This window comes from Microbacterium neimengense (genome assembly GCF_054782995.1).
Map to the genome: position 1 here is coordinate 1,005,553 of NZ_BAAGRK010000003.1, position 54,310 is coordinate 1,059,862.

Annotated in this window: 59 protein-coding genes (2 of these 59 running past the window's edge); 33 read left to right on the forward strand and 26 right to left on the reverse strand. The window is 68.8% G+C overall.

Translation table 11 applies throughout. From position 1 onward, the window contains the following. From trxB to ACYVJS_RS07610, 3 genes are all read right to left on the reverse strand, one after another. A protein-coding gene (trxB, locus tag ACYVJS_RS07600; protein ID WP_460739235.1) for a thioredoxin-disulfide reductase crosses the window boundary here: on the reverse strand, positions 1 to 883 show its 5' portion. It extends 95 nt beyond the left edge of the window; the window shows 883 of its 978 coding nt (coding positions 1-883); it begins with the start codon at positions 881 to 883; its stop codon lies off the left edge, out of view. A gap of 70 nt (positions 884 to 953) precedes the next feature. Beyond that, positions 954 to 2,555: a murein biosynthesis integral membrane protein MurJ gene (murJ, locus tag ACYVJS_RS07605; RefSeq protein ID WP_460739237.1), complete on the reverse strand. Its 1,602-nt coding sequence runs from the start codon at positions 2,553 to 2,555 to the stop codon at positions 954 to 956. Then, positions 2,552 to 4,624 carry a DUF6049 family protein gene (locus tag ACYVJS_RS07610; protein ID WP_460739239.1) on the reverse strand — a complete coding sequence of 691 codons (2,073 nt, stop codon included), beginning with the start codon at positions 4,622 to 4,624 and terminating at the stop codon, positions 2,552 to 2,554. The genes murJ and ACYVJS_RS07610 overlap by 4 nt, the downstream gene beginning before the upstream one ends. Positions 4,625 to 4,731: 107 nt before the next feature. On the opposite strand from ACYVJS_RS07610, the gene ACYVJS_RS07615 reads away from it, so the two are divergent. Next, the gene (locus ACYVJS_RS07615) at positions 4,732 to 6,225 is read left to right on the forward strand and encodes a DUF7059 domain-containing protein (RefSeq protein WP_460739241.1); all 1,494 of its coding nucleotides are present in this window, start codon (positions 4,732 to 4,734) and stop codon (positions 6,223 to 6,225) included. A 9-nt stretch (positions 6,226 to 6,234) separates the two neighbouring features. Then, entirely contained in the window at positions 6,235 to 7,662 is a 1,428-nt protein-coding gene (locus tag ACYVJS_RS07620; protein WP_460739243.1) for a CCA tRNA nucleotidyltransferase, read from the forward strand. 55 nt (positions 7,663 to 7,717) lie between these two features. Here the strand turns inward: ACYVJS_RS07620 and ACYVJS_RS07625 are convergent, their stop codons facing one another. Then, the gene (locus tag ACYVJS_RS07625; RefSeq protein WP_460739244.1) at positions 7,718 to 8,371 is read right to left on the reverse strand and encodes an FMN-dependent NADH-azoreductase; all 654 of its coding nucleotides are present in this window, start codon (positions 8,369 to 8,371) and stop codon (positions 7,718 to 7,720) included. Between the two features lie 74 nt (positions 8,372 to 8,445). Here ACYVJS_RS07625 and ACYVJS_RS07630 point away from each other — a divergent pair, with 74 nt between their 5' ends. Further along, the gene (locus tag ACYVJS_RS07630; RefSeq protein ID WP_460739246.1) at positions 8,446 to 8,781 is read left to right on the forward strand and encodes a winged helix-turn-helix transcriptional regulator; all 336 of its coding nucleotides are present in this window, start codon (positions 8,446 to 8,448) and stop codon (positions 8,779 to 8,781) included. A 323-nt stretch (positions 8,782 to 9,104) separates the two neighbouring features. On the opposite strand, the gene ACYVJS_RS07635 is transcribed toward ACYVJS_RS07630, so the two are convergent. The 3 genes from ACYVJS_RS07635 to ACYVJS_RS07645 are packed head-to-tail and all read right to left on the reverse strand — an operon-like array spanning position 9,105 to position 10,719. Then, positions 9,105 to 9,257, reverse strand: a complete 153-nt coding sequence (locus tag ACYVJS_RS07635; protein WP_460739248.1) for a hypothetical protein — start codon at positions 9,255 to 9,257, stop codon at positions 9,105 to 9,107. After that, positions 9,254 to 10,363, reverse strand: coding sequence for a hypothetical protein (locus ACYVJS_RS07640; protein ID WP_460739250.1), 1,110 nt, complete (start codon positions 10,361 to 10,363; stop codon positions 9,254 to 9,256). The genes ACYVJS_RS07635 and ACYVJS_RS07640 overlap by 4 nt, the downstream gene beginning before the upstream one ends. Further along, positions 10,360 to 10,719, reverse strand: coding sequence for a PadR family transcriptional regulator (locus ACYVJS_RS07645; RefSeq protein WP_460739252.1), 360 nt, complete (start codon positions 10,717 to 10,719; stop codon positions 10,360 to 10,362). The genes ACYVJS_RS07640 and ACYVJS_RS07645 overlap by 4 nt, the downstream gene beginning before the upstream one ends. A 150-nt stretch (positions 10,720 to 10,869) precedes the next feature. Here ACYVJS_RS07645 and ACYVJS_RS07650 point away from each other — a divergent pair, with 150 nt between their 5' ends. From ACYVJS_RS07650 to ACYVJS_RS07660, 3 genes are all read left to right on the forward strand, one after another. Further along, positions 10,870 to 12,195, forward strand: coding sequence for a GAF domain-containing protein (locus ACYVJS_RS07650; RefSeq protein ID WP_460739254.1), 1,326 nt, complete (start codon positions 10,870 to 10,872; stop codon positions 12,193 to 12,195). Between the two features lie 102 nt (positions 12,196 to 12,297). Beyond that, positions 12,298 to 13,845 (forward strand): acetaldehyde dehydrogenase ExaC, encoded by a 1,548-nt coding sequence (exaC, locus tag ACYVJS_RS07655; RefSeq protein WP_460739256.1) that lies wholly within the window; start codon positions 12,298 to 12,300, stop codon positions 13,843 to 13,845. Positions 13,846 to 13,989: 144 nt separating this feature from the next. Beyond that, the gene (locus ACYVJS_RS07660) at positions 13,990 to 14,394 is read left to right on the forward strand and encodes a DUF779 domain-containing protein (RefSeq protein ID WP_460739258.1); all 405 of its coding nucleotides are present in this window, start codon (positions 13,990 to 13,992) and stop codon (positions 14,392 to 14,394) included. Here ACYVJS_RS07660 and ACYVJS_RS07665 read toward each other — a convergent pair whose 3' ends face one another. Together ACYVJS_RS07665 and ACYVJS_RS07670 are read right to left on the reverse strand one after the other, a co-directional pair. Continuing rightward, positions 14,395 to 15,018 (reverse strand): hypothetical protein, encoded by a 624-nt coding sequence (locus ACYVJS_RS07665; protein ID WP_460739260.1) that lies wholly within the window; start codon positions 15,016 to 15,018, stop codon positions 14,395 to 14,397. 205 nt (positions 15,019 to 15,223) lie between these two features. Continuing rightward, positions 15,224 to 15,688, reverse strand: coding sequence for a hypothetical protein (locus ACYVJS_RS07670; RefSeq protein ID WP_460739262.1), 465 nt, complete (start codon positions 15,686 to 15,688; stop codon positions 15,224 to 15,226). 150 nt (positions 15,689 to 15,838) lie between these two features. On the opposite strand from ACYVJS_RS07670, the gene ACYVJS_RS07675 reads away from it, so the two are divergent. The 6 genes from ACYVJS_RS07675 to ACYVJS_RS07700 all read left to right on the forward strand — a co-directional run bounded on the left by ACYVJS_RS07675 (position 15,839) and on the right by ACYVJS_RS07700 (position 21,523). Next, positions 15,839 to 17,263, forward strand: a complete 1,425-nt coding sequence (locus tag ACYVJS_RS07675; protein ID WP_460739264.1) for an adenosylhomocysteinase — start codon at positions 15,839 to 15,841, stop codon at positions 17,261 to 17,263. Beyond that, complete coding sequence (locus ACYVJS_RS07680) at positions 17,260 to 18,561, forward strand: amidohydrolase family protein (protein WP_460739266.1); 1,302 nt, start codon at positions 17,260 to 17,262, stop codon at positions 18,559 to 18,561. Before ACYVJS_RS07675 ends, ACYVJS_RS07680 begins: the two co-directional genes overlap by 4 nt. Next, positions 18,558 to 18,995 carry a cupin domain-containing protein gene (locus tag ACYVJS_RS07685; RefSeq protein ID WP_460739268.1) on the forward strand — a complete coding sequence of 146 codons (438 nt, stop codon included), beginning with the start codon at positions 18,558 to 18,560 and terminating at the stop codon, positions 18,993 to 18,995. Before ACYVJS_RS07680 ends, ACYVJS_RS07685 begins: the two co-directional genes overlap by 4 nt. A gap of 67 nt (positions 18,996 to 19,062) precedes the next feature. Then, positions 19,063 to 19,917, forward strand: coding sequence for an ABC transporter substrate-binding protein (locus tag ACYVJS_RS07690; protein WP_460739270.1), 855 nt, complete (start codon positions 19,063 to 19,065; stop codon positions 19,915 to 19,917). Between the two features lie 2 nt (positions 19,918 to 19,919). Then, on the forward strand, positions 19,920 to 20,780 hold the full coding sequence (locus ACYVJS_RS07695; RefSeq protein ID WP_307321328.1) for an amino acid ABC transporter permease: 861 nt from the start codon (positions 19,920 to 19,922) through the stop codon (positions 20,778 to 20,780). Further along, a complete protein-coding gene (locus tag ACYVJS_RS07700) occupies positions 20,777 to 21,523 on the forward strand; it encodes an amino acid ABC transporter ATP-binding protein (RefSeq protein ID WP_460739272.1) in 747 nt (248 codons plus the stop codon). The genes ACYVJS_RS07695 and ACYVJS_RS07700 overlap by 4 nt, the downstream gene beginning before the upstream one ends. Before the next feature lie 18 nt (positions 21,524 to 21,541). Here ACYVJS_RS07700 and ACYVJS_RS07705 read toward each other — a convergent pair whose 3' ends face one another. Both ACYVJS_RS07705 and ACYVJS_RS07710 read right to left on the reverse strand, forming a co-directional pair. Then, entirely contained in the window at positions 21,542 to 22,603 is a 1,062-nt protein-coding gene (locus ACYVJS_RS07705) for a hypothetical protein (protein WP_460739274.1), read from the reverse strand. After that, a complete protein-coding gene (locus ACYVJS_RS07710) occupies positions 22,600 to 23,589 on the reverse strand; it encodes a hypothetical protein (RefSeq protein WP_460739276.1) in 990 nt (329 codons plus the stop codon). The genes ACYVJS_RS07705 and ACYVJS_RS07710 overlap by 4 nt, the downstream gene beginning before the upstream one ends. Before the next feature lie 189 nt (positions 23,590 to 23,778). Here ACYVJS_RS07710 and rpsF point away from each other — a divergent pair, with 189 nt between their 5' ends. The 4 genes from rpsF to rplI are packed head-to-tail and all read left to right on the forward strand — an operon-like array spanning position 23,779 to position 25,404. Continuing rightward, the gene (rpsF, locus tag ACYVJS_RS07715; protein WP_137419238.1) at positions 23,779 to 24,135 is read left to right on the forward strand and encodes a 30S ribosomal protein S6; all 357 of its coding nucleotides are present in this window, start codon (positions 23,779 to 23,781) and stop codon (positions 24,133 to 24,135) included. 5 nt (positions 24,136 to 24,140) lie between these two features. After that, the gene (locus tag ACYVJS_RS07720) at positions 24,141 to 24,659 is read left to right on the forward strand and encodes a single-stranded DNA-binding protein (RefSeq protein ID WP_234074055.1); all 519 of its coding nucleotides are present in this window, start codon (positions 24,141 to 24,143) and stop codon (positions 24,657 to 24,659) included. Between the two features lie 26 nt (positions 24,660 to 24,685). After that, a complete protein-coding gene (rpsR, locus tag ACYVJS_RS07725; protein WP_137418536.1) occupies positions 24,686 to 24,940 on the forward strand; it encodes a 30S ribosomal protein S18 in 255 nt (84 codons plus the stop codon). An 11-nt stretch (positions 24,941 to 24,951) separates the two neighbouring features. Further along, positions 24,952 to 25,404 carry a 50S ribosomal protein L9 gene (gene rplI / locus ACYVJS_RS07730; protein WP_137418537.1) on the forward strand — a complete coding sequence of 151 codons (453 nt, stop codon included), beginning with the start codon at positions 24,952 to 24,954 and terminating at the stop codon, positions 25,402 to 25,404. 66 nt (positions 25,405 to 25,470) lie between these two features. On the opposite strand, the gene ACYVJS_RS07735 is transcribed toward rplI, so the two are convergent. Both ACYVJS_RS07735 and ACYVJS_RS07740 read right to left on the reverse strand, forming a co-directional pair. Further along, positions 25,471 to 26,979: a hypothetical protein gene (locus ACYVJS_RS07735; RefSeq protein ID WP_460739279.1), complete on the reverse strand. Its 1,509-nt coding sequence runs from the start codon at positions 26,977 to 26,979 to the stop codon at positions 25,471 to 25,473. 97 nt (positions 26,980 to 27,076) lie between these two features. Next, positions 27,077 to 28,039, reverse strand: a complete 963-nt coding sequence (locus ACYVJS_RS07740) for a hypothetical protein (protein ID WP_460739281.1) — start codon at positions 28,037 to 28,039, stop codon at positions 27,077 to 27,079. Positions 28,040 to 28,592: 553 nt separating this feature from the next. On the opposite strand from ACYVJS_RS07740, the gene dnaB reads away from it, so the two are divergent. The 6 genes from dnaB (at position 28,593) to ACYVJS_RS07770 (ending at position 37,271) form a co-directional block, all read left to right on the forward strand. Further along, a complete protein-coding gene (dnaB, locus tag ACYVJS_RS07745; RefSeq protein WP_309734083.1) occupies positions 28,593 to 29,957 on the forward strand; it encodes a replicative DNA helicase in 1,365 nt (454 codons plus the stop codon). Positions 29,958 to 30,086: 129 nt separating this feature from the next. Further along, positions 30,087 to 32,039, forward strand: coding sequence for a type I restriction-modification system subunit M (locus tag ACYVJS_RS07750; protein WP_460739283.1), 1,953 nt, complete (start codon positions 30,087 to 30,089; stop codon positions 32,037 to 32,039). Beyond that, positions 32,036 to 33,262, forward strand: coding sequence for a restriction endonuclease subunit S (locus ACYVJS_RS07755; RefSeq protein ID WP_460739285.1), 1,227 nt, complete (start codon positions 32,036 to 32,038; stop codon positions 33,260 to 33,262). The genes ACYVJS_RS07750 and ACYVJS_RS07755 overlap by 4 nt, the downstream gene beginning before the upstream one ends. Next, entirely contained in the window at positions 33,259 to 36,372 is a 3,114-nt protein-coding gene (locus ACYVJS_RS07760; RefSeq protein WP_460739287.1) for a type I restriction endonuclease subunit R, read from the forward strand. Before ACYVJS_RS07755 ends, ACYVJS_RS07760 begins: the two co-directional genes overlap by 4 nt. Continuing rightward, positions 36,365 to 36,697, forward strand: coding sequence for a PDDEXK family nuclease (locus tag ACYVJS_RS07765; RefSeq protein ID WP_460739289.1), 333 nt, complete (start codon positions 36,365 to 36,367; stop codon positions 36,695 to 36,697). Before ACYVJS_RS07760 ends, ACYVJS_RS07765 begins: the two co-directional genes overlap by 8 nt. Next, a complete protein-coding gene (locus ACYVJS_RS07770; protein ID WP_460739291.1) occupies positions 36,678 to 37,271 on the forward strand; it encodes a DUF5655 domain-containing protein in 594 nt (197 codons plus the stop codon). Before ACYVJS_RS07765 ends, ACYVJS_RS07770 begins: the two co-directional genes overlap by 20 nt. Before the next feature lie 87 nt (positions 37,272 to 37,358). Here the strand turns inward: ACYVJS_RS07770 and soxR are convergent, their stop codons facing one another. Continuing rightward, positions 37,359 to 37,817, reverse strand: coding sequence for a redox-sensitive transcriptional activator SoxR (gene soxR, locus ACYVJS_RS07775; RefSeq protein WP_460739293.1), 459 nt, complete (start codon positions 37,815 to 37,817; stop codon positions 37,359 to 37,361). Between the two features lie 37 nt (positions 37,818 to 37,854). Here soxR and ACYVJS_RS07780 point away from each other — a divergent pair, with 37 nt between their 5' ends. Further along, positions 37,855 to 39,273, forward strand: a complete 1,419-nt coding sequence (locus ACYVJS_RS07780; RefSeq protein ID WP_460739295.1) for an MFS transporter — start codon at positions 37,855 to 37,857, stop codon at positions 39,271 to 39,273. Here ACYVJS_RS07780 and ACYVJS_RS07785 read toward each other — a convergent pair. Next, positions 39,270 to 39,836 carry a GNAT family N-acetyltransferase gene (locus ACYVJS_RS07785; RefSeq protein WP_460739297.1) on the reverse strand — a complete coding sequence of 189 codons (567 nt, stop codon included), beginning with the start codon at positions 39,834 to 39,836 and terminating at the stop codon, positions 39,270 to 39,272. The two genes, ACYVJS_RS07780 and ACYVJS_RS07785, sit on opposite strands and share 4 nt — an antisense overlap. Before the next feature lie 46 nt (positions 39,837 to 39,882). Between ACYVJS_RS07785 and ACYVJS_RS07790 the strand changes: the two genes are divergently transcribed. Further along, the gene (locus tag ACYVJS_RS07790; protein WP_460739299.1) at positions 39,883 to 40,461 is read left to right on the forward strand and encodes a TetR/AcrR family transcriptional regulator; all 579 of its coding nucleotides are present in this window, start codon (positions 39,883 to 39,885) and stop codon (positions 40,459 to 40,461) included. Between the two features lie 30 nt (positions 40,462 to 40,491). On the opposite strand, the gene ACYVJS_RS07795 is transcribed toward ACYVJS_RS07790, so the two are convergent. After that, positions 40,492 to 40,893: a DoxX family protein gene (locus tag ACYVJS_RS07795; protein ID WP_460739301.1), complete on the reverse strand. Its 402-nt coding sequence runs from the start codon at positions 40,891 to 40,893 to the stop codon at positions 40,492 to 40,494. A gap of 95 nt (positions 40,894 to 40,988) precedes the next feature. On the opposite strand from ACYVJS_RS07795, the gene ACYVJS_RS07800 reads away from it, so the two are divergent. Continuing rightward, on the forward strand, positions 40,989 to 41,267 hold the full coding sequence (locus ACYVJS_RS07800) for a putative quinol monooxygenase (RefSeq protein ID WP_460739303.1): 279 nt from the start codon (positions 40,989 to 40,991) through the stop codon (positions 41,265 to 41,267). Between the two features lie 46 nt (positions 41,268 to 41,313). Here the strand turns inward: ACYVJS_RS07800 and ACYVJS_RS07805 are convergent, their stop codons facing one another. From ACYVJS_RS07805 to ACYVJS_RS07815, 3 genes are read right to left on the reverse strand one after another with little or no spacing between them, the layout of a single operon-like run. Next, on the reverse strand, positions 41,314 to 41,616 hold the full coding sequence (locus ACYVJS_RS07805; protein WP_460739305.1) for a hypothetical protein: 303 nt from the start codon (positions 41,614 to 41,616) through the stop codon (positions 41,314 to 41,316). A 53-nt stretch (positions 41,617 to 41,669) separates the two neighbouring features. Continuing rightward, on the reverse strand, positions 41,670 to 42,341 hold the full coding sequence (locus ACYVJS_RS07810; RefSeq protein ID WP_460739307.1) for a hypothetical protein: 672 nt from the start codon (positions 42,339 to 42,341) through the stop codon (positions 41,670 to 41,672). Between the two features lie 52 nt (positions 42,342 to 42,393). After that, the gene (locus ACYVJS_RS07815) at positions 42,394 to 43,089 is read right to left on the reverse strand and encodes a hypothetical protein (RefSeq protein ID WP_460739309.1); all 696 of its coding nucleotides are present in this window, start codon (positions 43,087 to 43,089) and stop codon (positions 42,394 to 42,396) included. A gap of 243 nt (positions 43,090 to 43,332) precedes the next feature. Here ACYVJS_RS07815 and ACYVJS_RS07820 point away from each other — a divergent pair, with 243 nt between their 5' ends. After that, positions 43,333 to 43,947 carry a GyrI-like domain-containing protein gene (locus ACYVJS_RS07820; RefSeq protein ID WP_460739311.1) on the forward strand — a complete coding sequence of 205 codons (615 nt, stop codon included), beginning with the start codon at positions 43,333 to 43,335 and terminating at the stop codon, positions 43,945 to 43,947. 28 nt (positions 43,948 to 43,975) lie between these two features. Here the strand turns inward: ACYVJS_RS07820 and ACYVJS_RS07825 are convergent, their stop codons facing one another. Next, entirely contained in the window at positions 43,976 to 44,920 is a 945-nt protein-coding gene (locus tag ACYVJS_RS07825) for a helix-turn-helix transcriptional regulator (RefSeq protein ID WP_460739313.1), read from the reverse strand. A gap of 100 nt (positions 44,921 to 45,020) precedes the next feature. Between ACYVJS_RS07825 and ACYVJS_RS07830 the strand changes: the two genes are divergently transcribed. Together ACYVJS_RS07830 and ACYVJS_RS07835 are read left to right on the forward strand one after the other, a co-directional pair. After that, a complete protein-coding gene (locus ACYVJS_RS07830) occupies positions 45,021 to 45,482 on the forward strand; it encodes a VOC family protein (protein ID WP_460739315.1) in 462 nt (153 codons plus the stop codon). A gap of 153 nt (positions 45,483 to 45,635) precedes the next feature. Further along, positions 45,636 to 46,547, forward strand: a complete 912-nt coding sequence (locus ACYVJS_RS07835) for an alpha/beta hydrolase (protein ID WP_460739317.1) — start codon at positions 45,636 to 45,638, stop codon at positions 46,545 to 46,547. 28 nt (positions 46,548 to 46,575) lie between these two features. Here ACYVJS_RS07835 and ACYVJS_RS07840 read toward each other — a convergent pair whose 3' ends face one another. Further along, the gene (locus tag ACYVJS_RS07840; protein WP_460739319.1) at positions 46,576 to 46,791 is read right to left on the reverse strand and encodes a hypothetical protein; all 216 of its coding nucleotides are present in this window, start codon (positions 46,789 to 46,791) and stop codon (positions 46,576 to 46,578) included. Between the two features lie 117 nt (positions 46,792 to 46,908). Between ACYVJS_RS07840 and ACYVJS_RS07845 the strand changes: the two genes are divergently transcribed. The 5 genes from ACYVJS_RS07845 (at position 46,909) to ACYVJS_RS07865 (ending at position 51,992) form a co-directional block, all read left to right on the forward strand. Next, entirely contained in the window at positions 46,909 to 47,967 is a 1,059-nt protein-coding gene (locus ACYVJS_RS07845) for a beta/alpha barrel domain-containing protein (protein WP_460739321.1), read from the forward strand. A gap of 129 nt (positions 47,968 to 48,096) precedes the next feature. After that, entirely contained in the window at positions 48,097 to 48,741 is a 645-nt protein-coding gene (locus ACYVJS_RS07850; RefSeq protein WP_460739323.1) for a DedA family protein, read from the forward strand. Continuing rightward, complete coding sequence (locus tag ACYVJS_RS07855; protein WP_460739325.1) at positions 48,738 to 49,937, forward strand: sensor histidine kinase; 1,200 nt, start codon at positions 48,738 to 48,740, stop codon at positions 49,935 to 49,937. The genes ACYVJS_RS07850 and ACYVJS_RS07855 overlap by 4 nt, the downstream gene beginning before the upstream one ends. Beyond that, the gene (locus ACYVJS_RS07860) at positions 49,934 to 50,605 is read left to right on the forward strand and encodes a response regulator (protein WP_460739327.1); all 672 of its coding nucleotides are present in this window, start codon (positions 49,934 to 49,936) and stop codon (positions 50,603 to 50,605) included. The genes ACYVJS_RS07855 and ACYVJS_RS07860 overlap by 4 nt, the downstream gene beginning before the upstream one ends. 97 nt (positions 50,606 to 50,702) lie before the next feature. Continuing rightward, a complete protein-coding gene (locus ACYVJS_RS07865) occupies positions 50,703 to 51,992 on the forward strand; it encodes an acyltransferase family protein (RefSeq protein ID WP_460739329.1) in 1,290 nt (429 codons plus the stop codon). 142 nt (positions 51,993 to 52,134) lie between these two features. On the opposite strand, the gene ACYVJS_RS07870 is transcribed toward ACYVJS_RS07865, so the two are convergent. The 5 genes from ACYVJS_RS07870 to ACYVJS_RS07890 form a co-directional block, all read right to left on the reverse strand. After that, a complete protein-coding gene (locus ACYVJS_RS07870; protein ID WP_460739331.1) occupies positions 52,135 to 52,464 on the reverse strand; it encodes a hypothetical protein in 330 nt (109 codons plus the stop codon). A gap of 132 nt (positions 52,465 to 52,596) precedes the next feature. Then, positions 52,597 to 53,322 (reverse strand): VIT1/CCC1 transporter family protein, encoded by a 726-nt coding sequence (locus ACYVJS_RS07875; RefSeq protein ID WP_460739333.1) that lies wholly within the window; start codon positions 53,320 to 53,322, stop codon positions 52,597 to 52,599. 59 nt (positions 53,323 to 53,381) lie between these two features. Next, complete coding sequence (locus ACYVJS_RS07880; protein WP_460739334.1) at positions 53,382 to 53,810, reverse strand: hypothetical protein; 429 nt, start codon at positions 53,808 to 53,810, stop codon at positions 53,382 to 53,384. After that, positions 53,807 to 54,229 (reverse strand): VOC family protein, encoded by a 423-nt coding sequence (locus ACYVJS_RS07885; protein WP_460739336.1) that lies wholly within the window; start codon positions 54,227 to 54,229, stop codon positions 53,807 to 53,809. The genes ACYVJS_RS07880 and ACYVJS_RS07885 overlap by 4 nt, the downstream gene beginning before the upstream one ends. 29 nt (positions 54,230 to 54,258) lie before the next feature. Continuing rightward, positions 54,259 to 54,310, reverse strand: the final stretch of a protein-coding gene (locus tag ACYVJS_RS07890; protein ID WP_460739338.1) for a helix-turn-helix transcriptional regulator. Its footprint extends 371 nt past the window's final position; only the last 52 of its 423 coding nucleotides appear in the window; the start codon falls outside the window, past its right edge; it ends in the stop codon at positions 54,259 to 54,261.

Sequence of the window (54,310 nt, forward strand, 5' to 3'; positions counted from 1 at the left end):
CAATGGTTCCGGATGCGGCGGCGGTGACCGCCTGACGGTAGGTCGGATCGATCACGTCGCCCGCGGCGAAGACACCGGGCACCGAGGTGCGCGAGGACCGACCGTCGACCCAGATGGTGCCTTCGGGGGTCAGGTCGAGCTGGCCGTGGACGAGCTTCGTGCGCGGGTCGTTGCCGATCGCGACGAACACACCCTGCAGGTCGAGCTCGCGCGTGGAGCCGTCGACCGTGTCCTTCAGGACGACACCCGTCACCGCTTCATCGCCAAGGATGTCGACGACCTCGCTGTTCCAGACGAACTCGATCTTCTCGTTCGCCATCGCGCGCTCCTGCATGATCTTGGAGGCGCGCAGCTCGTCGCGACGGTGGATGACGTAGACCTTGGTCGCGAAGCGCGTGAGGAAGGTGGCCTCCTCCATCGCGGAGTCGCCGCCGCCGACGACGGCGATCGTGCGCTCACGGAAGAAGAAGCCGTCACAGGTCGCACACCACGACACACCGCGTCCGGAGAGGTGCTCCTCCTTCGGCAGGCCGATCTTCCGATAGGCGGAACCCGTCGCGAAGATCACGGCAGCGGCCTCCTCGACCGCGCCCGATCCCAGCTGCACGCGCTTGACGGGGCCGGAGAGGTCGAGCTCGGTGACGTCCTGATAGAGGATCTCCGCGCCGAACTTGCGGGCCTGCTCCTCCATCTTGGTCATGAGCTCGGGGCCCTGGATCCCCTCGGGGAAGCCGGGGAAGTTCTCCACCTCGGTGGTGTTCATGAGCTCACCGCCGACCTCGACGGAGCTGGCGATGACCAGCGGCTTGAGGTTGGCCCGGGCCGCGTAGATGGCGGCGGTGTAGCCCGCGGGGCCGGAGCCGATGATGATGAGCTGACGCACGTGCGTTCTCCCTCGTGGTTTCAAAGTGCTCAACATATGGTATCCGCGGGACATTCCCGTGGGCCGTTTGTCAGCGTCTGGAAAGGATGCGGCGAAGCGGTCGCAGCGCCGGGGCCAGTTCGGGCGTGCGGAGGGCGGCGAGCACGCCCAGGTAGACGACGAGGGTGGCCGCTCCGATGATGCCGGTGCCGATGGCGCCGTAGATCTTGTCGGAGGTCGTCCAGCCGGTGTCGCCCCCGAGGAGGAGGTAGACGCCCCATCCGGCTGCGGCAGCGGGGATCGCGGCGACCGTGTAGCGCCCGATGGCGGCGAACCAGGATCGGATGCCGAGTGAACCGATGCGTCGGCGCAGCAGGATGGCCGCGAGTACGGCCTGCACGGTGATGGCGATCGATTGCCCCAGAGCCACCGCGGCCGCGAGCCACGGGGTGGGCGCGAGCCACGCGGCCGCCAACGCTGTGACGATGACGAGGATGGCCTGCACCGTCGTGAACACGAACGGGGTGCGCGTGTCGTCGTACGCGTAGAACGTGCGCTGCAGCACAAAGAGCACCGAAAGCGGCAGAAGGCTGACGAGGTAGGCGATGAGCACAGGGGCGAGTTCGGCCGCATCCGCCGCGTTGTTCACGATGATGCGGGATGCCGGGACGGACGCCACCACGAGAGCAGCCGTCGCCACGACGATCAGCAGGCTGATGATGCGGATGCTGCGCGAGACGTCACCGCGCACTTCATCGTCCCGGCCCGCCGAGGCGTGCTCGCTGATCTGCGTGAAGTACGGCGTCCCGATCGAGAGGACGATCACGGAATAGGGGAGCATGAAGATGAGCCACGCGGTCTGGGTGGCGAGCGTCGAGGCGCCGTCGCCGGTCGCCTCGGAGATCACCCGGCTCTGGATCAGGCCGGCGATCTGACCGACGACGACCATTGCCGCGGTCCATCCCGCGAGACGGCCCATGTTCCGAAACCCCAACCCGCGCCAGTGGAAGTCGGGGCGCAACCGGAGCCCCGTGCGCCGCCAGGACACGAGCAGGATGAGTGCCTGCACCGCGATGCCGAAGGTGGCTGTGCCTCCCAGAGCGGCGATGGAGGCGGCGCTCCAGTCCGACACCGCGGAACGATCTCCTCCGATGACGAGCATCAGCAGCAGGAACCCGGCGATGGAGATGACGTTGTTGAGCACCGGCGCCCAGGTGAACGGCCCGAAGATGCGGCGGGCGTTGAGCGTCTCCCCGAGGAGCGAGTACAGGCCATAGAAGAAGATCTGCGGCAGACACCAGTAGGCGAACGCGGTGGCCAGGGCGTGCTGCTCGGGGCTGTACGCCGGCGCGTAGAGCGTGATGAGCACGGGTGCCAGCAGCATCGCCACCGCGGTGACGGCCAGCAGCACGACGATCCCCGCGGTGAACAGGGCGGAGATGAAGCGCTGGCCCCGATCCTCCCTCGCGCTCGCGCGGACGATCTGCGGCACGATGACCGCCGTGAGCACACCGGCCGAGATGATCGCGTAGACGTTGTTCGGCAACTGGTTTGCCTGCGCGAAAGCATCGCCCGCCCGGGACGACATCGTGCCCAGGACGGCGACCAGCACGATGGTGCGGATGAGTCCGGTGAGGCGGGAGACGAGCGTTCCCGCTCCCAGCAGCACGCTCGCCCGGCCCAGACCGCTCACGCGTTCTCCTCGATGTCGTCGTCCGTGGGTGCCGCATCCGCCTTGTCGCGTCTGCGGCGGCGGATGGTGCGGACGACGCCGATCGTGAGGAAGCCCGTGGCCAGCACGACCAGCACGACCAGACCTATGCCCTCCCAGTCGGCGCGCACGTTGACGTCGACCGTCTGCGTCTGACCGATGGGCACGTACGCGGGGCTGCGCAGGCTGAGATCGATCTTGACGTCGCCGTTGCCGATCCGCGCGTTCACGGGGACCTCGACGAGCGTGTTGGCGGCGGCCGCGGCGACCACGGCGTTCTCACGCTCGACGTCGACGCGCAGATCGTCCGGAGCGGCGACGAGCACGACGTTCACCGGATAGGGCAGGTCGTTGCGCACCCAGAAGCGCAGATTGGTTCCCGCGGTGAGCAGGTTCAGCGCCGTCGAGGGCACGATCGACACCGAGTCGAGCGTCGTCGCGGTGGCTTCCGCGTGTGCCTCGACGGCGCTCTGCCACCCCGACGGATCGCCGAGCCATCCGCCGCCCAGCACCTGAAGGATGGCGGCGCGCTCACGGCCGGTGAGCAACGACGGGTCGTCGAGGATCGTGGCGAAGCTGTCGATCTGTGCCGCATCGGAGAGCATGCGCGTCAGCGCTGCCGGGCGCGCCGGATCGACCGAGCCCGCGGAGACGTCAATGTCGGTCGGGGAGGCCCCGAGCACGCTCGACAGGCCCACTGCTGTCATGCCCGTGGTCGCCGCGGAGATCGCTCCGCGCAGGCCTTGGGGGTCGCGCGTGGCCGATCTTCCCAGGGTGACGAGGACGGGGGAGCCCTGCGCCGACGCCGACGCGAAGGTCAGATGCGCGGCCGCGGCCGCCGCATCCGCCGCACGCGTGGTGGGTCGGGTGGCGGTGGACGCGGCCTGCAGCGCCGAGGACGCGCCGGCCGATGCGACGAGCAACTCTCCGCCGCCGGTCCGCGCGTGCGAGGGGGATGCGGCCGACACCTGTGTGCTGTCGACGATCGTGAGCGCCCCGGGCGTGGCCGTGGTGAGCCATCCGACGAGCTCGGGTGAGGCCGTGCCCGACGGCGGCCAGTAGATCGTCGGCTCTGCGCCGGCACCCACGTCCAAGAGAGCCTCGAGGGTCGGCGGCGTGGACTCGGATTGCTGCTGGTCCGTCGGCGCCGGTGTGGGGGCGGCCGGCTGCGCCTTCAGATCCACATACGCGTTCAAGGATGTCGGCGCGAGCGGTGCGCCGAGTCCCGCCGCGAACTGCGTGCTCACATCGGCGTCGCCGTACTGCAGCGCGAACCGTGGGTTCGGCAGGTCCATGAGCCGCTGCAGCCATGCCCGCGCGGACTCCGGAGCAGACGTGCCGCGCGCCCGGATCGAGGCCACGATCGCGGGATCGACCGCGAGGATCGCCGAGGTTCCCGTGACGGCATCGAGCTCTGCGGTCAGCGCACCGTCGGATGCGGTGAGGGAGGCCAGCTGATCGGTCGACAGCATCCCCGCCGTCAGCGCGGGAGCCGTGATCGGCACGACGACCGCGACGGTGCCCGAGGGACCGGTACCGATCGTGACCACGGAGCGCGCCGACGTGCCCGCAAGGCTGACCCACAGGGGATAGACCCCCGCGCCGCGGCCCGCGAGCGCCGGGTCGTCGGCCGCGACGATCACACTCGCCGAACTCGATTGCCCGGGTGGGGTCTCCTCGACCGCGCTGGATCCGATGACGCGCCCCGCCGGGGTATCGGCCGACCCCGACAGCCAGGCGCCGAGAGCCCCGGAGCCGTCGAGCGGCGCATCTCCGATCATCAGCTCCGCCGTTGACCCGGGAGTACGCGAAGCCGTGCTGTTCTCGAGGGAGACGAGGGCCGTGAGCGCCTCGCCCGCCGCCAGTACCCCCCCGGACAGCGGTGCGACCGAGACCACGACGGTGCCGGTCGAAGAGGGCGAGGGGGTCGGAGTGGCGGCCGCCGCGGGAGCGGCGATCCCCAGGACGATCGCGACGGCGATGAGCGGCGCGAGCAGAAGTCGTCGCCGCCGGAACGCGGGGGTGCCCGTGCGGGCCGAAGTCGGAATCATTCGTAGCTGAGAAGGCTCCTGTGCGGCGAGAGTCCGCAGGTGTCGGGAGCGAGTCTACGGGCCCCGGCCTGGGATTCACCGAGCGCACGCCCGGGTTGAATGGACTCATGCACACCGCTCTCGCCCACCGCCTCGCCGACGATCTGCACGCCGCCGGCTTCACGACCGAGGCTCTTCGCTCGCTCATCGGCGAGGCGGCAGAGTCCGCGCTCACTCGGACGGTCGCCGTCCCGGCCCGACGGGTGCTCGCGCGGCATCCGCACGATGTCGTCGCCGTGCTCGCGCGCCTGTTCGTGCTGGGGGACGTCGTCGATGCCGCATCCGTCGCTGCGGCACTGCCCGGCACGGGACTCGAGGATGCGGAACGGCTCGGCGTGATCGAGCGACGCGGTCCGGACGTGGCGCCCGCGGTGGCGGTGCGCCCGCACGTCTTCGCCGACGGAGGCGAGGGGTGGATCGCGAGCGATCTGGACGAGCTGGCAGGCGTGTTCCCGTTGCGCCCGGACCACGTGCTGGGCGTCGGGGGTGCGGGCCGGACGCTCGTCTCTCTGCTGCCCGCATCCGGGAGCGGACGTGCCCTCGACCTCGGATGCGGCTGCGGGCTGGTGGCGTTCGAGCTGTGTCGGCGGGGCTTCGACGTCGTCGCGACCGACATCTCGCCGCGGGCGCTGTGGTTCACGAAGCTGGGCGCGGCGCTGAACCACCTGGAGGGCATCGACATCCGCGAGGGGAGTCTGTACGAGCCTGTCGGCGACGAGAGCTTCGAGCTGATCGCCTCGAACCCGCCGTTCGTCATCACCCCGCGGGTCGACGGCGTTCCCGCCTACGAGTACCGCGACGGCGGCCGGGCAGGGGACGAACTCATGCGCGAGGTCGTCGTCGGCGCCGCATCCCATCTCGTCGACGGCGGCCGGGCGATCATGCTGGGCAATTGGGAGGAGCGCGATGGCGTGTCCGGGCGGGAGCGGGTGCGCGCGTGGACGGAGGGCGTCGGCGCGTGGGTGATCGAGCGCGAGCAGCTCGACCCGGCCCGCTACGCGGAGCTCTGGGTGCGCGATGGCGGCACGAGGCCCGGCAGCGACGAGCATGAGGCGCTGATCGGCGCCTGGCTCGACGACTTCGAGACCCGCGGGGTCATGGGCGTGGGGCTCGGGTGGGTGCAACTCATGCGCGGCTCGGGACTGCGCCGGTTCGAGAAGGTGGCGCAGGGGGTCGACACCGCCGTGCTCGCCGCGCACACCGCCGCGGTGTGGCGGGCGGCGGCATGGCTGGATCGGACCGACGACATGGTGCTCGCCGCATCCGTGTTGCGCGTGGCCGCCGACGTCACCGAGGCGCGGCATCACCTTCCCGGTGCGGAGGCGCCCAGTGTGATCGAGCTCCGACAGGGAGGCGGCCTTGCCCGCACGGTGTCCGCCGATCCGGCGCTGGCCGCACTCGTCGGGGCGAGCGATGGGGAACTGCCCGTGGGCGTGCTCATCGACGCGATCGCCGACCTGCTCGAGGTCGATGCCGGAGCGCTCCGCGCGGACCTGCTGCCGCGGGTGCGCGAGCTCGTGCTGACCGGGATGCTGGACGTGCCGCACGACCCGGCCGATTAGGCTCGTTGCATGCTCAACATGGCCGAGGGTCTCGCGCGGCTGGGCACTCTCGCCTCCTCACCCGTCGTCGTCGTGCTCGCCGACGCATTCGTCGCTGCGGGGCGCGAGCTCGCCGTCGTCGGCGGCCCGGTGCGCGATGCGCTCTTGGGGCGCACGACACACGACCTGGACTTCACGACGGATGCGGACCCCGACGAGATCCTGCGCATCGTCACGCCGATCTCGACCGCGCAGTGGGACATCGGCCGGGCGTTCGGCACGATCGGCGCCCGCATCCGCGGCGAGCAGGTCGAGATCACCACGTACCGCGCGGACGCCTACGACGGCGAGACCCGAAAGCCGGTCGTCGCGTTCGGCGACTCGCTCGAATCCGACCTCGTCCGCCGCGACTTCACCGTCAACGCGATGGCGCTCCGGGTGCCGGGCCCGCAGCTCGTCGACCCGCACGGCGGCATCGAGGACCTCGTCGCGGGCGTGCTGCGCACCCCCACCGATGCGCGCATCAGCTTCGGCGACGACCCCCTGCGGATGCTCCGCGCGGCGCGCTTCTCGTCACAGCTGGGTTTCACGGTCGACGCCGACGCGGTCGCGGCGATCACCGAGCTGCGCGAGACGCTCGGGATCGTGAGCCCGGAGCGCATCCAGAGCGAGCTGGTGCGTCTGCTGCAGACCGACGATCCGGTGCGCGGCCTGCGGCTGCTGGTCGAGACGGGGCTGATCAACCAGTTCCTCCCGGAGGTGCCGGCCTTGCGCCTCGAGGTCGACGAGCATCACCACCACAAGGATGTCTACGAGCACTCGCTCACCGTGCTGCGGCAGGCGATCGAGCTCGAGCGCACCCGGCATCCGGACGCCGCGCCCGACGTTCCGCTGCGTCTCGCGGCGCTCCTGCACGACATCGGCAAGCCCGCGACGCGCCGGCTCGAGCCGGGCGGTGCGGTCACCTTCCACCACCACGACGTGAAGGGTTCGCGGATGGCGCGCAAGCGCCTGCGCGAGCTGCGGTTCGACTCGGCGACGATCGACTCCGTCGCCCTGCTGATCGAGCTGCACCTGCGTTTCTTCGGCTACGCCGAGGGCGCATGGACGGATGCGGCGGTGCGCCGCTACGTGCGCGATGCCGGCGACGAGCTGGAGCGCCTCCACATCCTCACCCGCGCCGACGTGACTACGCGCAACAAGCGCAAGGCCGCGCGGCTGCGTCTGGCGTACGACGACATCGAGCGACGGATCGACGAGCTGCGGGCACAGGAGGAGCTGGACGCCATCCGGCCGGAGCTCGACGGCAACGAGATCCAGCGCATCCTCGGCATCTCGCCGGGCCGCGAGGTGGGCGAGGCGTACCGGTTCCTGCTCGATCTGCGGCTGGATGAGGGCGTGCTCGGGCCTGAGGAGAGCGAGCGTCGCCTGCGCGACTGGTGGGCGGCGCGGGGCTGAGCTCCCGCGGCGGGCGCGTGGCCGCATCCGTTTCGAAGCGGATGCGGCCGGAGCCTCAGACCGTGGCGGACGCGGCCGCAGCGATCGAGCGACCGCCTTCGCGCGCGGCGTCCTCGGCGGCGGATTTGATGTCGGCGGCGACCTCGGAGAACTGATCGAGCGCGGGGTTCACGCCCACGAGGGTGAAGGAGCGCTGCACGACGCGCAGGTCGAGGCCCCACACGTCCTCGAGCACGCGACGGAGCCACGCGGTGGAGTGGTCCCAGCCCTCTTTGGGCGTGCCGGCGTCGTAGTTGCCGCCGAGCACCGTGACCAGCACGGCGGGCTTGCCGCGCAGCGCCGTACCCTGCGGATCGATGCGCGGGTCGGTGTAGGCCAGGTCGAACCACGTCTTCGCGTGCTGCGAGACGCCGTAGTTGTAGAGGGGGATCGTCAGCAGGAGGGCGTCGGCGTCGATGAGCTCGTCGGCGAGGCGCGTCGCGAGGGCGAGGGCCTCGCGCTGCTCGGCGGTGCGGTCGGTTTCCGGGAGGTTCCTGCCGGTGACCGCCGCCGCCCATGCCGTGGCGGGGATCGGCTCGGCAGACAGGTCGCGACGGACGACGGTCTGGTCGGCGTGGGTGGCGAGCCACTCCGTCTCGACGATGTCGCCGAGGGCGCGGCTGGCGGAGGTGGGGGGAAGGATGCTCGCATCCAGACGGAAGAGGGACATGGTGCTCCAATCGACCTAGTAGCTATGAAAAAGAGAGTGGCTACGTGAACGCTAGCACGACTAGACTGAGGGGCGTGGCCGGAGAGCAGCACGATGAGCGTCAGTGCGACGCCGCCGTGTCGCGCGCCTTCTCCGTTCTCGGCAAGCGCTGGAACGGCATGATCCTCGACGTTCTGGGTGAGGGGGCGTTGTCGTTCGTGGGACTGCGCCGGGCCGTCACCGGCATCAGCGACGCCGTGCTGTCGGATCGCCTCGTCGAGCTGGCCGACGCCGGCCTGGTCGTGCGGGACGTGGATGCTGGCCCTCCGGTGGCGGTCTCCTACACGCTGACGGATGCCGGCGTCCGCCTCGTGCCGATCCTCGCCCAGCTGGGTGCCTGGGCCGACGGCAACCTCTCCGCCTCCCGCTGACGCCCGCGTCCCGGCCTCCGCCCTCCGGTGCGCCCGCCCTGCCCCGCCCGCGCGCGCCGGTCCGCCCGTCCCGCACCGCCCGCACCGCCCGCGCTCCGCGCGCCCCGCACCGCCGTCAGCATGTCCCACTTCCGGCAGGGCATGTCCCACTTGGCGCAAGAAAGCGGGCCCAGAACTGCGCAAAGTGGGACATGGCCAGTTGGTGACCCCGCACACACCAACGTTCCCCTGTCACAGATCTACGGGAAAACGTCGATCTGTGACAGGGGAACAGGGGGGCAGGAGGGCCCAGGGGCAGGAGGGCCCTCGGGGGTCGGGGGTCCTCAGTCGGGAGAGTCCGCTTCGAGGGCCTCGCGCACCAGGTGACTGATGTCGACGCTCACGATCCGCGCGGGTCCGGCGGGGGCCGGCGGCGGAGCCGCGGGGGCGTCACCGTTGGCGAACGCATCCGGGCGACCCTGACCGATCATGCTCACGGCGTCACCTCCGTCTCGGGCGCGGGTTCAGGAAGGGGTGCCGTATCCGTCCCGGTGCTGGCCCCGAGAGTCGGACTCGGTGTCGGCGTCGGCTCCGTGGCTGCCTCGGACTGCGCGGGCACGGCCGGAACCTGCGCGAACGGTGCCCGGGGTAGGGACGGGATGGCCGTATCCACATCCCAGGTGCTCACCCCGGTGGCCTCGCGCAGTGGGAACACGTTCCACAGAGGGGTGCGTCCCGTGCCCTCGTAGGCCGTCGTGACGGGGCCTCCGCCGCCGAGGAAGTACTCGTCCCACCACCAGCCGTTCGTCCGACCCTCGATGCCGACGGTGGTGAGCGGGGTTCCCTGGTCGGTGTACAGCTGTACGTCCTCGATGGGGTTGCCCTCGGCGTCATACGCGTAGAGGTTGCGTACGCGCTCCCCGTCCAGGACGAGACCGGGTTGGGTCGTGTCGCCCGGGTAGGCGTAGGCGGGCGCCGCCTGTGCGGCGAAGTACTGCGGCAGCACGGTCGGTGCCGCGATGAGCGCGATCGCCGCGACGATCGTCGCCGCGACATTCAGCACACCGCGCAGCCCCCGCACCCAGCGGCGAGGCAGCCAAAGACCGCGTCCCCACTGGATGCTGACGATCACGAGGACGGCCAGGACCACCCATGCCACGACGTTCGTGGGCACGTACTCCACGCGGCCCGTGAGCGGCAGAGTGAGGGACATCAGGATGAGGTAGAACGCCACACCGCGCGCGAGCCACCAGACGGGCCGCAGCGACACGAGCAGGTCCAGGGTCGCGGACCCGAAGCGGGACGCGCGGATGCGGGTCGCCGCCGCCCGCCGGGTTCGTTCGAGCCGTTCGCGCACCGTCACCTTCGCTGTCCGACCGGTGCTGCGCTCGGGAAGTCCCGCGGCCGCACGGAGCTCCGCGGCGTAGGTCGCCGCATCCGGGAGCGAGAACGCCTCGCCGCTGTCCTCCGCCTGCTCGGACAGGTCGGCTTCGAGGCCGTCGAGGAGGTCGTCGACCTCGTCGACGGGCAGATCGTTCAGCTCCGCGCGCACGGCGGCGGCGAAGGTCGGGATGTCGGCCCGGGGCTCAGTCGTGGCGTTCATCGTCCTTCTCCGATCGTGCGCAGCGCGGCGGGTTTACGAGAGGCGTCGAGCAGCGTGCTCAGTGCGAGCGAGAACGAGGTCCAGTCCTCGCGCTGCGCGTCGAGCGCGGCGCGCCCCTGCGGGTTGATGGCGTAGTACTTGCGGTGCGGACCGCCGTCCGAGGGCACCACGTAGCTCGAGAGCGACCCGGCGCTGTAGAGCCGGCGAAGCGTTCCGTACACGGATGCGTCGCCCACCTCTCCGAGCCCGGCGTCGCGTAGGCGTCGCACGATGTCGTACCCGTAGGCGTCCTCGTGCTGGACGACCGCGAGCACCGCGGCATCCAGCACCCCCTTCAACAGCTGCGTGGTGTCCATCCGCGCCCCTCTCTTGTCTGCGAAGCAAGGTACCACGCACTGCACAGTAGTGCGAGCAGTACGGTACCGCGTGTCGCACAACCGCCCCTGTCGCCACGTGCGCGGCGTGCCTACACTGAAGCGACCTGGTCACCGTCGATCGGAGTCGTTGTGCCCTCGCCCTGGTCTCTGCGTCGCGAGGCGTCGGCCGAGAGTTCGCGCCTGCTCATCGAGCGCGCGCACGAGGAATTCGTCGGCGGCAACGCCCAGGATCCGAGGGTTACCGCCGTGCGCGGTCTCGTCCGCGAGAGCTGGCAGCGCTCGGCGCGGAGTCTCGTCGGCGTGGAGGCCGTGCCGCCCCTGGATCTCATCTCGGACGAACTCGATGAGTACCGGCGCACGCATCCCCTCGCGAGCGTCATGGACATGATCCGCCAGTTGCTGCTGCCGGGCGACAAGGACGAGTCGGGCGTCGTCGTCGCGGTGGGGGATGCGGCGGGCCGCCTGCTGTGGGTCGAGGGCGATCGCCGCATCCGCGACCTCACCGGCGACATGGGCTTCGTCGCGGGGGCGAACTGGTCGGAGGAGGCCGTGGGCACCTCGGCGCCGGGCACGGCCCTCGCGCTCGAGCGCTCCGTGCAGATCCGCGGAGCCGAGCACTTCAACCGGCTCGTCCAGCCGTGGTCGTGCACGGCGGCGCCGGTGCGCGACCCCGAGAGCCGGCGCGTGCTCGGCGTCATCGATGTGACCGGGGGCGCCGAGGCCACGACACCGCAGGCGCAGCTGCTCGTCGACGCGACGGCGCGGGCGATCGAGGGGGAGCTGCTGGTGGCCAGACTGCGGGCGCGCGCCGAACCGGCCGCGAAGAGCCACTCGACACGGCGCACGCGCGGGGCGTCCGAGCACGCCACCCTCCGCGTGCTCGGGCGTGACCTCGCCGTGCTCGACGTCGTCGACGACCGGGGTGGCACCGTGACCGAGCTGAGCGCGCGGCACGCGGAGATCCTGCTCATGCTGGCGGTGCACCAGCAGGGACTCTCCGCGGAACGCCTGGCCGCCCTCGTCTACGGTGAAGCCGCGCCGGTGGAGACCCTACGCCCCGAGATGGTGCGGCTGCGCCGGGTGCTCGACGCGGTGGCACCGGCACTGATCCCCGCATCCCGGCCGTATCGGCTGACGAGTCCCCTGCAGACCGACGCCGACCACGTCGTCTCCCTCCTGGACCGTGGCGCGCACCGCGTAGCCCTCACGGCGTATCGCGGCCCCGTGCTGCCGGACTCCCGCGCCCCGGGGGTGGAGGAGCTGCGGCAGAGCGTGCAGGCGGCGCTGCGCGAATCCCTCCTCGCCGGGGCGGGGCTCGACGTGCTGCTGGCCTACGTCGACACGGATGAGGGACGCGAGGATGCGGACGCGCTGCGCCTCTGCCTCGAGATGCTCGCCCCGCGTTCGCCGCGTCGCGGGCCGATCGTCGCGCGCCTGGAGCAGCTCGGCGCCTAGTCATCCCGGCGCGCAACCCGATGCAACCCGGGGGTGCTTACGGTTTCGGGCAACGAGCGCGGCGCTGATGCCGCCTCCGTCCTGATCGTCGAAGGAGATGACATGACCATCGTTGAAGACGGCGTCTCGAGCGTCTACGCCGCACCCGGGTCCCGCGGGTCGGTCGCCGAGTACCGCAGCCGCTACGGCCACTACATCGGCGGGGAGTTCGTCGAGCCGATCAAGGGCCAGTACTTCGAGAACATCACCCCGGTCACGGGCAAGCCGTTCTGCGAGGTCGGTCGGGGCACGAGCGAGGACATCGACCGCGCCGTGGATGTGGCGTGGCAGGCGTTCGAGAGCTGGAAGAAGACGACACCCGCCGATCGCGCGAACATCCTCAACAAGATCGCCGACCGCATCGAGGCGAACCTCGAGAAGATCGCCGTCGCCGAGACGTGGGAGAACGGCAAGCCGGTGCGTGAGACGCTCGCCGCCGACATCCCGCTCGCTGTCGATCACTTCCGCTACTTCGCGGGGGTCCTGCGGGCGCAGGAGGGCTCGCTCAGCCAGATCGACGAGGACACCGTCGCGTACCACTTCCACGAGCCGCTGGGCGTGGTGGGTCAGATCATCCCGTGGAACTTCCCGATCCTCATGGCCACCTGGAAGCTCGCCCCTGCTCTCGCCGCCGGCAACTGCGTCGTGCTGAAGCCCGCCGAGCAGACACCGGCATCCATCCTCTTCCTCTTCGATCTCATCGGCGATCTTCTGCCGGCCGGCGTCGTGAACATCGTCAACGGCTTCGGCATCGAGGCGGGGGCGCCGCTGGCGCAGCACAAGCGCATCCGGAAGGTCGCCTTCACGGGTGAGACCACGACGGGCCGGCTCATCATGCAGTACGCCTCGCAGAATCTCATCCCGGTGACGCTCGAGCTCGGCGGCAAGAGCGCGAACATCTTCTTCGAGGATGTGGCACGCGACCGCGACGCCTACTACGACAAGGCCCTGGAGGGGTTCACGTTCTTCGCGCTGAACCAGGGCGAGGTCTGCACGTGTCCGAGTCGCGCCCTCCTCCAGCGCTCGATCTACGACCAGTTCCTCGGGGACGGCCTGGAGCGGGTCGGCAAGATCGTCCAGGGCAACCCGCTGGATCCCGCGACCATGATCGGCGCGCAGGCCTCGAACGACCAGCTGGAGAAGATCCTGTCGTACATCGAGATCGGCAAGGCGGAGGGGGCCAAGCTGCTCGCGGGAGGAGAGCGCGTAGATCTCGGCGGCGACCTGTCGGAGGGCTACTACGTCGCGCCGACGGTGTTCGAGGGCCAGAACAGCATGCGCATCTTCCAGGAGGAGATCTTCGGTCCGGTCGTGTCGGTGACGAGCTTCGAGGACTTCGACGACGCCATCCACACCGCGAACGACACCCTCTACGGGCTCGGCGCCGGGGTCTGGAGCCGTTCGGCCGACACGATGTACCGCGCCGGGCGCGGTATCGAAGCCGGGCGCGTGTGGACGAACACGTACCACCAGTACCCGGCGCACGCGGCCTTCGGCGGATACAAGCAGTCGGGCATCGGACGCGAGAACCACCTGAAGATGCTCGATCACTACCAGCAGACGAAGAACCTGCTCGTCTCCTACGCCGACGGGCCGATGGGCTTCTTCTGAGTCAGGCCCACCGCGCCGGGGCATGTCCCCCTTCGCGCAGGCCCACCGCATCCGTGTCCCACTTTCTGCAGGAATCAGGGGTGAAACCTGCGGCAAGTGGGACACGGGATGCGGGAAGTGGGACATGAAGGGAAGGGGAGAGGGATGGACGAGGCACCGATCGAGCGGACGGCCGAGCGCGTCGCGGTGACGGATGCGGCCGCATCCCTGCTGGCGGAGTTGACCGCGCAGCACGGACCGCTCATGTTCCACCAGTCGGGCGGATGCTGCGACGGCTCCGCACCCATGTGCTACCCCGTCGGAATGTTCCTCATCGGGCCGAGCGACGTGCGACTCGGCGCGCTGCATGTCGCCGACCTCGCACCCATCGAGGTCTTCATGTCCGAGTCGCAGTTCGAGTACTGGAAGTACACGCACTTGACGATCGATGCCGTTCAGGGGCGCGGTGCCGGATTCAGCGTGGAGTCGCCGACAGGCATGCGGTTCCTCATCCGTTCCCGGATGCTGGATCCCGCCGAACTCGAAGCCTTCGGCCTCGCGGCGCGGTGATCAGACGCCGACGCGCTCGCGCGCGGGGGCGGGGGTCACGACGACCTCCGGGTCAGGATCGCGGCGGAAGATGATCTTGAAGATGGGGAAGAACACGGCGCACGAGATGAGGGCGTTGATGAGCATCGTGACGACGTCGGCCAGCGCCTCGCCCGTCGCGCCCATCGCCCAGACGGTGATGAACAGGTCGTAGACCGGCGCCTTGTAGAAGCCCTGCAGGGCGGCCGCGCCGAACGTGATCACGACGTAGGCGAGCGTGTACCAGAGCGCCGCCCACCACGGGTTGCTGTTGGACTTGAAGGTGATGGTGCGCTGCGCGAAGAAGTTCACGACCTGCGCGATCGCGAGCGTGAGCTGCACCGCGAGGAAGTAGGCCAGGCCGCCCCCGCCCGCCGGAAGAGCGCCGGCCGCGTAGTCGAAGATGAAGTAGTCGGAGCCGATGGGCAGCGCCTGGAATCCGGTGTCCACGAGCGGCGTGAGGGCGAAGACGGCCTTGAACACGGGCATCAGCACGAGCTGGAGCACGGTCATTCCGACGTTGAGCAGCGAGAACACGATCAGCTGCGCCCACGTGGGGCGGGCGTCGGCGAAACGGGTCCATCCCCGTCGGATTCCTGCGAACATCCGTGGCTCCTTCCGAGGGCTCCGCCGCGCACCTGCATCCCGGTCTCGCGCGACGAAGCCGCAGGGAGTCCATCAGGCCGGAGAGCCTCCGACGTCCACGGGCGCAGAATCTGTCGGTTCCGCCGCACGAACGGTCACCGACGAGAACGACGAAGGGATGCGACCCCTGCGGGCCGCATCCCTTCGTTCGTGTGAGTCGCGAGACTCAGGCGCAGAGCTTTGTGAGCTCGTCGGACGCCGTCTTGAGGCGCTCGCTCGAGGCCTGCACGTCGTCGTTGATCTTGGTGAGCTCGTCGAGCTTGGAGGGGTCGGAGCCGGCGGCGGCGAGGGCCGACATCGACTCGCCGATCGTCTTGTACTCGTCGGAGACGGCCTGCAGCGGCTTCTTCACGTCGGCATTGGTGATCTCGGCGAGGGCATCGTCGAGCCCCTTCTGCACCGTCTCGAACAGGTCGGTCGTGGCCTCGCTGTCACCGGAGGCCGCCGCCGACATCGATTCGCTCAGCTTGCTCTGAGCGTCGCTGAGCTTGTCCTGGGCGATGGAGCACGCCTCCTGGACGGACTGCGACGAGGCGCCGGCATCGCCGCCGCCGCCGTTGCCTCCGCCCGCGCAACCGGCGAGGGCGAGAAGGGCGATGGCCGAAAGGGCCAGGGGTGCGAGTTTGCGCATGAGGATCCTCCGTGTGCTGCGTGTGCGGACGTGGGTCCGCCCCCATCACGGAAGACGCCCCCGCTCTTCACGCTAAAGGGCCGCAGCCGCGCGACGTCCCCCCGTGAGAGGGATCTCATTCTGTGCTAAGGATCGACGTAGGCTATGGCGGTGGATACGACGCGCATCGCGGAGGCGATCGTGCGTCGCTTCGCCCGCCGCACGAATCTCATGGTCGCCTCGCGCACCGTGCGGGTCGACGCCTCGCCCGCACACCGCGCCGTCGCCGAGCGACTCACGGATCTGCTGCACGACCTGGGTGCGGTCGTGACGACGGGGTCGGCCGCGGATGCGGGGATGCTGCGGTTCGACTTCGCGGCGCTTCCCCCCGACGCGGATCCCACGGACGTGCCCGTTCTCCTGGGCGGTGCGCCGCTGCCCGAACGGCCCGATGCCGCCGCACGCATCGCCTTCGCCGCGGCTCACATGCCGGTCTCTGCCGCCCTCGCCGATCAGATCGACGTGCGCGGCCTCCGCATCGGCGTGTGCATGGTGCTCGAGCCGAAGACGGCCCAGCTGGCGCTCCTGCTGCGCTCTCGCGGCGCCGACGTCGCGGTCTACGGGCACCCCGACGAGACGGATGCGGCCGTCGCCGCGGCGCTCGCGGAGAGGGGGATTCCCGTCGACGGCGGCGCCGACCTGTCGGGTCTCGAGGAGCGTGCCGCGGCCGAGAGTTTCCTGCGCCGCGGCTTCGACATTCTCATCGACGACGGCTCGCACCTCATCCGCCTCGCCCACGAGATCGACCCCGCGATCGCCGCCTCCTGGATCGGTGCGAACGAGGAGACGACCTCGGGGCTCACGCCGCTGCGGCGCATGGATGTGGCAGGGAAACTGCGCACCCCGGTCATGGCCGTCAACGACGCCGCCGCTAAGACCCGGTTCGACAACCGCTACGGGACCGGGTTCTCCTGCGTCTTCGCGGTCGCGGATCTTCTCGATGAGCGCGGGCTGACGGTGCGCGACCAACCGGCTCTCGTCATCGGCTACGGCCCCGTCGGCGAGGGCGTCGCGGCATACCTGCGCGCCCTGGGCGCGAGCGTGGCCGTCGCCGAGGTCGACCCGGTGCGGGCCCTCACGGCGCGCCACGACGGCTATGCGGTCGGCCCCGCATCCGAGCTGGCGGACGGCGCGCTCGTCGTGTCGGCCACGGGCGTCGCCGGCACGATCGACGCGGCGATCGCCGAGCGTGCGGTGGCGGTCGCGGTCGCGGGCGGCGTGCCGGGGGAGGTGACGGCGGCCGCCGCCGCATCCGCTGCTCTCGTGCTCGGCGGTGGCGGAGCGGTGAACATCACCGCCGCCGAGGGCAACCCGATCGAGATCATGGACCTGTCGTTCGCGGTGCAGCTCGCGGCCCTCGACCATCTGCTGCGCACCCGCCCAGGCGTCGGTGTGCATGCCCTCCCGTCCGAGATCGACGACCGTGTCGGCCGTGCGGCGCTCGCCGCCCGCGGCGTGCGGATCGACGAGCGCACCGCTTCCGCCGGTACGGATGCGGACTGGCGCTCGGCCCGCTACGAGGAGACCCGCGGATGAGCGTCGTGCTGTACTCGGCCGATCTGGTGCTGCCCATCACCGCGCCGCCGATCCCGCAGGGGGCGATCGCCGTCAGCGGCGGCCGCATCCGCCACGTCGGCGACCGTGACTGGGTGCGTCGCGAGCTCACCGCCCGCGGCGCCTCGTTCACCGAGGTGCACTGGCCGGGCGTGCTCCTGCCGGGACTCGTCAACGCGCACTCGCACCTGCAGTACACGGGCATGGCCGAGGTGGGACGCGGCAGCTACGGCGGCTTCGAGGACTGGGCGGCGGCCTTCGACCCGGTCTACGAGCGCGGACACGACTGGAAGGCGGACGCGGACGCCGGAGCGCGCGCGGTGATCGAGGCGGGCACCACCGCTGTCGCCGACATCGTCACCGATGCACCCGCCGCCGGAGTGCTCCACGACGCAGGCTTGCACGGCATCACCTACTGGGAGGTGATGAGCTGGACGAACGCCGACTGGGCGGCGACCGGCAGAGCGCAGGTCGAGGCGGCGCTGGACGCGCTTCCCTCCCCACCCGGCACCGGGCTCTCACCCCACGCGCCGTACTCGCTCGACGTCGAGCCGCTTCTGGAGATCCCCGACATCGTGCGTGAGCGCGGCGGCCGCATCCATCTCCACCTCGGTGAGGCCGCGTTCGAGCGCGAATCGGGCGCTCCGCATCCGACGCCGTGGCAGGAGCGCCGCGCCGGCAGCTTCCGCGAGCTGCGCGGGGACGGCTTCGGCACGGGTGCGACGGAGTTCGTCGACCAGCTGGGTGTGCTCGGACCCGACTGCCACATCGCGCACGGCGTCTACATGACCGCGCGCGACCGCGCGCTGCTGCGCGCCCGCGGCACCTCGGTGGCGCTGTGCCCGCGCTCCAACGCGGTCATCGGCCTCGACGAGCCTCCTGTGGCCGCCTACCTCGCCGAGGGCAACGGCATCGCCGTCGGCACCGACTCGCTCTCCTCGAGTCCCTCGCTCGACCTGCTGGCGGATGTGGCGGCGCTGCACCGCATCGCCAGGGCGCAGGGCTACTCCGACCGCGGGCTTGCGGCGCAGCTGCTGCGGGCGGCGACCCTCGGCGGCGCGCACGCGATGGGCATCGACACGGGCCCCGATCGCACCGGCTACCTCGCGGTCGGAGCTCTCGCCGACCTCGCCTTCCTCGACATCCCCGTGACGACGATCGACGACACGATCGAGCACCTTGCCACCGACGGCGCCGGTCATGCCGCGGCCACCGTGATCAGCGGCGGGTTCCGGCACACGACACCCTCCTTCACCGAGCACACCGGAGTCAGCGCATGAGCACCCGTCCCGCCACCGCCGTCACCCTCGATCTCGCCCCGCATCCCGAGGGCGGGTGGTTCCGCCGGATGTGGACCGCGACCGCGGGCGTGGAGACGCCCGCGGGCCCGAGGCCGGCGGCGACCTGCATCCACTACCTGCTGACCCCCGGCGAGCACAGCGCATGGCACGTCGTCACGAGCGACGAGATCTGGCTCTGGCACGGACCCGGAACCCTCGAGCTGAGCTTCGGGGGCGACGGCGACCAGCCGATCGCCGAGCGCACCGTCACCCTGGGCTCCGACCTCGCGGCCGGACACCTCGCGCAGGTGACGGTGCCGGCCGGCGTGTGGCAGTCGGCCCGCCTCGGGGGCGACGCCGAAGTGCTGGTGAGCTGTGTCGTTTCGCCAGGTTTCAGCTTCGAGGACTGGCGACTCGCGCGTGATTTAGGCTGAGCGCGGCGTCCGACACAGCAACCCGCCGACGCCCGACCCGACACCCCTCTTCCTGCTTGGAGTCCCCGTGATCACGACCTCCCGCCTCCGGCGTCTGACCCTCGGCACCGCCCTCGGCGCCGTCGCCGCGCTCGCCCTGACCGCCTGCGCCTTCGCGGGGGAGTCCGCCCCCGCCGCATCCGAGGACGGATCGCTGCCCACCCTCACCGCGGGCAAGCTCACCATCGCGACGGGTGAGCCGGCCTACGACCCCTGGATCGTCGACAACGACCCCTCCAACCAGAAGGGCTTCGAGTCGGCCGTCTCCTACGCGCTGGCGGAGAAGCTCGGCTTCTCGGCCGACGACGTCGTGTGGGTGCGTTCCACGTTCGACAGCGCGATCGCGCCCGGACCCAAGGACTGGGACCTCAACATCCAGCAGTTCTCCGTGACCGACGAGCGCAAGCAGGCCGTCGACTTCTCGTCGCCGTACTACACGACCTCGCAGGCCGTCGTCACCTCCGACAGCTCGGCCGCGGCGAACGCGACCACGATCGACCAGCTCAAGGGGTACACGGTCGGCGTCATGAGCGGCACGACCAGCTACACCGTCGCCGCCGAGGAACTCGGCACCGACAAGCTCAGCGTCTTCAACAACAACGACGACGTCGTGCTCGCGTTCCAGTCCGGCCAGATCGACGCGTTCGTCATCGACCTGCCCACCGCTTTCTACCTCGCGAACGCAGAGCTCGACGGCGGCAAGATCCTCGGCCAGTTCGCCGACACGACCGGCGGCGACCAGCTCGCCTACGTGCTGCCCAAGGGCTCGGAGCTGACCGACCCCGTGTCGAAGGCGCTCGACGAACTCCGCGAGGACGGCACGCTCGACGAGCTGCAGAAGACCTGGCTCAGCGAAGCCGTCGACGTTCCGGTCCTCGGCTGAACATGACCACCACCGACGCCGCGTGGCAGCCGAGCGAGCTCGAGCTCGCCCGGCGCGCCACGCGGCGCCGGCAGTCCACGAGATCGGTGCTGATCGCGCTCGCCAGCACCGTCGTCTTCGTGGCCGTCATCGGCTACGCGATCGTCTCCAGCCCCGGCTGGGAGGACGTGCGCCGAAGCTTCTTCGACGTCGACATCGCGCTCGCCGCCTTCCCCTCGGTGCTCGCCGGGCTGTGGGTCAACATCCAGGTGCTGCTGGTCGCTGCCCTCGCGGTCGCCGTGATCGGCACCCTGCTCGCGGTGATGCGCTCGCTGCGCGGGCCGGTCTTCTTCCCGCTCCGGGCCCTGGCGACCGTCTACACCGACCTGTTCCGCGGCATGCCGCTGCTGATCGTGCTGTACCTCGTCGGGTTCGGCATCCCCGCTCTCGGCATCTTCGGCCGCGTGCCGGTGGTGCTCTGGGGCACGATCGCGATCGTGCTCACCTATTCGGCGTATGTCGCCGAGGTGCTGCGCGCGGGCATGGAGGCGGTGCATCCCTCGCAGCGCATCGCCGCCCGCTCGCTCGGACTCAGCCACGCGCAGACCCTGCGCATCGTCGTCATCCCGCAGGGTGTGCGCAAGGTCGTGCCCGCCCTCATGAACGACTTCGTGTCGATGCAGAAGGATGTGGGACTCATCTCCGTCCTCGGTGCCGTCGACGCCGTGCGCGCCGCCCAGATCCAGGTCGCCGCCACCTACAACTTCACCCCGTACATCGTGGCGGGGCTCCTGTTCGTCGCCATGAGCCTGCCGATGATCCGCCTCACCGACTGGGTCTCGGCACGCCTCGCCCGCCGTGAGCAGACCGGGGGTGTCGTGTGAGCGTTCTCGACGTCATCGGCGTGCGCAAGGACTTCGGCGACCACCAGGTGCTGCGCGGCATCGATCTGAGCTTGGCCCAGCACGAGGTCGTGGTGCTCATCGGCGCCTCCGGCTCGGGCAAGTCGACGCTGCTGCGCACGATCAACCTCATCGAGCGGGTTGACGACGGCCGCATCCTGCTGAGTGGGGACGACATCACCGATCCCACGGTCAATCAGGATGCGGTGCGCGCCCGCATCGGCGTCGTGTTCCAGCACTTCAATCTCTTCCCGCATCTGCGCGTGATCGACAACGTCACCCTTGCGGCGCGCCGCGTGCACGGGGTCCCGCGGGAGCAGGCGCGTGCGCGCGGCATGGAGCTGCTCGAGACGCTGGGCCTCGGGGCGAAGGCGCGCGAGTTCCCCGACCGCCTCTCGGGCGGGCAGCAGCAGCGCGTCGCCATCGTGCGCGCGATCATGACCGATCCCGAGCTCCTGCTGCTGGACGAGATCACGAGCGCGCTCGACCCGCAGCTGGTCGGCGAGGTGCTCGATCTGGTGCGCGAACTCAAGACCCGCGGCTCCACCATCCTGATGGCGACGCACGAGATGTCGTTCGCACGGGAGGTGGCCGACCGCATCGTGTTCATGCAGGGCGGCACGATCATCGAGCAGGGAACTCCCGCGCAGGTGTTCGACGCCCCGCAGCATCCCGAGACGATCCGCTTCCTCGAGCGCGAACGCCGTGGCGGCGCCCTCGCCTGACCCCGTGCAGCGCTGGGTTCAGCGGCCGAGGGAGAACAGGAAGACGAGCGCCAGCACGTAGGCGCCGACGAAAGCCGCCAGGATGAGCAGGCCCTTGAGTAGCTCCCGCTTCTGGCGCAGACGCCGACCGCCGGCGGCGACAACGGGCGGTGGGGTGAGCAGCGGAGGCAGCGGCTCGTCGGATGCGGTCTCCGGCAGCTTGTCATCACGCCAACGCGTCCATCGGTCGAGCTTCTGCGTGACGGCATCGACGGTGGTCATGAGCCACGTCCAGGTCGCGGGGTCCGTGGTGACCAGGGGACGCTTCCCGTACAGGAACAACCAGTCGTCGACGATCTCGACGTCCAGTCGGGCAGCATTATCGATGAGCCGCGCCATGATGTCCGGCGTGAAGAGGTAGAGCGCGTCGCGTTCGTAACCTTCGGGGCAGTACAGCGCGAAGTACTGGTCGAACTCGCCCTCGAGGCTCAGGCGCTGTTCAGGGCCGAGCGTGACGGGCAGGTTGGACTGACCCCACAGGCCGTTGTTGCCCAGAGCGTCGAGCACGATGTTCGGCAACGCGGTATCGAGCTTGATCGCCACGTAGCCCCAGTGGTACTTCGCACCCCGTTGGTTCGAGTAGCGGTAGTTCGCGAACTCGACGAAGCGGCCGCTTTCGCGGCGCAGGACGGGGAAGGCCGCGCGGAACTTGCCGCGGTGGAAGATGACGCCTGGAAGGTCGCGGTCGATCTCCTTCCACTCGTTGACGAGACCGTTGGACCGCGCGAACATGTCGGTCCGGTACTTGAAGACCCGGTGCCGCTCGAATGCCTCGCTGTACGACTTCCATCCGCCTGCAGCGAGTAGCAGGGCGCCGAGCAACGGCAGCACTCCCCACAGCAGTGTGAACTCGAGGGACTCTCCCACGAGACCGACGAAGATTGCGAAGAGCGCGAAGGCGGTCCCGCCCACCCCGAGCAGCATCATCACGTTGCCGAGGGCTCCGTCGTCTGGCCCCGTCCTGGTGGGATTCCTGCGGGTGAACTCCTTCAGCTCGGCGGGGTCGACGGGGGCCGTGAGCGGCGTCGTGTCGAGCGTCATCGGTTCACCGCGTCCGCATCCCACTGCAGCGACGAATCCGCGGGCAGCGGGAGGGCTTCGAGCGCAGGATCCGCGCACAGGGCCTCGATCAGCGCCGCGTCGCCGCCGATGATCGTGGAGTCGAAGTCCACCTCGGTCGCCAGCACCCACGACCGATCCGACGGCCACATGAGCGACGGGGACGCGGCGAACTGCGCGAATCCGGCCCGCTCCATCTCCGCATCGCGCCAGGGGACCTCGTGCGGCCAGGTCGGATCGGCGAAGACGTCCAGCGGGCCCCAGAACAACACGTAGTCGCGGCCGGGCAGCGACAACCGTGGCCCACGCGAGACGCCGTCGTCGAGGATGCCGGGCTGCCAGCTCTCCTTCGCATACGGGCGGTTGAAGGGGTCGTGCATCGCGTGGGCGAGCATCTCCTGGTGGCGCTCGAGGTCCGGCTCATCGGACGAGGAGGAGAGGAACGCCCGCGACGGTGCGATCCCGAGATGGCCGACCAGTCCGCCCCATCCTTCCCACACGGCGGCGTACCCGACGGCGGTGCCGCGGGCGGCGAGGTGTCGGCCGATGGCGGCGAGGGTCGCCGCATCCAGCTCGCCCTCGCGCGGGGCGTCGTACTCCCACCCGTCGTCCGAGCGCGTGCGTGCCCCGTAGACGGGCCCGTCCACCGGCGCGCGGCCGACCAGCGCGCCCCACTGCGCCGTCGGGTGCAGTTCGGTGCCGAAGGATGCGGCGGCGTCGCGCCACCGGGCAGCCTCGGTGTCGATCTCCGGCTGGGCATCGGCGAAGGCGTCCCATGCGCGGCGGTGCTCGTCCTGCGGAAGAGGCGGCCACGCCATCCCGACCGGACGCGACCGCGTCGTCGGATGGAACACGCGGGCATAGGCGGCGAAGCCGCGGGGGACGACATCGTGCATCGTCCCCTGCCATGGATCGTCCGTCCGTTCGCGCAGCCAATCGCCGACAGAGACGTCCGGGGTCCACTCCATGCCGCCACGCTACCGGCCGCGATCAGGCCCGGATGCGGCGGCGAGCCGCATCCGCTAGACTTCTGAGGTTGTCTGGATACGTCTGTGTCCCGGCACGTGCATTACACCCTCCTGCTGCCGGGAAGTGCCCGGCAGCCGTTCTAGTCCGAAGGAGGTGGGTTAGTGACGCACTCGCACCAGTACGAGCTCATGGTCATCTTCGACCCCGAGATCGACGAGCGTCAGGTTGCCCCCAACCTCGACAAGTTCCTGAAGGTCATCACCAACGATGGCGGTTCGGTGGACAAGGTCGATGTCTGGGGCCGTCGTCGTCTCGCGTACGAGATCCAGAAGAAGTCCGAGGGCATCTACGCCGTCGTCAACTTCGTCGCCACCAGCGAGGCCACGCAGGAGCTCGACCGTCAGCTGAAGCTGAACGAGTCGATCCTTCGCACCAAGGTCCTCCGTGCCGAAGAGGCGATCGCTCAGGTCGCCGCCGAAGCCAAGCGCTCCGAGGAGAAGGCAGCCCGCAAGGCCGCCGCTCCCGCGAAGGCAGCGAAGGCTTAAGGCTCATGGCCGGCGAAACCGTCATCACCGTCGTGGGTAACCTCACGGCCGATCCCGAACTGCGTTACACGCAGAACGGGCTCCCCGTCGCGAACTTCACGATCGCCTCCACGCCGCGCAACTTCGATCGCGCGTCGGGTGAATGGAAGGACGGCGAAGCGCTGTTCCTTCGTGCATCGGTGTGGCGTGAGTTCGCCGAGCACGTTGCGGGCTCGCTGACGAAGGGAAGCCGCGTCATCGCGACCGGCCGCCTGAAGCAGCGCTCCTACCAGGACCGTGAGGGCAACAACCGCACCTCCATCGAGCTCGAGGTCGACGAGATCGGCCCGAGCCTGCGCTACGCCACCGCTCAGGTGACGCGCGCGGCCGGTGGCAACAGCGGTGGTGGCGGCGGACAGTCGCGCGCCCAGGTCGCCGACGAGCCGTGGGCGACCCCCGGCTCGCCCGCAGGCGGCAACAACACGGCGAACGGTGCCGACGCATGGGGCGCCCCCGGCGCCTACGGCGACGACACCCCGTTCTGACAACACACTTCTTTTAAGGAAACAACATGGCTGGAAAGTCGAGCGGCGACCGCCGCAAGCCGCGGAAGGGCGCGAAGAACGCTGCTCCCGCGAAGGCGATCCGCGTCGGCGTCATTGACTACAAGGACGTCGCCACGCTTCGCAAGTTCATCTCGGAGCGCGGAAAGATCCGCGCCCGTCGTATCACCGGTGTCTCGGTGCAGGAGCAGCGTCTGATCGCCCGCGCGATCAAGAACGCCCGTGAAATGGCGCTCCTGCCCTACGCTGGCGCAGGCCGGTAAGGGGTACCGACATGGCAAAGCTGATTCTCACGAACGAGGTCACCGGGCTCGGTAGCGCCGGTGACGTGGTCGAGGTCAAGAACGGGTACGCCCGCAACTACCTCATCCCTCAGGGCTTCGCTGTCGCGTGGACCCGTGGTGGCGAGAAGCAGGTCGCGTCGATCCGCGCCGCCCGCGAGGCTCGCGCGATCCACGACCACGAGGACGCCGTCGCACTGAAGAACGCTCTGGAGGCCGACAAGGTCAAGCTCACCGTCAAGGCGGGCGCTGAGGGTCGTCTCTTCGGCTCGGTCAAGACCGAGGACGTCGCCAACGCCGTCAAGACCGCCGGCATCGGCGAGATCGACAAGCGCAAGGTGCAGTTCACGTCGCCGATCAAGTCGGTGGGTGTGCACGAGGCCACGGTTCGTCTGCGCGACGACGTGACCGCCGTGATCTCCCTCCAGGTGGTCGCCGCGAAGTAACGCCTTCTCAGGCATGCCGGATGGCGGGGAGTCGGTGAGACTCCCCGCCATCCGCCGTTTCCACCCTCAGATCCGAGCGTGACGGCGGCGGGCGATGAGCGCGATCAGCGCGCCGAGCCCTGCCAGGAGGAAGGCGCCGAGCGCGAGGCCCGCCACATCCGCTCCGCCCGTCATTGCGAGCGATCCGTCAGCCGCCCGCGCATCAGCGCTCACGACGCCGGTCACCGCGGCGGGGTTTCCGTTCGCACCAGGCGTTCCCGGGGTTCCGGGGGTGCCAGGCGTTCCGGGGGTGCCAGGCGTGCCGGGGGTGCCGGGGGTACCGGGCTCACCGGGGGTTCCGGGCTCACCAGGCGTGCCGGGCTCACCAGGGGTTCCCGGGGTGGTTTCCGGGTTCTCGGTGGTCGAGTCGCCGGTCACCGAGATGGCGTTGCCGCCGAGGGTGATCGGCGCCGTGATGGGCAGGCCCAGCTGCGTGCCGCCGAGGATGCCGTCCTCACCCGAGGTCAGCGCCGGGACCGTGCCGCTGCCGGTGGGAGCGACCGTTTCGGCGTCGGTGGAGGTGCTGTCGCCCGTGAGCGAGATGGCGTTGCCGCCCGCGGTGACGGGAGCAGTGATCGGAGCGAGCACCTGGCTGCCGCCGAGGATGCCGTCCGTACCGTCCGTCGTGGCTCCGTCGGCGCCGCTGGAGCCGGTGGTTCCGGCAGCCGTGGTGGCATCGGTGGTGGTGCTGTCTCCGGTGAGCGAGATCGCGTTGCCGCCGACGGTCACGGGAGCCGTGATCGGAGCGACGGCCTGGGTGCCACCCAGCACACCGTCCGTGCCGTCCGTCATCGCGCCGTCGGTGCTGCCCGAACCGGTGGATGCGGGCGCCGTGGCGGCGTCACTGGTGGTGCTGTCGCCGAGCAGCGAGATGGCGTTGCCGCCGACCGTCACCGGTGCGGTGACGGGGGCGACGACCTGGGTGCCGCTGGCGGTGCCATCGGACCCTCCGGTCATCGCGCCGTCCGCGCCGTCGGATCCGCTGGTTCCTGCGGCGGTGGTGGCATCGCTGGTCTCGCTGTCGCCGAGCAGCGAGATGGCGTTCCCGCTGACGGTGACCGGTGCGGTGACGGGTGCGACCACCTGAGTGCCGCCGGCGACGCTGTCGGTGCCGTCCGTGGTGGCGGGCGATCCCGCATCCGACGTCGGCGCGGCGGGAGCCGTCTCGGCTCCGGATGACGTGCTGTCACCGGTGAGCGAGATGCTCGTGCCACTGACGGTGACGGGGATCGTCACATCGACCAGCGCCTGGGTGCCGCTGGCGATCCCATCGCTGCCGGATGTCTCGTTCGAACCCGTGCTGGGCGTGGGCGCAGCGACCTCGGTCGCCGCATCCTGCGACGCGGAGTCTCCCAGGAGGGAGACGGCATTGCCGCTGACCGTGACGGGCACCGCCACGTTGATCAGCCCTTGGGTGCCCGAGAGCAGGCCGTCCTGCCCGTCTGTCTCGGCCGCGTTGGCGACCGTTGCTCCGGCGATGGCGATGCCGCCGCCGATGAGCGCTCCGAGGAGCACTCGCTTTGCGAATGTACGCATGATTCTGTCTCCTGATTGATCGATTCGGACCGCGCGGAAGCGCGGATGCACGCGAGCGTGCAGGGATGTGTCGCGTGCGGGACGCGACCCGAATCGGTCAGTCGGGGGCGACGTCGGTGTCGAAGACCGGCGAGGAGGGAAGATCATCGTCGCCGTCGCGGGGGGCGACGGCCGAGCCTGCGGAACCGGGCCATGCGGAGCTCTCCACCCATCCGAGAGCGGAGCTCAGCGAGCCGGACGAGGAGCCCGAGGAAGACGACCCGGAGGGCGCAGAGCTCTCCCAGGGAACGGAGTGTCCGGGCAGCGGCGGTGCGCCGAAGAGATCGAGGCTGTTGACGGACGCGGCTGCACCCGGCGTGGCGAACGCGGCTCCGCCGGTGATCGCGTATCGCGCGTCCGCCGTCAGCGCGCCTACCAGGGCTGCGCTCGCCGCCTCTTGCGGTGTGAGCGGGGTCGAGAGGGCGCCGTCGGTGCCGGGTAGCGGGGTGGTCGGCAGGAGGCCGCCGTTCGTCGGGTGGTCGGGCGTGCCGACCACGGTGTCCACGGCGTCGTCTACCGAGCCGATCACGCCGGGAACGGCACCAACCACACTCGGAAGGTCGATCGCGCCGATGACGTCGGAGACGACGGGCACTGGCTCCACGATCGCCCCGACCCCGTCGACGACAGGCTGCACGACGTCGGTGACGACGGGTTGCACGATTTCTGTCACGACGGGTTCGACAACGGGCTGGAGATCCGGGACGACCTCGGGCACGTAGGCGACGGTGTCCGCCACGGTCGTGGTGACGGTCGAGACGGTCTGCGAGGCCGCATCCGTCACCGGGGCGACGGGCGGAAGGATGTCGCCGACCGCGCCCGTGGTCGCGCCGACGAGGTCTGACGCCGCGCCTGTGACGCCGCCGACGAGCCCGATGAGGCCGCCGCGATCGTCGTCGTCCGCGTGCGCGGAGGAGGTGGAGGTCAGCACGGCGACGCCCGCCCAGAGCAGGCCGACACCGGCGGCGAGCAGGAGAATCCGGCCCGCGCGTCGCGATGTTCCGTTCACTGACTCGTCCACGTCACCCCCTGTGCGTCATCGGCAGGGCCAGTTGTGCCCGGCAACTTACTGGTGGGCCGGCGTGTCGCAGGGGGGCTTGCGCAACGGCGGAAAACGTGGCAGCCGGAGTCGCGTCGAACAGGTCATCGAGAGGCTGCTCCTGTGCACAACTCGGGTCGTTTCGCAACCTTAAAGCAGGACTTCAACCACATGACATTCCGCAGGTGTGGGTAACAGGAAAACCCAGATCAAGCGTTCGAAAACTGGCGTGTCGGAGCGAGGGTTATCCACTTATCCACAGTGCTCATCCACAGGGTGCGCGGCGTTTCGCGCAATTTCCCCACAGGGTTATCCACAGGGTCGTTTGCGTGGGAAATGGGCCGACTTTAGCGTGGGGGAGGCTTCAGAGCCGGCCCGAGAAAACGGCCCCGCGCGCGTCAGGGGAGACGCAGTGTCGGAGGCGGGTGATGTGCTTACGCATCGTCCCGTTTCCGTGTGCGCGGGTGCGCGTAGCGCGGGTCGATCACGTTCGAACAGCGACGCCTTTCGGCGCCAGAGGGGAGTGTGGGCACTCGTGTCCATCGCCGACATCCCAGCGGACCGCCTCGAGCCCCGACGCGAGTACGAACGAACGCCCCCGCACGACGTGCTCGCCGAGCAGAGCACCCTGGGCGGCATGCTCCTGTCGAAGGATGCGGTGGCCGACGTCATCGAGAGCCTGCGCGGTGCGGACTTCTACGTTCCCAAGCACGAGCTGATCTTCGAGGCCATCCTCACGCTCTACTCGCACGGCGAGCCGACCGACGTCATCGCCGTCACCGACGAGCTCATCAAGACCGGTGATCTGCAGCGCGCAGGTGGAGCGGATTACCTCCACACGCTCACCTCCATCGTGCCCACGGCGGCGAACGCCGGCTACTATGCCTCGATCGTCTCGGAGCGTGCGCTGCTGCGTCGGCTCGTCGAGGCGGGCACCCGCATCGTGCAGATGGGCTACGCCGGTCAGGGCGAGGCGACCGAGATCGTGAACTCGGCTCAGGCCGAGATCTACTCGGTCACCGGCGCCGAGACCACCGAGGACTACGTGCCCCTCACGACGGCGGTGGATGCGGCCGTCGAAGAGATCGAGGCGGCCCGCGGTCGCGACGGTTCGATGACCGGTGTGCCCACGGGCTTCGCCCAGCTCGACGAGCTGACCAACGGCCTGCACGGCGGTCAGATGATCGTCGTCGCCGCCCGCCCCGCCATGGGTAAGTCGACCCTCGCGCTCGACTTCGCCCGTGCGGCCGCGATCAAGCACAACATGCCGGCGATCTTCTTCTCGCTCGAAATGGGCCGCAGCGAGATCGCGATGCGCCTGATGAGCGCCGAAGGGGCCATCCCGCTGCAGAACATGCGCAAGGGAACCCTCGACCAGCGCGACTGGACCACCGTCGCCGCCACCCGCGGCCGCATCAACGACGCGCCCCTGTACATCGACGACAGCCCCAACATGACGCTCGTCGAGATCCGCGCCAAGTGCCGCCGCCTGAAGCAGCGCGTCGGGCTCAAGATGGTCATCATCGACTATCTGCAGCTGATGACCAGCGGCAAGAAGGTCGAGTCGCGCCAGCAGGAGGTCAGCGAGTTCTCGCGTGCGCTCAAGCTGCTCGCGAAGGAGCTGCAGGTTCCCGTCATCGCGCTGTCGCAGTTGAACCGTGGATCCGAGCAGCGCCAGGACAAGCGCCCTCAGGTGAGCGACCTGCGCGAGTCCGGCTCGATCGAGCAGGACGCCGACATGGTGATGCTGCTGCACCGCGACTCGGTGTACGACAAGGACGTGCGTCCCGGCGAGGCCGACCTCATCATCGCGAAGCACCGTAACGGTCCGACCGCGACGATCGAGATCGCCTTCCAGGGTCACTTCTCGCGCTTCACTGACATGGCCGCGGGGATGTAGCGGGGACTGTCCTTCGGGGCCGATCAACGGCCCAGAAGACCCGTGACCCTCTGGGGCATGGGCGAGGATGGGAGTGTTGGTGGCGTCGCTGCCACCTGTTTGCTCGCTCTACAGCAGGAGTGCCCACCTGTGGTGAATCACGTCGCCTTCATCTGGAACATCGCGGAGTCTCTTCGCGGCCCGTTCAAGCCCTCCGAGTACGGGTCGGTCGTCCTGCCTTTCACGGTGCTCCGCCGCCTCGACGCAGTCCTCGCCGACACGAAGCCAGCCGTACTCGAGGCTGCGAAGGGCATCGACTCGCTTCCCGAGATGATGCAGGCGATCAAGCTCCAGGAGGCGGCGGGGCACCAGTTCTACAACACCTCGCCGTTCGACTTCGCCAAGCTCGTCGCCGACCCGCAGGACCTTCGCGCGAACATCGGTGCGTACCTCGCGGGGTTCTCCCCGAGCGTGCGGGACATCTTCGAGCGCTTTGAATTCGACAAGACGCTGAACAAGCTGGCAGAGAAGAACAAGCTGTTCGCGGTGACCGAGAAGTTCGCGCAGGCTGACTTCCATCCTCGTGCGGTCAGCAACATCCAGATGGGCCTCGTTTTCGAGGAGCTGATCCGGTTCGCGAACGAGAAGTCGAACGAGACAGCTGGCGACCACTACACCCCGCGCGAAGTCATCAAGCTCATGGTCGAGCTGTTGTTCGCGCTCGACGACGACGCCCTCTCGAAGTCGGGCGTGGTGCGGTCCATCTACGACCCCACTGCCGGCACCGGTGGCATGCTTTCCGTCGCCGACGAGTACCTTCGCACGCTGAACCCGGGCATCCAGTTGAGCCTGTATGGGCAGGACTACAACGACGCCTCGTACGCGATCTGCAAGGCAGACATGGTCATCAAGGGTCAGGACGTCGACCACATCGCTCTCGGCGACACCCTCACTGAAGACGCCTTCGACGACAAGAAGTTCGACTACGGTCTCTCCAACCCACCCTTCGGAGTCGACTGGAAAGACCAGCGCAGCTATGTCGACGACGAACACGCCAAGCTCGGCTTCAACGGACGCTTCGGTCCTGGAACGCCCGCCGTCAGCGACGGGGCGATGCTGTTCCTGCTGCACCTGGTGTCGAAGATGCGCAAGCGCGAAGATGGCGGCTCACGCGTGGCGATTGTCCTTAACGGGTCACCGCTGTTCTCGGGCGGCGCCGGCGGCGGCGAGTCGAACATCCGCAAGTGGCTGCTCGACAACGACCTCGTCGAAGCCATCATCGGGCTGCCGAAGGACATGTTCTACAACACCGGCATCTCCACCTACATCTGGGTCCTCTCCAACCGCAAAAACGAGAACCGCAAGGGCCGTGTGCAGCTCATCGACGGGCGCGAGATGAAAGTGAAGCTGACGCCGAAGAGTCTCGGATCCAAGCGCAATCAACTCTCCCCGAAGGACATCGAGACCATCGTCGGCCTGTACGCCGGGTTCGAGGAGGGTGAGCACTCGAAGATCTTCCGCAACGAGGACTTCCTGTACCGCACGATCACCGTGGAGCGTCCGCTCAAGCTGAACTGGCACGTCAGCCCCGAACGCATCGACGCCGTGCTCGAAGCCAAGGCCATCCAGAAGCTGAACGAGACGGATGCTGCAGCCCTCCGCTCCGCCCTCGAAAGGCTCGGCGCCGGAACCGTCTGGAAGAACCGCGCCGAGTTTCAGAAGGCGCTGAAGGACGCCGCGAGAGCCGAAGGCCTTACGCTCGCCGCGCCGCTACTCAAGGCGCTGACGACCGAACTCGGTGAGCAGGACGACACCGCGGACACCTGCACTGATGCGAAGGGCAACCCGGAGCCGGATGCGTCGCTCCGCGACACCGAGAACGTGCAGTGGGAAGAGGATGTCGACGCCTACGTCGCCCGCGAAGTTCTCCCGTACGCGCCCGACGCGTGGGTCGACCACTCCAAGACCAAGGAAGGCGCGGAGATCCCCTTCACCCGCCACTTCTATAAGTACGTCCCGCCCCGACCGCTCGAGGAGATCGACCGCGATCTCGACGCCGTCATGGACCAACTCCGCGCAATGCTTGTCGAGGTGGAGAAGTGACCTGGCAGCCTGCACATCGTTGGGAGAAGACAACGTTTGGGCGACTTGCCCGCATCGGGAACGGCGCGGACTACAGCAGCATCGAAGTTGAAGAGGGCGGGTATCCGGTCTACGGGTCAGGCGGCGAGTTTCGTCGCGCGTCGAGCTATCTTTACGACGGCGCCTCGGTGCTCTTCGGAAGGAAGGGCACGGTGGATCGCCCTCTCTACGTCGAGGGCAAGTTTTGGACGGTCGACACGATGTTCTACAGCGTTATCGACCGGTCCAGGCTTCTTCCTCGCTTCGCCTACTACTGGGCGACGACGCTGCCATTCGGAGCCTGGGCAACAGACACCGCACTGCCGAGCATGACGTCGACCGCGATCAAGGCCGCTCCCATTGCACTCCCACCCGTTTCCGAGCAGCGGGCGATCGTGGAGTATCTGGATCGGGAGACGGCGCAGATCGACGCGTTCATCGCGAAGAACGAGGAACTCATCACCCTCCTCACCGAACGCCGCGCCGCGGTCATTGCACACGCAGTCACCCGCGGTATTGACGCCGGAGCCTCGCTCCAGGCGAGCGAGGTCGAGTGGCTGGGAGAGGTCCCAAGTCACTGGTCCGTTCAGCGGTTGGCATCGACAGTGGCCCGCGCACGGAACGGCGTCTGGGGCGCCGATCCGGAAGGTGGTGAAGACGACTTGCGCTGCGTGCGCGTGGCAGATTTCGATCGGCCAATGCAACGGATCCACGATGATGCGCACACGCTTCGAAAGCTGACGCCATCTGAGCGCGCTGGTCGAACGTTGCGAAACGGTGATTTGCTGCTCGAAAAGTCCGGTGGTGGCGAGAAGTCGCCGGTCGGCTTCGTCGTGCTCTACGACCGAGATGAGCCGGCAGTTTGCTCCAACTTCGTAGCTCGGGTAGAGCTGCGAGAGGGAATGGATCCCAAGTTCTGGACTTACGTCCATGGAGCGATGTATCGGCTGCGCATCACCGAGAAGTCGCTCAAGCAGTCCACCGGGATCCAGAACCTCGACCAGCGGGCGTACTTCAACGAGTACGTCGCAGTGCCGCCCTACCGTGAACAGTGCGCGATCGCTGAGGACATCGAGCAACGGACTGCGGACATTGACGCTGCGGTGGGCGCAGCGCGACACAGTGTCGCTTTGGCCCGCGAGCGTCGTGCCGCACTGATTTCGGCGGCGGTGACCGGCAAGATCGATGTGGGGGTGGCTGCATGAGCGGTGTTGCGGGGGCGCATCTGGAGTCGGTGCTGGAGAACGAGATCGCCGAGCACCTTGCCGCGAACGGCTGGCTGTACTCGCCGACCGACGCCGGCTACGACCGTGAGCTCGCGCTGTTTCCCGAGGACGTGCTCGGCTGGCTCGAGGATTCGCAGCCGACCGAGTTCGCGAAGGTTGTCCGACCCGAAGACGCCGGCGACCAGCAGAAAGCGGCGGGCGACAGCATCCTGAATCGGCTCGCGAAGTCGCTGGATCTGGACCCGTTGAAGAACGGGGGGACGATCCGGATTCTGCACGAGGGCTTCTCGATCGTGCCGCTACATGGTGGCGCGGTGAAGTTCCGTATGGCGCAGTTCCGGCCAGCGACGACCAACAACCCTGGGACGCTCGACACCTACGCGAAGATGCGAGTGCGGGTGATGCGTCAGGTGCATTACTCGGCGAAGCATCCGAACAAGGCGTTGGATCTGGTGCTGTTCGTGAACGGCATCCCGGTCGCGACCATCGAGTTGAAGACCGACTTCACGCAGGCGATCGGCAACGCAGTTGACCAGTACCGGTTCGACCGGTCACCCGCGGGTGAGCCGTTATTCGGGTTCGCGAAGCGGTCGCTGGTGCATTTCGTGGTGTCGAACTCCGAAGTGCGGATGACGACGCGTCTCGCCGGCGCGGCGACCCGGTTCCTGCCCTTCAACAAGGGCGCGGACGAGGGGGCGGGGAACCCGGCCAACCCTAACGGTTCCGCATCCTCCTACTTCTGGGAGGAGATCCTGCAGCGCGACACCTGGTTGCAGCTGCTGGCTTCGTTCGTGCACCTACAGGTCGAGGTCGACGTCGACCCCGACACGGGCAAGAAGTCGAAGTCCGAGAAGGTGCTGTTCCCTCGGTACCACCAGTGGCGCGCCGTGACGCGGCTGGTCGAGGCGGCGCGTGCGGAGGGCGCGGGGAACCGATACCTGGTGCAGCATTCGGCGGGATCGGGAAAGACGAACTCCATCTCGTGGCTCGCGCACCGTCTCTCCCAGCTCCACGACGACCAGAACGCGAGGGTGTTCGACACGGTCGTGGTGGTCACCGACCGGACGGTGCTGGACAAGCAACTGCAGGACGCGATCGGCCAGTTCGAGAAGCAGGCCGGGGTGGTGCAGTCGATCACGAAGGATGCGGGCGAGTCGAAGTCGAAGCAGCTCGCCGCAGCGTTGACCGGTGGCAAGAACATCGTGATCGTGACGATTCAGTCGTTCGAGGCGCTCATCACCGCGATCCAGACCCTGCCGGAGTTGCAGGGGCGTCGGTTCGCGGTGATCGCGGACGAGGCCCACTCGTCTCAGACCGGATCCACCGCTGGCGCGCTGACCAAGGTGCTCTCACCGGACGAGCAGGCCGCGGTCGCGGAAGGCGCGCCGATCAACTCAGAGGCGTACCTGCAGTGGGCGATGGAGGTCACCGCAGCTGCTCCCAACATCTCCTACTTCGCGTTCACCGCGACCCCGAAGGCAAAGACCCTCGAGCTGTTCGGGCGAGTCCCGGAGGGTGCGGGCCCGGATGCGACGCCGGAGCCGTTCGATTTGTACTCGATGCAGCAGGCGATCGAGGAGGGCTTCATCCTCGACGTGCTGCAGAACTACACGCCGTACAAAGTGGCGTGGAAGCTGCAGCATCCCGACTCCGACTACGACGATGGCGGTGAGGTCGACGAGTCGACGGCGGTGAAGGCGCTGGTGCAGTACGTGCGGCTGCATCCAACGAACATCAGCCAGAAGGCGAAGATCGTCGTCGACCATTTCCGCACCTTCGTGCAGCCACTGTTGGACGGCAAGGCGAAGGCGATGGTGGTCACAGGGTCGCGGGTGGAGGCCGTGCGGTGGAAGAAATACCTCGACGCCTACATCGCAGATGCCGGAGTGCAGGGTGTGCGATCCCTGGTCGCGTTCTCGGGCACGGTCGAGGATCCGGAGAATGTCGGTGAAGGTCTGACGGAGCGCACCCAGAACCCGGGGGTGCCGTCGGATCTCGCGGAGGCGTTCAAGCCGTCGACGTTCAACGTGATGATCGTGGCGGAGAAGTTCCAGACCGGGTTCGACCAGCCCCGACTCGTTGCGATGTACGTCGACAAGAAGCTCGGCGGAGTCCAGGCCGTGCAGACTCTGTCGCGGTTGAACCGGACGTATCCGGGCAAAGACAAGACCTTCGTCCTCGACTTCGTCAACGACCCGCAGGAGGTGCTGGATGCGTTCCTGCCCTACTACCGGAAGGCAACGCTCACCGCGACGACCGACCCGAACCTGATCTACGACCTCATGGTCAAGCTCGACTCGGCCGGGATCTACGACATGTCGGAGGTCGAGCAGGCGTTCGACGCCGCCCTCTTCGGTGGGGTCAACGCGAACTCGAAGGTGTCGGCGGCCACGAAGCCGGCCGTGGAGCGGTTCCAGAAGCGATGGGTCGCCGCGGTGCTGGATGACGACAAGGCCGAGCAGGACGAGTTGCGGCTGTTCAAGGCTGATGTGGGCAACTTCGTGAAGTTCTACGGCTTCATTTCCCAAGCCCGCAACCTCGGAGACACCGACCTGCCCCGCCGGCACTACTTCTTCCGCCGTATCCTCCCGCAACTGTCGACCGCGACGATCCTCGAACCCGTCGATATCTCGGATGTCACCCTCGTCGGCTACAAAATCAGCGCGGGCGAGTCCGTGAAGCTGAACCTCGAGCAGGGCCCGGGGCTGGATCCGATCACGGCAATCGGATCGGGCGCGATCCACGAGAAGCACCGCAGCGCGCTCGAGGAGATCATCCAGAAGCTCAACGAACGCCTTGGCGACAAGTACGGTCTCGGCGTCATCGACCTGCAGATGAACCACATCGTCGGCAAGCTGGCGTTGGACGTCGATCTCGCGAGCCAGGCAGCCGTGAACTCGCCGCAGCAGTTCGCCGAATCCCCGGCTCTGCCGAAGGCGTTCCAGAAGGCTCTCCTCGGGGTGCGTGACGAGACGCCCGCGTTCATCGACGACTTGTTCAACGACAGCGGGCTGTTCGCCGAACTGGGGAAGGCGTTGCCGGCGATGCTGTACGAGTACCTGAAAGACCAGGGGGCGTCGCGTGGCTGACCTCAAGCTCTTCCGCGTCAGTTCGGGCGTTGCGACCGAGCTGCACAGCACGACGGTCGCGCTCGAGCGATCATTGCAACACCTGATCGAGCGGAACATGGAAGAGATGTTCGCGACTCGGTTTCTCGCGAGCGAGTTCTCCACGGGGCACAGACACGGCGGCCGCATCGACTCGCTCGGGATCGACGAGAACAACTCGCCGGTGATCTTCGAGTACAAGCGGGCAACCAACGAGAACGTCATCAATCAGGGCCTCTACTACTTGAATTGGCTCCTCGATCAAAGCGGAGTTCACGCTTCTCGTGATGGAGAGGCTCGGACGTGACGTCGCAGACGCGATCGACTGGCGTGCGCCCCGCCTTGTATGTGTTGCGAGCGGGTACACCCGGTACGACGAGCACGCGGTCGAGCAGATCAACCGCGCGATCGACCTCGTCACCTACCGCGACTTCGGCGGCGAACTGTTCGCGCTCGAGCTCGTCCACGCGTCTCGAGTCGAGCCCCAGTCGGCGAATGATGCACCTGACGTAGCGAGAGGTCAGGGGCGGACCGTCACAGAATTGTTGAGTCAGGCATCCCCGGAGCTCACGGCGTTGTACGAGCAGTTGGATGCTTTTCTCGTCGCGCTCGGCGATGACGTGTCGAAGAAGGCGACGAAACAGTACTTCGCGTATCGGCGGCTGAAGAACTTCGCCTGTGTCGAGGTACACCCGCAGTCCCGAAACCTCCTCGTGTACCTGAAGGTCAACCCCGATGACGTCGAGCTCGAGGAAGGCTTCTCACGCGACGTCCGCCACATAGGGCACTTCGGAACCGGCGATCTTGAACTTCGGATCTCAACTCAGCAGCACCTGAGCAGGGCGCAGGAGCTTCTTCATTCGAGCTACGAGAACAGCTGAAGTACGCACACGTCGCCGTCGCTATGCACGACGAGGCGGTGACGCCGTCACGAGAGCTGGAGAAGACGGGAGGTGCGCCTCCCCTCGTCAGCGACCTGCGTCGTCGTCCGTCCAGAGGCGGGGGCCAGCACCTTCGCCGCCGAGGGTGTCAGCGGGGTTCTGCAGAGTACAGGTCCGCAGACTCAGGCAGCCGCAGCCCATGCAGCCGGTCAGGTCGTTGCGCAGGCGTTCGAGTGAGCGGATGCGGCTGTCGAGCTCTTCGCGCCACATCCGGGACAGGCGGGCCCAGTCCTTCTTCGTCGGTGTGCGGCCTTCCGGAAGCGAGTCGAGCGCGGTGCGGATGTCCGCCAGGGGAACGCCGACGCGCTGTGAGACGCGGATGAAGGCGATGCGACGAAGCACGTCCCGGCGGTAGCGACGCTGGTTGCCCGCGCTCCGCTCGCTCGTGATCAGACCCTCCCGCTCGTAGAAGTGCAGCGTCGAAATCGCGACGCCGCTGCGCTGGGCGACGTCGCCGACACCGAGGATGGGGCCACGCGCGGTCATTTGACCTCAACCTTAGTTGAGGTTCTAGCGTGGCGACATGACTTCGCCCCACCACGACGACGCGCATGACGCAGCGGTATCAGCCACCCTCCCGCCCGCATCGGAGGGGGCTCGTCGCGCGATGCGGGTGCTCGACCCGCGGTACCGGTGGGTGAGCATCGGACTGTTCCTCATCGTGATGCTCGACGCATTCGTCGCGCTCGGCGTCACCACGATGATGCCGACGGTCAGCCGGGAACTGGACGGCGCCGGGTTGTATGCCTTCGCCTTCGCCGGGCCTGTCGCGGTGAGCGTCGTCGGAATGGTACTCGCCGGCATCTGGTCCGATAGGGGGAACCCGCGTCATGCGCTCATCGTCTCGGTGATCGTCTTCGCCGCCGGGCTCACGGTGGTGGCGCTGGCCCCGAGCATGTGGGTCTTCGTCACCGGCCGTCTCGTGCACGGCCTGGCGGGCGGGGCGATCACCGTGGCCCTGTACGTCATCGTCGCCCGGGTCTACCCCGAAGCACTGAGAGCGAGGGTCTTCGCCGGGTTTGCGGCCGCCTGGGTCATCCCCTCCCTCATCGGACCCGTCATCGCGGGCGTGCTTGCCGAGACGGTCGGGTGGCGCTGGGTGTTCCTGGGCGTGGTGGTGCTCGTGCTCCTGGCGCTGCTGATCGTCGTCCCCGCGATGCGTGAGGTGCACGGGCCTGCGGATCGAACCGTGGTCGGCCGTGGAGAAGTCGTGCGAGTCGGCCTGGCCGTGATCGTCGCATCGAGCGCCCTCGTCATCGCCCTCGCGGCCGAGTCGCGCGGAGTGATCCAGTGGCTCGTGCCGATCGTCGCGGCGGCCATCGCGCTCATCGCGCTTCGTCCGCTGCTGCCGGCGGGAACGTCACTCGCGCGTCGTGGGCTGCCCAGTGTCGTGCTCATGCGCGCCCTCGTCGCTTCCACGTTCTTCGCGGCGGAGATCTACGTTCCGTTGCTCTTGGTCTCGCAGTACGGCACCTCGGCTGCGGTCGCCGGCCTCGCGCTCACCGTCGCTGCTCTGAGCTGGTCGGCAGCATCCTGGGCGCAGGGGCGACTCCCGCGCATCAGTCACGTTCTAGCCGCCCGGCTCGGGGCGCTCGGCCTCACCATCGGCGTCGCTTCCCTCTTCGTCGTGGCGTGGACCGGCGCGACGCCCGTCGTCGTCGTGGTCGGGTGGGCGTTCGCCGGAGCGGGGATCGGTCTGATCTACCCCCGGCTCGGCGTGCTCGCCCTCGAGTACTCGACGACAGCGAATCAGGGCTTCAACAGCTCTGCGCTGACCATTGCGGAAGCGACCGCATCCGCCGTCGCCGTCGCCGCCACCGCGATCGTGTTCTCCGCCTTCGGCGGTGCCGCATCGCCGGGCGCGTTCGCGGCCGCCTTCGTCGTCGTGGGAGCACTGTGCGTGCTCGCCTGGCTGTGCGGACCGCGCATCGTGCGACGCTAGCGCTGCGTCTCCGTGTCCCGCCGCGCGACGTGCTCGGAGCGCAGGATCGCCCACACCTGCTTGTCGTGGAAGACACCACCGTTCCGCCACGCGCCTCGAAGGGTGGCTTCATGCCGCATCCCCACGCGTTCGGCGACCGCTGCGCTTCGGACGTTGTCGGCGCGGCACCGCCACTCGGCCCGGTTCAGTCCGCGGTCGAGCAGCGCCCAGTCGAGGAGCGTGGTCACCGCACGCGTGACGAGTCCTCGGCCCTCGGCGGCAGGTTCGAGCCAGCATCCGATCTCGCAGACTCCGGCGGCGGCGCTGAAGGTCACGAACATCACGCCGCCGCGCAGCACGCCGTCGACCCAGATCCCGTACAGACGCCCGCCGTCGGCGGCGGCCGAGTTCGCATAGCGGGCGAGGGTCGCGGCGGCGCCCTCGACGGAATCCGTGACGAACGACGGCCCGACCCATGGGCGGATGAACTCGCGCGCCCGGTCGAGGTGGTCGGCGAACTCCGCCGCCTGCCAGATCTCGAGGGGACTCAGATAGGCGCTCGCGTCGAGCTCGTGTCGGAACATGGGACCAGCGTTGCATAACGACTGTTATGTCGTCCAGACTGAGCGGATGACGGGATCGGATGCGTACCGGCAGCGGCGCGAGGATGTGGCTGCGGCGGTGTGGCGCGTTCTCGACCAGGCCGGCTTCGCAGGCCTGTCGATGCGCGCGGTCGCCCGCGAACTGCATGCGACGACCGGCATCGTGACGCACTACTTCCCGTCGAAGCGGGAGCTGACGAGCTTCGCGCTCGAGCTGCTCGCCGAGCGCTCCGGCGCGCGGGAGCGCCCTGCCACCGCCCGGGGCCCCGCGGATCTCCGGTCCGCGCTCCTCGACATGCTCCCGCTCGACTCCGTCTCGCAGACGTCGAACCGTATTTGGATCTCCTCCTGGGACGCCGCTCTCGCCGACGAGCGCCACGCCGCAGAGCACGCCGAGCGTTACCGGGCCAGCAGGACCAAGGTCGCCGGCCTCGTCGCGGATTTCCTCGGTGTCGATGATCGAGACGGCGAGCGGGTCGAGCGCGTCACCGAGACGCTGCACTCCTTCGTCCTCGGCCTGACGGTCCAGGCGGTGCTCGACCCCGCCGCCTATCCGCTGGAGCGTCAGATCGCGCTGCTCGACGGGCTCCTCCGCGACCTCGGGTAGGAGTGCCCGCGAAGACGCGGGGAGGGGAGCTCAGCGCGAGTGACCGAGCGCCCGCTGGATCAGTGTGACCTGAAGCGGCAGACGGACGAGCGACACCGCGAACGCGGCCCATGCCTTCAGTGTGCGCCGGCGACGGGCGCGGCGCCCGAGGTCGATGCTCATCTGCGCGTTGGCGGGCCAGACGGCGGCGAGCACCACCGCGCTCGCCCGGCCCGCGGCCACGCGCGTCGCCGGCACGGCCAGGCCGACGGCGCACGCCAGCTCGGCGGCGCCCGAGGCCAGCACCAGCGCCGTGTCCCACCGCCGAAGTGCGCGGGGGATGATCGGCGTGAACACGCTCGGTCGCGCGAGATGGATGACGCCTGACACTGCGAACGGAACCATCACGATCCACGGGATGGTGGCGGTGGGCTTCTTCGCGCGACGGGTCATCAGGCCATTGTGCGGCCGCTCGGTCGGGATCGGGAGCGGAATTCGGTAAGACACGTCGACTCGTCGCTGTACCTGGCTGCAGAGACAATGGACCGATGCCCCGCATCCAGCTGACCGGAACCGTGATCTGCGCGAACGAGGAGCAGTCGGCGCTCGTCGCGAGGTACTTGCCGCGCCACATCGAGCTCACGCGGGCAGAGGCGGGCTGCATCCGGTTCGACGTGACGCCGACGGACGACCCGCTGGTGTGGGCGGTGTCAGAACTGTTCGCCACGGAGGACGCGTTCCGAGCGCACCAGGAGCGCGTCGCGGCGAGCGAGTGGGGCACCGCGACCGCGGGGATCGAGCGGAAGTACTCGATCGTGGCGCTCTGACCCCCGCGACCGCCGCTCCTCGACAATCCCCGCGGCGAAACGCGCGTCAGAACTTCGCGCCTGTGGCGACGATGATCACGCTGAGCAAGGCAGGGATAGCGGTGAGGCAGAGCGTGACGATCGACAGCAGCATCGCCGCGACCCCGATTCTCGCCCCCCTCAATTCCGGCCGTGCGCGTAACCGAGATCGCGACGATATCGCGAGCACGATGGCAACTGCGGCTGCAGCTACGGCCGGAAGGGGGAGGGCGATGAGCGCCATCGATGCGACGGCGACGACAAGCCCCAGAACGGCTCTGCCGTCCACGGGCCGTCGCCGATGAAGAGCGGTTTCACTTGTCTCGTTCATGTGAGGCCTCCCGTGACAAGCCCATGCATGTCACGGGAGGCGCCTCTTCCCAATCAGTAGGTCGTCGTCCAGGCCTGCGTTGCATTGACCCGCAACGACAGATACAGATCCTCGCTGGAGAGGCCGTTCCAAGACGTGAAGCGGGAGTACATGGTGACGACCGCTTCCTGCTGCGGTGTCGCGCTGGCCCGCACTGTGGTGAGGGTGGGTGCGGTCGCGGTCCCGTAGTGAGCGACGACCTGCGCGTCGCGGGCATTGGAGATGCTCGCCCCGCTTGCCCAACGCGAATAGTCAGCGCGGAACTGAAGGCTCATCGTTCCGTTGCCGTTACTCACGAGGCAGTTTGCGTAGCTCGCGTACCCGCCGCCGCTGTAACTCGTGCAATCGGAGACCGCCCGCGTTCCCACTGCGCCCTCGTCGACTTCTTCGACCGGCTTCTCGAAACCGGTTACGGAGATCGAACCGTCCTCGAAGACGCTGACGAATTCTGTCTGCTGGGCCGAATCTCTTTCGTATGTGGTGACCGGCTCTGCGCCGCTCGTCATCGAATCGAGAATCTCACCGGCGTCGAGCTGTTCGAGCAGTGCGCTTTGCGTCGCTTCGTCGACGCCGTACCGGTCGTAGAACTCCTCGAATGCGGCAGCGTCGGCGGTGGTGGTGGTGCTGGTCGCACTCGCTGATGTCGCACCGAGGAAAACCATGGCGCCCGCCGTGGCAACAGCCAAGCAAGCCTTCGTGATCGTGCTTTTCTTCATTATCTTCTGTCTCCGGTCTTCGTCAGCTGAAGTTCTGTTCGGACCATGCCTGCTGCCCGTTCACTTTGAGAGTGACAACGGCAGTGAAAGAGGTCGCGGTCGACGAATACTGGGATGTCGCCGTGGCGCGAGCAGGGTCGCTCATGGTGCCGTTGCTGCGATCGATTCGCAACACCGGGGTGGTTGCTTGGCCGCCGATCGCGTAGGCGTAGGGCGAACGCACCGCATTGATGATTCCCGCACCATTCGAGACCCTGGTGTAGTCAGCGCGGAACTCGACATCCAGATAAACGCCGTTCGAACCGGTTACCGCGCAGTCGTAGTAATTCGCAAACCCGGACCCGCCGATCGACGAGCTACATGACCCGACGCTCTTCGTCGTGAAGTCATCCGAGGATTCCGTCGCCTGAGGCGTCTCCAGCTTGGAGATGCTGATCGACCCGTCAGCGAATGTGTCTCGGGTGACAATCCAACCGGCCTCAGCGCTGGTGGTACTGCTCACCGGCTCTGTTCCGGTCATGGAGTCGGGAAGAACTCCGGAATTGAATTTCTCGATCAGATCCTGCGCCACGTCGGGTTGTACGCCATTCTCGACGTACCACGAGTATTGCTCGTCGTCCACCGTCGTTTCGGCGGCGACCGCTGTGCCCGAAAGTCCGACCGTGCACGCTAGCACTGTCGACCCGAGGATTGCGGCCATCATCTTTTTTCGCATCATCACACTTTCCGTATATTCTCATCGCGTATGCATAGCGCTCGCATTGGGAGGCGATCGCGGCAGCCACGATGCCATGGTCCAGATGTGGGATCAAGGAACTCTCCGGAAACGTCCAGACTGTTCGCATCCTCACGACATTCCCGAAGGCCGTGCCTGCCGCTCGCTCGACGAGCGGTCGTTTCTGTACGTTGAGCGAGCGAAGCGAGACGAACGCAGTCGCGGGACCGAGCCGAGGGAGCGGGGATGCGGTACGACCTCAAGCGTGATCTCGGAGTGCTGTACAGGCCTCCGACGGGTCGATTCGTCCAGGTCGATGTTCCACAGATGCAGTACCTCGCGATCGACGGGCACGGCGACCCCAACACCGAACCCGCGTATCCGGCCGCGGTCGAGGCGCTGTACGCGTCGGGCTACCAGATCCGCAGTGCGTTCAAGACGCGTAGCGGTTCGGACTTCGTCGTGGGACCCCTCGAAGGGCAGTGGTCGAGCGACGATCCCACCACTTTCGTGCAGGGCAGGAAGAGCCACTGGGACTGGACGATGCTGATCCCGCTGCCCGCCCCGGTGAGCGCGGAGGATGTCGCGGAGGGGCTCGCCGCCGCATCCGTGAAGAAGCCCGCCGCGCCGATCGCGCAGGTGAGGCACCTCACGATGACTGAGGGGCTGTGCTTGCAGACACTCCACATCGGTACCTACGACGACGAGGCGCCGGCACTGGCGCACCTCCACGACGAGATCATGCCTGAGCTGGGTTTCACGTGGAACGGTCGGCACCACGAGATCTACCTGGGGGATCCGCGGCGCACAGCGCCGGAGAAGCTGCGGACGATCCTGCGCCAGCCGGTCGCGCCCGCCTGAGGCGGGCGTTTCGACTGGCGGTGCTCACTCAACGACCGGCGGGCGCCGCATCCGCCACCCGTGCGGAGAGGGAGCGCGCCGCGGCCGCGAACTCCGGCGGACCCAGCACGGTGAACGGCGCATCGAAGCGCAGGACCCAAGAGAGCACTCCGGCCCACGACCAAGACCCGATCCGGATGCGGCATGTCTCCTCAGAGACGGCGACTCCCTCCGCGTCCGCGAGCCACGGCGCGGCAGCGCGAAGCGGCAGCTCCAGGAGGATCTCGCCGTAGACAGGCCATCTGTCCGGGCCGTCGGATCCCTTGGCCCTCGCCGAGAGAAACGCCGCGGCATCGCCATGGGGAATCGGCCGCGGCGCGAACCGCGCACCGAGCGGGATGCGCGGCACCATCCGATCGAGGCGGAAGATGCGCCAGTCCGGGGCGTCGAGATCCCACGCAACCAGGTACCACCGTCCTCCGCGGGCGACGACGGCGTGTGGCTCGGCACGGCGCGAGAGCTCGTCGCGGTAGTCGAAGCGCAGGACGCGGCGACTCTCCGTTGCGGCGCTCACCGCCTCCACCACGGCGGGGTCGACCGCATCAGAGCCTGCGGCGTCGGTGAAACGGATGCCGTCGATGCGGTGTCGCAGTCGGGACGGCATGACCTGCCGCACGGTGGCGAGGGCGCGCGCGGCAGCCTCGGCCATATCCACACCCGTCGCGGGAGCGCTCTGCAGCGCGACGGCGATCGCCACCGCCTGTTCGTCGTCGAAGAGCAGCGGCGGCAACTCGGACCCCGCGGCGAGTCGGTATCCGCCGTCCGGGCCCTTCGTGGCGTCGATCACGTACCCGAGCGCCCGAAGCCGCTCGATGTCGCGGCGCACGGTGCGCGGAGTCACGTCCAGACGCTCGGCGAGCAGCCCGCCGGGCCAGTCGCGCCGCGTCTGCAACAGCGAAAGCAGCGACAACATGCGGGAGGACGTCGCGGACATGTCTCCCATTCTCGATCGAGTAGCGGACAGAAAGCGTCCTCTACGTCACCGATCGTGGAGATCGCGGCGCCCGCCGCATCCCATCGACCGAGGACACACCATGACGATCACGACCACCACCCACCTCAACTTCCGCGGTGCCGCACGCGCGGCGCTCGAGTTCTACCAGACCGTCTTCGGCGGCCGGCTCATCGTTGCCACCTACGCGGACATGGGCATGCCCGCAGACGTCCCCGGTGCCGACCGCATCGTCTTCGGCCAACTCGAGAGCGCCGACGGATTCCGCGTCATGGCCTACGACATTCCCGGGCAGGATGCGGGCGGCGCGGATGCCGGAACGACCAGCCGTACGAACGGCGTGACCCTGACCGACCGCACGTTCTTCCAGTCCGTGCGCGGCCAGTCGCTGGAGGAGATGACGGTGATCTGGGAGCGTCTCGCCGAGGGCGCCGACATCATCGAGCCGCTCGCCGCCTCCGCGTGGAGTCCCGGGTTCGGCATGCTCACCGACCGCTTTGGCGTGACCTGGGTCGTCGACGTGCAGGCGCCATACGCGGGCTGATCACGCGCCGGCGTTTCGTCTCGCGGAGCTCGATCAACGACCAGAGCCGGGGTTGCCGGACGAGCTCCGCGGGAAGCGATGACGGCCGGTGGAGTCCCGCAGGACGGCCCGATGCGCCCGGGGCGAACCCGATCCGGCTCGTAGGGTGAGCACGTGACGCTGCTGATGACCCTCACCTCCGGGCTGCTCTGGTTGACGGCGGGCAAGACGCGGCGCGACCTCTCGGGCAGCGCTTACCTGCAGAGCCTCGATCCAGCGCGCTCACCCGCACCCGTCCCCCGTGACGTGACGCGCTGGGGAGAGATGACCGCTGAGGAGATCGACGGTCGCCTCGTCCGACGCTGGCAGCCCGAGAAACATGTTGCGGGCCGTGAGTTGATCTACTTTCCCGGCGGCGGATTCGTGAACCCCCTCGCGACGGCGCACTGGTGGATCATTCGCAGGCTCATGACCCGCACGCGCGCGGCCGTCACGATCGCCGACTACCCGCTCACCCCCGAGCACACCTACGCGCAGGCCAGCGCTTTCGTCGATGCGGTCTACGCGCACGTCGCCGACGACCCCCGAACCACGACGCTGTTCGTCGCCGGGGACTCCGCCGGCGGCAATGTCGCCCTCTCCCTGGCGCTGCGCGTGCGCAACGAGCGCCGCCGCCCGATCGACGGCCTCATCCTGCTCGCCCCGTGGGTCGATCCGACGATGCGCAATCCGGATGCGGCGCGTCTGCAGCGTCGCGATCCGTCGCTGCGGTGCGAAGGTCTACGAGCGGCGGGCATTGCTTGGGCGGGAACCCTGCCGACGGACGACCCACAGATCAGCCCGATCTTCGACACCCTCGCCGACCTGCCCCCGACTCTGCTGTTCCAGGGCGGGCGCGACATCTTCCTCGCCGACGCGCAGCGCTTCGCCGAGAAGGCGCAGCAGGCGGGCAGCTCTGTCCGGCTGGTCGTCGAGCCGGACGGCTTCCACGTGTACCCGGGGGCCTACTGGACGCGGGAAGCGCGCGAGGCCTACGACCTCGTCGCTCGTTTCGCAGGCGACCCCGCCGGCGTGAGCCGGGGTTAGGTTCTCGCCATGTCGGATTGAACGGGGGTCACTCCTTATCGGAGTCGCCGGCCTCGTCGGTCTTCTCGTCGGCCTTGCCGCCCTGGGAGGTTGTGCCGATGACGACGAACGTGATCGCCAGGACGAAGAACGGCAGCGCGATCGCGACGTTGTCCATCGTGAGCCAGAAGACGACGGCCAGGGTGAAGAAGGTGAAGCCGACCGTCGCGTACGTCGAGTTCCAGGACTGCTTCCGGTCGCTCATACCGCGAGCCTACGAGCGCGCCACCGCCTCGCGGATCCCCCTCGCGACGGAGAACGTGCGCTTCTCACGGCCCGTGCCGCGTCGCCGCACCCATGCCGCTGCCTACGCTCGTCGGCGGTGCACCCCTTCTACGATCCGACCCTGACCTACGAGCAGAACTACGCGCGCGGGCCGTTCGGAGCGTTCGCCGAAACGATGGCGGATGCGGCCCCTTCGCCCCTCGGGAACAGTTTCCTCGGTCGGCCGGTCGGCATTCCGTTCGGCATCCCGGCGGGGCCCTTACTGAACGCACGCTTCGTGGCGGCGGCTTTCGCGCACGGCTACGACCTCGCCGTCTACAAAACCGTCCGCACGCGCGCGCACCCGAGCAACCCGTTCCCGAACGTGCTCGCCGTGCACGTCGAGGGCGACCTCGCCCCGGATGCCGGTGCCGTCCGCGCGGACGGCGACTTCACCGAGCCCCTGTCGATCAGCAACTCGTTCGGGGTGCCCTCGCGCGACCCCGACATCTGGCAGCCCGACATGGCCGCGGCGGTCGCCGCCGCCGGCGAGGGTCAACTGCTCATCGGCAGCTTCCAGGGCACGCGGGGATCCGCCGGCGAGCTGGCGCTCGTCGCCGATCACCTCCGCGCCGCCCGGCTCGTGGTGGAGACCGGCGCGCCGGTGCTCGAGCTGAACCTGTCATGCCCGAACGAGGGCGCCGCATCCCTGCTCTGCTTCGACACGCCGCGTGCACGGCGCATCCTCGCCGTCGTGAAAGACGAGATCGGCGACATCCCGTTGCTCGTCAAGCTCGCGCACTTCGGGGTGGATGCGGCACTCGAACGCTTCGTCGACGCGACCGCGGAGTTCGTGGCGGGCTACGCCGCGGTCAACACGGTCCCCGCTCGGCTCGTGACCGCATCCGGGACGCCCGCGCTCGGTGCCGGACGCGAGAGCGCCGGTGTCTGCGGCGCCGCCATCCGCTGGGCGGGGCTCGAGATGACCGCCCGGCTCGCCCGCATCCGCGCACTCCGCGACGCCGACTTCGCGATCGTCGGCACCGGCGGCGTGGCCGGCGCCGACGATTACCTTGCGTATCGCTCGGTCGGAGCGGATGCGGTCATGAGCGCCACGGGTGCGATGTGGCATCCGGAGCTCGCGCGCGAGGTGGCGCGGGTCACCGGGGCGGGCTGACCTGCGTTTCGTCTCGCTGCGCTCGCTCAACGACCGGGAGAAGCGGGCGTACGAACCCCTCTCAGGTATCACGCGGGCGATACTTGCGAGGGATGCGGAGGCAGCGACCCGCTTCGTAGCGTCCAAAGGGTGGACGTCGTCACCGATCTCATCCTCCAGGCCGCCGCCTCGCCGTGGCTGCTGCCGGTCATGCTCGCCGCGGCCGTGATCGACGGGTTCTTCCCGCCGATGCCCAGCGAGACCGTGCTCGTCGCGGCGGCCGCTGTGTCCGCAGCCACCGGCGACGTCCCGACGCTCCTGGCGTTGTGCCTCGTGGCGGCTCTCGGTGCTGCGATCGGCGACAACATCGCCTACGCGATCGGCCGCAGGGTCGGTACGACCCGCTATGGCTGGATGCGGCGTCCCCGCGTCGCGGCGGCCTTCGAGCGGGCCCGTGCGGCCCTCACCACGCGCGGCGCCCCCCTCATCCTGGGAGCCCGCTACATCCCGGTGGGCCGGGTCGCGGTGAACATGTCGGCCGGAGCGCTGGGATACCCGTGGCGCCGGTTCGCTCCGCTGAGCATCGTCGGCGGGATCAGCTGGGCGCTCTACAGCGTGCTCATCGGCACCCTCGCCGGGCAATGGCTCGGACATCAGCCGGTGCTGAGCGCCGTGATCGGCGTCGCTCTCGCCCTCGGGGTGGGCATCGTCATCGACCGCGTCGCTGCGCTTCGTCGCCGCGCGCGCGAGATCCCCGAGGCGATCGAGCCGGTGTCGGCCACACTGAGAGCATGACCGAGATCCCGCGCTCCGGCCCACGCTCGCGCTCGCAGATCCTCGGGCTCGTCGCGCTCGCCGTCACCGGCGTCGCCCTCTTCAGCACGCTCGTGCCGCTGCACGCCGTCTTCTACGGCACTCCGTTGCCGCTCGTGATGCTCCTGGGTGCGGGAGTGTGCGCGGCGCCGTGGATCTCGATCACGCGTCCCCGCACCGCCATCGTGGTCTTCGGCGTGAGCGCGTTCGTGCTCCCGCTGGTCGTGAGCGTGCCGCACGACGGCGCGTGGCCGTGGCCGTGGTCGGTGCCCGCGATGATCGCCTTCCTCGTCTTCGTCCTGGTGATCACGACGCTGCACGGCTGGCGACTCGGGCGGTGGCCGTGGGCCATCGGCAACCTCGGTTCGCTCGTCGCGCCGCTGGTGATCACGGATGCGGCACCCGCCGCCACCGCGAACCTCATCGTGACGGCGTCGATCTCCACCGCGGTGCTGCTGATCGGGGTGCTCCTCGCGGGCCGCATCCGGTTGAACGAGCAGCTGACCCGCGAGCGCGAGCTGACCGCATCCGAACAGTCCCGGCGCATGCTGGTCGAAGAGCGCACGCGCATCGCCCGTGAGCTGCACGACGTGCTCGCTCACAGCATGTCGGTGATCCAGGTGCAGGCTTCCACGGCCCGTTACCGCCTCAGCGATCTTTCCGACGAGACGGTGCAGGAGTTCGACGACATCGCGGCGTCGGCGCGCGCGTCGCTGGGGGAGATGCGCCGGCTGCTGGGCGTGCTGCGCACCGAGGAGCAGACTCCCGAGCTCGTACCCCAGCAGGGGATGGCGGACATCCCCGGCCTCGTCGACAGCGTCCGGCGCGCGGGCGTGCAGGTGGGCCTGTCGCTCGCCGTCATGACGACCCCGCCGCCCGCGGGCGTGCAGATCGCGGTGTACCGGATCGTGCAGGAGGCGCTGAGCAACGCGGTGCGCCACGCGCCGGGGGCAGCAGTCGAGGTCAGGGTCGAGGCGCGCGACGGGCGGGTCACGATCCGCGTGCACAACAGCACGTCCCCCGAGCAGCCGGTCGACGCCTCCGGAGCGGGTCACGGGCTCCGCGGCATCCGCGAACGTGTCGCCCTGCTGGGCGGGACGGTCACCGTCGGCGCCGATCCCGCGGGAGGATGGACGGTGGCGGCGGCCCTGCCGACCGCCGGCGAGGAGTCCCCATGAGCATCACCGTGCTGATCGCCGACGACCAGGCGATGGTGCGCGCGGGTTTCGCCGCGCTGCTGGACGCCCAGGACGGCATCCGCGTCGTCGGCCAGGCGGCCGACGGGCAGGAGGCGGTCGCCCTCGCGGCGCGTCTCGACCCCGACGTCATTCTCATGGATGTGCGGATGCCGCAGCTCGACGGGATCGCGGCGACTCGCCGCATCCTCGGGTCCGCGTACCCCGCCGCCCAGGTGCCGCGCATCCTCATGCTGACCACGTTCGACATCGACGACTACGTCTACGACGCGCTCCAGGCGGGAGCGAGCGGCTTCCTGCTCAAGGACGCACTGCCCGAGGAACTCGTGCAGGCCGTCCGGGTCGTCGCCGCCGGTGACGCGCTGCTCTCGCCCCGCGTCACGCGCCGGCTGATCTCCCAGTTCGCCACCCAGAAACCGCGCGCGCCGCGGGGCGGGGCGCAGCTGGCGGAGCTCACCGACCGGGAGCGCGAGGTGCTGGTGCTGCTCGCGAAGGGCATGTCGAACACCGAGATCGCCGGCGAACTGTTCATCGCTGAGCAGACCGTGAAGACCCACGTCGGCAAGCTGCTCGCCAAGATCGGCGCACGCGATCGCGTACAGGCCGTGATCTTCGCATACGACGCCGGTCTCGCCGAGCCCGCATCCTGAATCTCACCCCGCGGTAGGGGGTACGACGACCCCTGGGTGTGATGCCCCGGCCGCCACGGCGTCCATAGCCTTCTCGAGACCCACTCGAGGAGGACGCATGGTCATCACGCTCACCGCACCGCGGACCGCGATCGTACCCGCCGCGGGCCGCGATACCGGGATCGATCTCGCACGCGCGATCTGCGTCGTCATCGTCGTTCTCCTCCACGCCGTCATGGTCGGCGTCACCGTGACTCCCGCGGGCCCCGTCTTCGCGAACGCCGCCGAGGGCACCGCCTGGTTCGCCCCGCTCACCTGGGCTGCGCAGATCATGCCGCTGTTCTTCGTCATCGGCGGCTACGCGGGGGCGCTCGCCTATCGACGGATGCGTCGTACCGGCGGGACGCCGGGCGCCTTCGTGGCCGCGCGCGTGCACCGCCTGCTCGTGCCGGCGCTTCTCACCTTCACGGTCGTCGCGGTCGCGCTCGCAGCGCTCCTGGCCGCCGGGGTCGACGGCGAACTCGTGCGCATCGCTGGCTTCCGATACGCCCAGCCGTTGTGGTTCCTGGCCGTCTTCCTGCTTTGCCAGGCGCTGCTTCCCGCGCTGCTCGCCGCCCACGAACGCGCGCCGCTCCGGACGATCGCGCTGCTGGTCGCCGCCGCCTGCGGCGTCGACGCGCTGCGTGCGGTGACCGGCCTCGACGCCATCGGCATGCTCAACCTCGCGTTCGTGTGGCTGGCACTGCAGCAGCTCGGCTTCGTCATGGCCGACGGCACGATCGACGCGCTGCGCCGACGCACCCGCATTGTCATTGGCCTCGCGGCGGTCGCCGTGCTGGCGGCGAGCATGATCGGCGGCGTCTTCTCGGCCGATCTCTACGAGAACCTCAACCCGCCCACGACGGCGCTGCTGCTCGTGGGGATCGCGCAGACCGCGCTGCTCTCGCTCCTGCGCGCACCGCTCGCCGCGGCGAGTCGCCGCCCGTCGGTGGCAGCGTTCACCGGGTTCGTGACGGCCCGCACCATGACCATCTACCTCTGGCACATGCCGGTGCTGCTCGCCATGGCGGGGGTGTCGGCGCTCGTCGCCCTCACCACCGGGCTCGAGCTGCCCGAGCCCTCGAGCCCCACCTGGTGGCTCACCCGTCTGCCATGGTTCGTCGTCGCGCTGTCGCTGACGGCGGCCGTGGCGTGGGCGCTTGCGGGCCTGGAACGGCGCCGGATGCCGAGACCCACCGCATCCGTCGCCCGCATCTGTCACGCCGTGCTGCTCGGACTCGCCGCGATCGTCCTGCTGCTGGCGGCGGGCACGAGCGTACTGACCGCGATCGCCGCGATCGCCCTCGGGCTGTGCGCTCTCGCCCGCATCCGCGGCGGCGCGCAGCGACCGGCTCTGACGGCGGGCTGACACGGCTGACGCGCATCGGGCGTCGGAGAAACGCGCTCCGGTCGGAGGAACCGGCGGGAATCCTCCGACATGCGTGCGAATCTCCGACCAGCGGAGACCAGCGGAGACCAGCGGAGACCACCGGATGCGGCCGCGAGCCCGCTCAGGCGCCGCTGAACCAGAGCCAAGCGATGGGGGCGATCATGACGACGCCGAGCACGATCGAGGCGATCGACAGTCCGTAAGAGGTTCCGCGCCGGGCGCCGACGACGGCCCCGACGGCACCCAGGAGCAGCACGAGGGCGCCGATGACGGCGAGCATGGGGATGAGGAGGATCCCCAGCCACCAGATCGGGTTCATGTCGGGGATGAAGCCGATGAGGAAGATGCCGACGGTCGGCAGGATGGCGATCGCCGCCATCGCGACACCGGTCGTGCCCCAGGCATCCAGCTTTGGCTTGCGGCGGCGGATCGGCTGCTCGGATGCGGTCACTTCTCCCTCTCGGTCGACTGCCCCGACAGTACCGGAGCGTGTTCGCCTGTCATAGATCGACGCGAGGCCGTCGATCTATGACAGGCGAACTGGGGTGGTGAGGGCAGGACAGGGCGGCAGGACCTGAGGACGTCAGCCGATCGTGGTGCCGAAGAGGCTGCCCACCGCGTAGGTCGCCGCGAGCGCGAGCGCGCCGCCGGTCACCGTCCGCGCGATCGCTCGGGGTCGGTTCGCCCCGCCGATCCACGCGGCGACGTAACCGGTGACGGCGAGGGCGATGAGCACGGCGACGAAGGTCAGCGCGATGCGCAGCGGATGCGGCGCGAGCAGGATCGTGGCCATCGGCAGCAGCGCACCGACGAAGAACGCGATGGCGGATGCGAGGGCTGCGTGCCACGGGCTCACCACGTCGTCGGCGTCGATGTTGAGTTCGGCCGACAGATGGGCCTTCAACGCATCCTTCGCCGTGAGCTCGGTGGCGACCCGGGTCGCCGTCTCCTCGCTGAGCCCCTGTACCCGGTACAGCCCGATCAGCTCCTCGAGCTCCTCCTCGGGCTGCTCGCGCAGCTCGCGCGTCTCCTTCGCGATGAGCGCGCGCTCGGAGTCGCGCTGGCTCGACACCGACACGTACTCGCCGAGCGCCATCGAGATGGCGCCGCCGACGAGAGCGGCCGTGCCGGCGAGGAAGACGGGAGCGACTTCCGAGGTGGCTCCCGCGACGCCGACCACGACGGCGGCGGTCGAGACGATCCCGTCGTTGGCGCCCAGAACACCCGCGCGCAACCAGTTCAGGCGCTGCGACAGACCTTGGCGGTGGGGCTCATCGGGGTGGACCCCGTACTCGGCGGATTCGCTCACGCCGTCAGGCTATTCCGCGCGCCGCGCCGGCACCACGAAGGTTAGGCGGCGCTTGCGCCTCAGCCCGCGGCGCGGCGCACCAGTTCGCGGAACGTCTTCTCGGCGGCCGGAGTCATCTCCAGCACGGCGAAGGAGGTCGGCCACATCTCGCCGTCGTCGAGCGCCGCCGTCTCGTTGAAGCCGATCGAGCCGTAGCGGGTCTCGAACTTCGCGGCGGGCTGGAAGAACACCACGACCTTGTCGTCCTTGGCGTAGGACGGGAATCCGTACCACGTCTTGGGTGCGAGGTGCGGCGCCTCCTCCGTGACGATCACGTGCAGCCGTTCGGCGATCTGACGGTCGCTACCCGTCAGTGCATCGATGGCCTCGAGGCAGGCGTCGTACTCCTTCGCCCGCTTCGCGGCGCCCTTGACGCCCTTCATCTCTTTGAGCTCGGCGGCCCGCTGCTTCATGGCCTCGCGCTCCTGCGCGGAGAATCCTGTGCTCATGCCTGCTGCTCCTTGTTCTGCTGGATGCGGATGAGGTTGCCCGCGGGATCGCGGAACGCCGCATCCCGCAGCCCGTAGTCCTGCTCGATGGGTTCCTGCACGATATCGGCCCCGGAGGCCTCGACGCGCGCGAAGACGGCGTCGAGATCGTCGGTGGCGAGGTTGACGCCGAAGTAGCTGCCCTTGGCGATCAGCGCGAGGAGGAACTCCTGCTCCTCGTCTGACAGGTCGCGCCCCACGCTCGCCGGGTGCAGCACGATGGCGGTCGAGGGCTGACCGGCGGGTCCGACGGTGATCCAGCGCATCTGCTCGAAGCCGACGTCGAGTCGGACGTCGAACTCGAGCACGTCGCGGTAGAAGGCCAGCGACGCATCCGCATCGGTGTGGGGGAGGAAGCTGGAGTGAATCGTGATGTCCATGCCGCTCACGCTAGGGCGCCCGGCGTCCGTCACGCTTCTCGATTCCTGACCGGACGCGTGAGGTGCTTGGCGATGCACGGC

What these genes read in the sequence shown, in the direction of transcription:
- ACYVJS_RS07815 (WP_460739309.1), bottom strand. Translation starts at nt 43,089, where the DNA reads ATGATGCGAAAAAAGATGATGGCCGCAATCCTCGGGTCGACAGTGCTA.
- ACYVJS_RS07620 (WP_460739243.1), top strand. Translation starts at nt 6,235, where the DNA reads ATGCTCAACATGGCCGAGGGTCTCGCGCGGCTGGGCACTCTCGCCTCC.
- ACYVJS_RS07645 (WP_460739252.1), bottom strand. Translation starts at nt 10,719, where the DNA reads ATGGACACCACGCAGCTGTTGAAGGGGGTGCTGGATGCCGCGGTGCTC.
- ACYVJS_RS07670 (WP_460739262.1), bottom strand. Translation starts at nt 15,688, where the DNA reads ATGCGCAAACTCGCACCCCTGGCCCTTTCGGCCATCGCCCTTCTCGCC.
- ACYVJS_RS07625 (WP_460739244.1), bottom strand. Translation starts at nt 8,371, where the DNA reads ATGTCCCTCTTCCGTCTGGATGCGAGCATCCTTCCCCCCACCTCCGCC.
- ACYVJS_RS07770 (WP_460739291.1), top strand. Translation starts at nt 36,678, where the DNA reads ATGGAGAGGCTCGGACGTGACGTCGCAGACGCGATCGACTGGCGTGCG.
- ACYVJS_RS07720 (WP_234074055.1), top strand. Translation starts at nt 24,141, where the DNA reads ATGGCCGGCGAAACCGTCATCACCGTCGTGGGTAACCTCACGGCCGAT.
- ACYVJS_RS07855 (WP_460739325.1), top strand. Translation starts at nt 48,738, where the DNA reads ATGACCGAGATCCCGCGCTCCGGCCCACGCTCGCGCTCGCAGATCCTC.
- ACYVJS_RS07665 (WP_460739260.1), bottom strand. Translation starts at nt 15,018, where the DNA reads ATGTTCGCAGGAATCCGACGGGGATGGACCCGTTTCGCCGACGCCCGC.
- ACYVJS_RS07820 (WP_460739311.1), top strand. Translation starts at nt 43,333, where the DNA reads ATGCGGTACGACCTCAAGCGTGATCTCGGAGTGCTGTACAGGCCTCCG.
- ACYVJS_RS07840 (WP_460739319.1), bottom strand. Translation starts at nt 46,791, where the DNA reads ATGAGCGACCGGAAGCAGTCCTGGAACTCGACGTACGCGACGGTCGGC.
- ACYVJS_RS07860 (WP_460739327.1), top strand. Translation starts at nt 49,934, where the DNA reads ATGAGCATCACCGTGCTGATCGCCGACGACCAGGCGATGGTGCGCGCG.
- ACYVJS_RS07760 (WP_460739287.1), top strand. Translation starts at nt 33,259, where the DNA reads ATGAGCGGTGTTGCGGGGGCGCATCTGGAGTCGGTGCTGGAGAACGAG.
- ACYVJS_RS07795 (WP_460739301.1), bottom strand. Translation starts at nt 40,893, where the DNA reads ATGACCCGTCGCGCGAAGAAGCCCACCGCCACCATCCCGTGGATCGTG.
- ACYVJS_RS07800 (WP_460739303.1), top strand. Translation starts at nt 40,989, where the DNA reads ATGCCCCGCATCCAGCTGACCGGAACCGTGATCTGCGCGAACGAGGAG.
- ACYVJS_RS07680 (WP_460739266.1), top strand. Translation starts at nt 17,260, where the DNA reads ATGAGCGTCGTGCTGTACTCGGCCGATCTGGTGCTGCCCATCACCGCG.
- ACYVJS_RS07735 (WP_460739279.1), bottom strand. Translation starts at nt 26,979, where the DNA reads ATGCGTACATTCGCAAAGCGAGTGCTCCTCGGAGCGCTCATCGGCGGC.
- ACYVJS_RS07640 (WP_460739250.1), bottom strand. Translation starts at nt 10,363, where the DNA reads ATGAACGCCACGACTGAGCCCCGGGCCGACATCCCGACCTTCGCCGCC.
- ACYVJS_RS07865 (WP_460739329.1), top strand. Translation starts at nt 50,703, where the DNA reads ATGGTCATCACGCTCACCGCACCGCGGACCGCGATCGTACCCGCCGCG.
- rpsF (WP_137419238.1), top strand. Translation starts at nt 23,779, where the DNA reads ATGGTCATCTTCGACCCCGAGATCGACGAGCGTCAGGTTGCCCCCAAC.
- ACYVJS_RS07885 (WP_460739336.1), bottom strand. Translation starts at nt 54,229, where the DNA reads ATGGACATCACGATTCACTCCAGCTTCCTCCCCCACACCGATGCGGAT.
- soxR (WP_460739293.1), bottom strand. Translation starts at nt 37,817, where the DNA reads ATGACCGCGCGTGGCCCCATCCTCGGTGTCGGCGACGTCGCCCAGCGC.
- ACYVJS_RS07610 (WP_460739239.1), bottom strand. Translation starts at nt 4,624, where the DNA reads ATGATTCCGACTTCGGCCCGCACGGGCACCCCCGCGTTCCGGCGGCGA.
- rplI (WP_137418537.1), top strand. Translation starts at nt 24,952, where the DNA reads ATGGCAAAGCTGATTCTCACGAACGAGGTCACCGGGCTCGGTAGCGCC.
- ACYVJS_RS07830 (WP_460739315.1), top strand. Translation starts at nt 45,021, where the DNA reads ATGACGATCACGACCACCACCCACCTCAACTTCCGCGGTGCCGCACGC.
- ACYVJS_RS07880 (WP_460739334.1), bottom strand. Translation starts at nt 53,810, where the DNA reads ATGAGCACAGGATTCTCCGCGCAGGAGCGCGAGGCCATGAAGCAGCGG.
- ACYVJS_RS07790 (WP_460739299.1), top strand. Translation starts at nt 39,883, where the DNA reads ATGACGGGATCGGATGCGTACCGGCAGCGGCGCGAGGATGTGGCTGCG.
- ACYVJS_RS07825 (WP_460739313.1), bottom strand. Translation starts at nt 44,920, where the DNA reads ATGTCCGCGACGTCCTCCCGCATGTTGTCGCTGCTTTCGCTGTTGCAG.
- ACYVJS_RS07705 (WP_460739274.1), bottom strand. Translation starts at nt 22,603, where the DNA reads ATGACGCTCGACACGACGCCGCTCACGGCCCCCGTCGACCCCGCCGAG.
- exaC (WP_460739256.1), top strand. Translation starts at nt 12,298, where the DNA reads ATGACCATCGTTGAAGACGGCGTCTCGAGCGTCTACGCCGCACCCGGG.
- ACYVJS_RS07660 (WP_460739258.1), top strand. Translation starts at nt 13,990, where the DNA reads ATGGACGAGGCACCGATCGAGCGGACGGCCGAGCGCGTCGCGGTGACG.
- ACYVJS_RS07710 (WP_460739276.1), bottom strand. Translation starts at nt 23,589, where the DNA reads ATGGAGTGGACCCCGGACGTCTCTGTCGGCGATTGGCTGCGCGAACGG.
- ACYVJS_RS07685 (WP_460739268.1), top strand. Translation starts at nt 18,558, where the DNA reads ATGAGCACCCGTCCCGCCACCGCCGTCACCCTCGATCTCGCCCCGCAT.
- ACYVJS_RS07785 (WP_460739297.1), bottom strand. Translation starts at nt 39,836, where the DNA reads ATGTTCCGACACGAGCTCGACGCGAGCGCCTATCTGAGTCCCCTCGAG.
- ACYVJS_RS07780 (WP_460739295.1), top strand. Translation starts at nt 37,855, where the DNA reads ATGACTTCGCCCCACCACGACGACGCGCATGACGCAGCGGTATCAGCC.
- ACYVJS_RS07805 (WP_460739305.1), bottom strand. Translation starts at nt 41,616, where the DNA reads ATGAACGAGACAAGTGAAACCGCTCTTCATCGGCGACGGCCCGTGGAC.
- ACYVJS_RS07615 (WP_460739241.1), top strand. Translation starts at nt 4,732, where the DNA reads ATGCACACCGCTCTCGCCCACCGCCTCGCCGACGATCTGCACGCCGCC.
- rpsR (WP_137418536.1), top strand. Translation starts at nt 24,686, where the DNA reads ATGGCTGGAAAGTCGAGCGGCGACCGCCGCAAGCCGCGGAAGGGCGCG.
- ACYVJS_RS07695 (WP_307321328.1), top strand. Translation starts at nt 19,920, where the DNA reads ATGACCACCACCGACGCCGCGTGGCAGCCGAGCGAGCTCGAGCTCGCC.